The sequence below is a fragment of the Chitinophaga ginsengisegetis genome (assembly GCF_900168065.1).
Lineage (GTDB): Bacteria > Bacteroidota > Bacteroidia > Chitinophagales > Chitinophagaceae > Chitinophaga > Chitinophaga ginsengisegetis.
In genome coordinates this window covers 1-57,671 of record NZ_FUZZ01000008.1, presented here as the reverse complement: position 1 = coordinate 57,671, position 57,671 = coordinate 1, and the positions used below count along the sequence as shown (strand labels likewise).

At 44.5% G+C, this 57,671-nt stretch carries 46 protein-coding genes (1 of these 46 running past the window's edge); 35 read left to right on the top strand and 11 right to left on the bottom strand.

The window, feature by feature from the left end; all coding sequences use genetic code 11:
- From B5Z18_RS32160 to B5Z18_RS32125, 8 genes are all read left to right on the top strand, one after another.
- A protein-coding gene (locus B5Z18_RS32160) for an aspartate/glutamate racemase family protein (protein ID WP_079473691.1) crosses the window boundary here: on the top strand, positions 1-502 show its 3' portion. It extends 290 nt beyond the left edge of the window; 502 of the gene's 792 nt are visible here — the last part of the coding sequence; its start codon lies beyond the left edge, outside the window; its stop codon occupies positions 500-502.
- A 111-nt stretch (positions 503-613) separates the two neighbouring features.
- Positions 614-949 (top strand): DUF6249 domain-containing protein, encoded by a 336-nt coding sequence (locus tag B5Z18_RS32155; RefSeq protein WP_079473690.1) that lies wholly within the window; start codon positions 614-616, stop codon positions 947-949.
- A 31-nt stretch (positions 950-980) separates the two neighbouring features.
- Complete coding sequence (locus B5Z18_RS32150) at positions 981-3,425, top strand: outer membrane beta-barrel family protein (RefSeq protein ID WP_159454510.1); 2,445 nt, start codon at positions 981-983, stop codon at positions 3,423-3,425.
- Positions 3,426-3,475: 50 nt separating this feature from the next.
- Positions 3,476-4,030: an RNA polymerase sigma factor gene (locus B5Z18_RS32145; RefSeq protein ID WP_079473688.1), complete on the top strand. Its 555-nt coding sequence runs from the start codon at positions 3,476-3,478 to the stop codon at positions 4,028-4,030.
- Positions 4,027-4,455 (top strand): hypothetical protein, encoded by a 429-nt coding sequence (locus B5Z18_RS32140; RefSeq protein WP_079473687.1) that lies wholly within the window; start codon positions 4,027-4,029, stop codon positions 4,453-4,455. Before B5Z18_RS32145 ends, B5Z18_RS32140 begins: the two co-directional genes overlap by 4 nt.
- 211 nt (positions 4,456-4,666) lie before the next feature.
- The gene (locus tag B5Z18_RS32135) at positions 4,667-5,179 is read left to right on the top strand and encodes a UpxY family transcription antiterminator (RefSeq protein ID WP_079473686.1); all 513 of its coding nucleotides are present in this window, start codon (positions 4,667-4,669) and stop codon (positions 5,177-5,179) included.
- A gap of 31 nt (positions 5,180-5,210) precedes the next feature.
- Positions 5,211-6,722, top strand: coding sequence for a glucosylglycerol-phosphate synthase (gene ggpS / locus B5Z18_RS32130; RefSeq protein ID WP_079473685.1), 1,512 nt, complete (start codon positions 5,211-5,213; stop codon positions 6,720-6,722).
- 10 nt (positions 6,723-6,732) lie between these two features.
- Complete coding sequence (locus tag B5Z18_RS32125; RefSeq protein ID WP_079473684.1) at positions 6,733-7,614, top strand: glycosyltransferase; 882 nt, start codon at positions 6,733-6,735, stop codon at positions 7,612-7,614.
- Here B5Z18_RS32125 and B5Z18_RS32120 read toward each other — a convergent pair.
- Positions 7,611-8,951: a condensation domain-containing protein gene (locus B5Z18_RS32120; RefSeq protein ID WP_079473683.1), complete on the bottom strand. Its 1,341-nt coding sequence runs from the start codon at positions 8,949-8,951 to the stop codon at positions 7,611-7,613. The two genes, B5Z18_RS32125 and B5Z18_RS32120, sit on opposite strands and share 4 nt — an antisense overlap.
- A gap of 69 nt (positions 8,952-9,020) precedes the next feature.
- On the opposite strand from B5Z18_RS32120, the gene B5Z18_RS32115 reads away from it, so the two are divergent.
- From B5Z18_RS32115 to B5Z18_RS32095, 5 genes are all read left to right on the top strand, one after another.
- Entirely contained in the window at positions 9,021-9,593 is a 573-nt protein-coding gene (locus B5Z18_RS32115) for a M15 family metallopeptidase (protein ID WP_079473682.1), read from the top strand.
- 23 nt (positions 9,594-9,616) lie between these two features.
- On the top strand, positions 9,617-10,321 hold the full coding sequence (locus B5Z18_RS32110) for a thioesterase II family protein (RefSeq protein ID WP_079473681.1): 705 nt from the start codon (positions 9,617-9,619) through the stop codon (positions 10,319-10,321).
- Between the two features lie 25 nt (positions 10,322-10,346).
- A complete protein-coding gene (locus B5Z18_RS32105; RefSeq protein WP_079473680.1) occupies positions 10,347-12,497 on the top strand; it encodes a carbamoyltransferase family protein in 2,151 nt (716 codons plus the stop codon).
- Between the two features lie 28 nt (positions 12,498-12,525).
- Positions 12,526-13,647, top strand: coding sequence for a glycosyltransferase family 2 protein (locus tag B5Z18_RS32100; RefSeq protein ID WP_079473679.1), 1,122 nt, complete (start codon positions 12,526-12,528; stop codon positions 13,645-13,647).
- A 143-nt stretch (positions 13,648-13,790) separates the two neighbouring features.
- Positions 13,791-14,855, top strand: coding sequence for a TauD/TfdA family dioxygenase (locus tag B5Z18_RS32095; RefSeq protein WP_079473678.1), 1,065 nt, complete (start codon positions 13,791-13,793; stop codon positions 14,853-14,855).
- Between the two features lie 86 nt (positions 14,856-14,941).
- Here the strand turns inward: B5Z18_RS32095 and B5Z18_RS32090 are convergent, their stop codons facing one another.
- Entirely contained in the window at positions 14,942-15,688 is a 747-nt protein-coding gene (locus tag B5Z18_RS32090; RefSeq protein WP_143313770.1) for a hypothetical protein, read from the bottom strand.
- A 303-nt stretch (positions 15,689-15,991) separates the two neighbouring features.
- Between B5Z18_RS32090 and B5Z18_RS32085 the strand changes: the two genes are divergently transcribed.
- A complete protein-coding gene (locus tag B5Z18_RS32085; protein ID WP_181785011.1) occupies positions 15,992-16,285 on the top strand; it encodes a hypothetical protein in 294 nt (97 codons plus the stop codon).
- A gap of 407 nt (positions 16,286-16,692) precedes the next feature.
- On the opposite strand, the gene B5Z18_RS32080 is transcribed toward B5Z18_RS32085, so the two are convergent.
- Positions 16,693-16,974, bottom strand: a complete 282-nt coding sequence (locus tag B5Z18_RS32080) for a nuclear transport factor 2 family protein (protein WP_079473676.1) — start codon at positions 16,972-16,974, stop codon at positions 16,693-16,695.
- A gap of 67 nt (positions 16,975-17,041) precedes the next feature.
- Entirely contained in the window at positions 17,042-17,470 is a 429-nt protein-coding gene (locus B5Z18_RS32075) for an EthD family reductase (protein WP_079473675.1), read from the bottom strand.
- Positions 17,471-17,713: 243 nt separating this feature from the next.
- On the opposite strand from B5Z18_RS32075, the gene B5Z18_RS32070 reads away from it, so the two are divergent.
- The 12 genes from B5Z18_RS32070 (at position 17,714) to B5Z18_RS32015 (ending at position 35,948) form a co-directional block, all read left to right on the top strand.
- Positions 17,714-18,301 (top strand): RNA polymerase sigma factor, encoded by a 588-nt coding sequence (locus B5Z18_RS32070; RefSeq protein WP_079473674.1) that lies wholly within the window; start codon positions 17,714-17,716, stop codon positions 18,299-18,301.
- A gap of 63 nt (positions 18,302-18,364) precedes the next feature.
- Positions 18,365-19,564 (top strand): FecR family protein, encoded by a 1,200-nt coding sequence (locus tag B5Z18_RS32065; RefSeq protein WP_079473673.1) that lies wholly within the window; start codon positions 18,365-18,367, stop codon positions 19,562-19,564.
- A gap of 227 nt (positions 19,565-19,791) precedes the next feature.
- Entirely contained in the window at positions 19,792-23,091 is a 3,300-nt protein-coding gene (locus tag B5Z18_RS32060) for a SusC/RagA family TonB-linked outer membrane protein (protein ID WP_159454508.1), read from the top strand.
- A gap of 10 nt (positions 23,092-23,101) precedes the next feature.
- The gene (locus B5Z18_RS32055) at positions 23,102-24,559 is read left to right on the top strand and encodes a RagB/SusD family nutrient uptake outer membrane protein (RefSeq protein WP_079473671.1); all 1,458 of its coding nucleotides are present in this window, start codon (positions 23,102-23,104) and stop codon (positions 24,557-24,559) included.
- 31 nt (positions 24,560-24,590) lie between these two features.
- On the top strand, positions 24,591-25,358 hold the full coding sequence (locus B5Z18_RS32050) for a hypothetical protein (RefSeq protein ID WP_079473670.1): 768 nt from the start codon (positions 24,591-24,593) through the stop codon (positions 25,356-25,358).
- Positions 25,359-25,387: 29 nt separating this feature from the next.
- Positions 25,388-26,323 carry an ABC transporter ATP-binding protein gene (locus B5Z18_RS32045; RefSeq protein WP_079473669.1) on the top strand — a complete coding sequence of 312 codons (936 nt, stop codon included), beginning with the start codon at positions 25,388-25,390 and terminating at the stop codon, positions 26,321-26,323.
- A complete protein-coding gene (locus tag B5Z18_RS32040) occupies positions 26,323-28,653 on the top strand; it encodes an ABC transporter permease subunit (RefSeq protein WP_079473668.1) in 2,331 nt (776 codons plus the stop codon). The genes B5Z18_RS32045 and B5Z18_RS32040 overlap by 1 nt, the downstream gene beginning before the upstream one ends.
- 34 nt (positions 28,654-28,687) lie before the next feature.
- Positions 28,688-30,001 (top strand): MutS-related protein, encoded by a 1,314-nt coding sequence (locus B5Z18_RS32035; RefSeq protein WP_079473667.1) that lies wholly within the window; start codon positions 28,688-28,690, stop codon positions 29,999-30,001.
- A complete protein-coding gene (locus tag B5Z18_RS32030) occupies positions 29,998-31,317 on the top strand; it encodes a MutS-related protein (RefSeq protein ID WP_079473666.1) in 1,320 nt (439 codons plus the stop codon). The genes B5Z18_RS32035 and B5Z18_RS32030 overlap by 4 nt, the downstream gene beginning before the upstream one ends.
- Positions 31,318-31,393: 76 nt before the next feature.
- The gene (locus B5Z18_RS32025) at positions 31,394-32,875 is read left to right on the top strand and encodes a S41 family peptidase (RefSeq protein WP_079473665.1); all 1,482 of its coding nucleotides are present in this window, start codon (positions 31,394-31,396) and stop codon (positions 32,873-32,875) included.
- 468 nt (positions 32,876-33,343) lie between these two features.
- Positions 33,344-34,426, top strand: coding sequence for a serine hydrolase domain-containing protein (locus tag B5Z18_RS32020; RefSeq protein ID WP_079473664.1), 1,083 nt, complete (start codon positions 33,344-33,346; stop codon positions 34,424-34,426).
- Positions 34,427-34,814: 388 nt separating this feature from the next.
- Positions 34,815-35,948, top strand: a complete 1,134-nt coding sequence (locus tag B5Z18_RS32015) for a DUF4932 domain-containing protein (protein WP_159454507.1) — start codon at positions 34,815-34,817, stop codon at positions 35,946-35,948.
- 87 nt (positions 35,949-36,035) lie between these two features.
- Here B5Z18_RS32015 and B5Z18_RS32010 read toward each other — a convergent pair whose 3' ends face one another.
- The gene (locus B5Z18_RS32010; RefSeq protein ID WP_079473662.1) at positions 36,036-36,392 is read right to left on the bottom strand and encodes a winged helix-turn-helix transcriptional regulator; all 357 of its coding nucleotides are present in this window, start codon (positions 36,390-36,392) and stop codon (positions 36,036-36,038) included.
- Between the two features lie 151 nt (positions 36,393-36,543).
- Between B5Z18_RS32010 and B5Z18_RS32005 the strand changes: the two genes are divergently transcribed.
- Positions 36,544-37,539, top strand: coding sequence for an SDR family NAD(P)-dependent oxidoreductase (locus B5Z18_RS32005; RefSeq protein ID WP_079473661.1), 996 nt, complete (start codon positions 36,544-36,546; stop codon positions 37,537-37,539).
- Here B5Z18_RS32005 and B5Z18_RS32000 read toward each other — a convergent pair.
- From B5Z18_RS32000 to B5Z18_RS31980, 5 genes are all read right to left on the bottom strand, one after another.
- The gene (locus B5Z18_RS32000; RefSeq protein WP_079473660.1) at positions 37,526-37,888 is read right to left on the bottom strand and encodes a hypothetical protein; all 363 of its coding nucleotides are present in this window, start codon (positions 37,886-37,888) and stop codon (positions 37,526-37,528) included. The genes B5Z18_RS32005 and B5Z18_RS32000 overlap by 14 nt on opposite strands.
- A gap of 108 nt (positions 37,889-37,996) precedes the next feature.
- Positions 37,997-40,645, bottom strand: coding sequence for an ABC transporter permease (locus B5Z18_RS31995; protein ID WP_235016104.1), 2,649 nt, complete (start codon positions 40,643-40,645; stop codon positions 37,997-37,999).
- Between the two features lies 1 nt (position 40,646).
- Positions 40,647-40,979 carry a PadR family transcriptional regulator gene (locus B5Z18_RS31990; protein WP_079473659.1) on the bottom strand — a complete coding sequence of 111 codons (333 nt, stop codon included), beginning with the start codon at positions 40,977-40,979 and terminating at the stop codon, positions 40,647-40,649.
- A gap of 200 nt (positions 40,980-41,179) precedes the next feature.
- Positions 41,180-41,938: a subclass B1 metallo-beta-lactamase gene (gene bla, locus B5Z18_RS31985; protein ID WP_079473658.1), complete on the bottom strand. Its 759-nt coding sequence runs from the start codon at positions 41,936-41,938 to the stop codon at positions 41,180-41,182.
- Between the two features lie 110 nt (positions 41,939-42,048).
- Positions 42,049-42,501 (bottom strand): DUF1569 domain-containing protein, encoded by a 453-nt coding sequence (locus B5Z18_RS31980; protein WP_079473657.1) that lies wholly within the window; start codon positions 42,499-42,501, stop codon positions 42,049-42,051.
- A 124-nt stretch (positions 42,502-42,625) separates the two neighbouring features.
- Between B5Z18_RS31980 and B5Z18_RS31975 the strand changes: the two genes are divergently transcribed.
- From B5Z18_RS31975 to B5Z18_RS31940, 8 genes are all read left to right on the top strand, one after another.
- Positions 42,626-43,612, top strand: a complete 987-nt coding sequence (locus B5Z18_RS31975) for a GlxA family transcriptional regulator (protein WP_079473656.1) — start codon at positions 42,626-42,628, stop codon at positions 43,610-43,612.
- Between the two features lie 415 nt (positions 43,613-44,027).
- Positions 44,028-45,467, top strand: a complete 1,440-nt coding sequence (locus B5Z18_RS31970) for a hypothetical protein (RefSeq protein WP_143313769.1) — start codon at positions 44,028-44,030, stop codon at positions 45,465-45,467.
- An 85-nt stretch (positions 45,468-45,552) separates the two neighbouring features.
- A complete protein-coding gene (locus B5Z18_RS31965; RefSeq protein ID WP_143313768.1) occupies positions 45,553-50,016 on the top strand; it encodes a DUF6443 domain-containing protein in 4,464 nt (1,487 codons plus the stop codon).
- Positions 50,017-50,026: 10 nt separating this feature from the next.
- Entirely contained in the window at positions 50,027-50,593 is a 567-nt protein-coding gene (locus B5Z18_RS31960; protein WP_079473653.1) for a hypothetical protein, read from the top strand.
- Positions 50,594-50,763: 170 nt separating this feature from the next.
- On the top strand, positions 50,764-54,735 hold the full coding sequence (locus B5Z18_RS31955; protein WP_159454506.1) for a DUF5977 domain-containing protein: 3,972 nt from the start codon (positions 50,764-50,766) through the stop codon (positions 54,733-54,735).
- A gap of 117 nt (positions 54,736-54,852) precedes the next feature.
- The gene (locus tag B5Z18_RS31950; protein ID WP_143313766.1) at positions 54,853-55,824 is read left to right on the top strand and encodes a M23 family metallopeptidase; all 972 of its coding nucleotides are present in this window, start codon (positions 54,853-54,855) and stop codon (positions 55,822-55,824) included.
- A 21-nt stretch (positions 55,825-55,845) separates the two neighbouring features.
- A complete protein-coding gene (locus B5Z18_RS31945) occupies positions 55,846-56,343 on the top strand; it encodes a DinB family protein (RefSeq protein ID WP_079473651.1) in 498 nt (165 codons plus the stop codon).
- Positions 56,344-56,587: 244 nt separating this feature from the next.
- Positions 56,588-56,965, top strand: a complete 378-nt coding sequence (locus B5Z18_RS31940; RefSeq protein WP_143313765.1) for a hypothetical protein — start codon at positions 56,588-56,590, stop codon at positions 56,963-56,965.
- Between the two features lie 207 nt (positions 56,966-57,172).
- Here the strand turns inward: B5Z18_RS31940 and B5Z18_RS31935 are convergent.
- A partial coding sequence (locus tag B5Z18_RS31935) for an integrase core domain-containing protein (protein WP_143313593.1) occupies positions 57,173-57,671 on the bottom strand: 499 nt, incomplete at its 5' end.

Below are 57,671 nucleotides of genomic sequence, written 5' to 3'. Positions count from 1 at the left end.
ATTTGATGTAATTTCCGGCAGGATACAACACCCCGGCAGTAGTATTGCCTTGCTTAATATGCCTTTTGAAACCTGCCGGCATATTAAGGATAACCTGTTGGGCGTACGGCGTATCGGGCTTATGACCACCAACGGTACTTACAGATCCGGTATTTATAAAACCGTCCTGGAAACAATGGGGTTTGAAGTGGTGATACCGGATGCACGCTTTCAGAATGATATTATCCACAGAATGATATATGATCCCCGCGATGGTATCAAAGCTTGTCCCGGTAATATAACAAACCAGGTAAAGCAATGGAGCGGGCAGGCACTCAGTTATTTCAAACAGCAACAGGTGGATGCCATTATCCTGGGGTGTACTGACTTATCCCTGGTATTTACAGAAAGTACGGTAGATGAGATGATTATAGTTGATTCCACGGCATCTTTTGCCCGGGCCCTTATCAGGGAAGCATTGGCTGAGAATCCGTTTACAGGAGCCGGTAAACAGGAAATCTGACCGAAACATGCCCTGTATTTTAAGCCATAAAAAAGAAATTTTTGAACGCTGCAACTTTTTAGGTTTTATTGGTGTCTACTGGGGGAAGATCATCTTATTAAACGAACTGACATGCATCCTAAAACTTTGGTATTTCTTTTACCGGTAGCGCTTTTTATAACAATAGCGGTGGTGATAGTGGCTTATTTCAACTATAAGTTGAAAAAACATATTATAGATTCAGGTATAACAGATGCCGCCGCAGTAGAGTTCCTCAGGCAGCTGTCTGCCTCCCGCCGGGAAGCACTTAAATGGGCGCTGGTACTTTTTTTTGGAGGGCTGGGCCTGGTGGTGATCGGGTTCCTTTCTTTTGCTGATGCCGAATCCCCGGTACCCTATGGTATCGAGGCTATTTTCATTGCATTGGGTTTTGGGCTTTATTATCTTATCGTACAAAAGGACAGTTAATTTGTTCATCATCAGTTCTAAACTCAAAGCCATGAATAAATTAACCCGGAAAACCTGTTTGTTCTTTACTGTATGTTGCTTGTTTGTGCTACCCGTATTTGGTCAGGCTCCCCTGAATGATTCAACTATCACTGGTATTGTGGTTGATTCTGCTACAGGATCACCTCTTGCTTATATCACCATCGGATTAAAAAATGATACCGGTATTATTAAGGCCGCAGTGACAAAGGAAGACGGTTCTTTTATATTTTCTGATTTGAAACCGGTCAGTTATTCATTAACGGTAATGGCTATGGGTTTCCGTAAGCAAACGCTCCAGGTAAACCTCGCTGCGGCAAACGGACATGCCGGGCTCGGTAAAATAAGTATTGTAAGAGCATCAAGTACCCTGAAAGAAGTAAAGGTGACAGGGGAGAAACCCATCATTACCCAGCAAATTGACGGTATTTCTTACGACTTGCAGGCCGATCCGGACAGTAAGGGTAGTAATGTGCTGGAGATGATGCGGAAAGTACCGCATATTTCGCTGGATGCTGATGATAATATTTTGCTGAACGGAGACGCAGGGTACAAAATTCTGATCAATGGTAAACCTTCCAGTATGGCTGAAAGAAATCCGAAAGCCATTCTGCGATCCATGCCAGCCTCCACTATTCAAAGGATTGAAGTGATTACAACACCTTCCTCAAAATATGACGGTGAAGGCTTTGCCGGAATCATTAATATCATCACCAACAAACGCCCGGCGGATGGATATAAAGGCACCATCAACCTCAACGGGCGCGCCCCGGTGGGCGGCCCCGGAATGGGCGGCTCCCTTTCCCTGAAAAGTGGGAAATGGGGCTTATCAGCTTCCGGCGCTGCGAGCATCTATAATTCACCGGAAACGAAAACTACGATAAACAGATCGGCGACCGGCACCAAAAAAGACCATCTGCTTCAGAACGGAACACAGAAATCCAATAGCAGCAATGGTTATATTGGAGCGGAAATCAGTTATGAAGCAGACAGTCTCAACCTGGTATCGGTGCAGCTGAATATCAATGGCAACAAGGATAAGGATAATAATAAGCAACAATCCGTGCTGACGGCAAGTGATGGCTATCTGCAAGGTTACGATATAGCCGGAAAGGGAGAAACACATGGTGACGGAAAAGATATTTCCCTGAATTATCAGCTTGGATTCAAAAGAAATAAAAAAGACCTGCTGACATTCTCTTATCGTTATTTTACATATGACTCGAGGCAGCATGCAGATGTATCAGTATTAGATACCATTAACTACCCGTTATCAGATTATAAACAATCGAACAGGCAAAGCGCCTCAGAGCAAACAGCGCAGGTGGATTACGTGTTCACGATAGGTAAAGTGGCTGTTGAGTCAGGGGTGAAAGCTATTTTCAGAAAAAACGAGGGAGATTTTCAAACAAGTATATTTGACCATTTAACAGGTGATTTTAATCAGGACACCAGCCTCGGTAACGTACTCCGCAACCGGCAGAATATACTGGCCGCTTACAACACATATGAGTATGGAATTAATGGCTGGTCCTTTAAAGGAGGGGTGCGGATTGAACAAACTACTATCGATGCAGACTTTATTTCCAATGCCTCAAATGTTAAGCAGAATTACTTTAATGTGATGCCTGCAATTTCCATTGGCAAAAAGTTAAGCAAGAAAAGTATGATGACGCTGGGATTCAGGCAGCGGATAAAGCGCCCGGGTGTTAATCAGCTCAATCCTTTTATAGACCGTTCTAATCCTAATGTGGAACATACCGGTAATCCGGAGCTCAGCCCGGCGTTGCTCAACGGCGTTCAGCTGGGTTACACTTATTCAGGTAAAGTGGTCATTGTAACAGGCGTGGACTATGCCTATTTTAATAAACTGGCGATACCTGTATCATTTCTTATTCCCGAAACAAATGTAGTGCGGACAAGATTTGAAAACGCCGGCAGCGGTAAAGGATTAAGCGGAAGCCTGAATATCAGCTATCCAGCAACGAAGCGATTGAGCTTAACCCTGAATAATAATTTCGTTTATATATGGACAAAAAGTGTTTCCAAAGGAGCCAATATTGATAATCAGGGTTTCATGTACACTATTGCCGGCTCAGCAGGCTACAAGTTTGATAAGGGATGGCGCGTAAGCGGTAATGTAAATGTGATCAGTCCGAAAGTGACCTTTCAGGGAACTTCTAATTCCGTTGTTACATCTTCATTTGGCTTAACAAAATCCCTGCTGAATGATAAACTGTCCCTGTCAGCCGCGCTCATCAACCCTTTCGGCAAATTCCGGAACGATATCAGAAACACTTTTGGAAATGATTTTGAACAAAATATTACCAGACGGTTGTATTTCAGAGCAATTAGTTTTAACTTAAATTATAATTTCGGAAAACTCAGAGAAACGATCAGGAAGAATAAGCGTGGAATTAAGAATGATGATGTATCCAATGAAGACTTTAATCAATAACATCCATATGATGATACCCATAACCACCAAAGCTGAATTCCAGAGAAATTATGGTTGATGAAAAAGAACTGGTTCCTGTTATCTTAAAGGGCGATTTACACGCATTTGAGATACTGGTGAAGGAATATCAGCGGCTTGTATTTTTTATAGCAGGTAAAATAGTAACAAACAGGGAAGAAGTGGAAGATGTCTGCCAGGAAGTATTCATCAAGGTGTACCGTCATCTGGGTAGCTTTAAATTTCAGTCGAAACTGTCAACCTGGATAGCCCGCATTGCCTGGGTTACCGCTGTTAACCATAATAGAAAACAACGACGGGAACACAGACAAAAAATCACAGAAATAGAAACCATTGAACACGCCAGCGAAAACCCGGAAATACTTTTAGATAGAAAAGATGTAGCAGCCTATCTGAATCAGTTAATAGATCAAATGCCGGAACAGTATCGGACAGTGATCGTATTATATCATCTGAACGAATTTTCTTATGAAGAAATTACGCAGATAACAGGAATGCCATCGGGAACGATAAAGAGTTATCTTTTCAGAGCGAGGAAACTGTTGAAAGATAAATTAACGGGTAGTTTAAAAAAGGATATAGTATGAGCAATACAAACGATGAAAGTATCCAGAGAATGCTGGAAGAAAAGGGGGAGAGGGCCGGTGAACAGGCGCTTTACAATGATCCCCGATTCAGTGTGGATGTAAAGCTGTACCAGTTATTATTTGATGAATTGAAAAAACTGCCTGAAGCTGATCCTCCACCGGATTTTGCCCGGAATGTCACAGCCGCATTAGCCGCTTCCGGTAAGAAAGTGAAGGCTGGAAGGGAAGAACTTGTTATTGTAGTTTCCCTCTCCGTTATTGGGGTATTGCTGGCTGTAGGCATGATAGGATGGATAGGTGTGGATACAATCCCATTGGCCTCCGTTGCTTCACCCGGTATGTTGTTTATTTCCGTATTTGTATTGACCTGTTTTCTGATCATGCAATCGCTTGAGAGCAAGTTGTTGAAGAAGAAGTACAGTTAAAATCACGTATTTACGAAAAATTGTTGCCACCTAAAAGACCATTATTGAATAAGCGCGATTTAGTATAAGTAAAAAAGTACCGTTAGTTAATCCATCTGCTATATTTGATTAGCCCACCTATATTCCATCATCAAAAATGGGGATTGACTCAATTTGCCGGTAGCATTATTCTTTGCCAGCATATTCATTTACTCAGCATAAAATATACCCTATGCGCGAATTAGCACTTCAGCAAACTGTATGCAGTTGGTATGTGGTTTATACATACCCGCACTATGAGAAGCGAATTCTCAATCAATCCAAAAAGATAGGTATCCACTGTTTTTTGCCTACAAAAAAAGTTGTCAAGCAATGGAGCGACAGGAGAAAGATTGTAGATGAACCGCTTTTTCCGAATTACGTTTTTGTATATGTAGAAGAACAGGCAAGGTTCAGGTTGTTGGATATTACGGGAGTGTCACGTTACGTGGCCTTCGATGGAAAGCCTGTTGTTGTATCGGAAGAAGAGATGAATACCATTAAAAAACTAATGATTGAACCGGAGGTGACGGTAGAGCGGGAACTGCAAAGTGGCAGTAAGGTGTTGATCACAGAAGGACCTTTCATTGGAATAGAAGGTGTTATTTTTCAGAAGAAAGGAAAAACAAGATTTGGGGTGAGAATTCCGGTGCTCAACCACTCCATTTCTGTGGAAATACCAGCCTCCTCATTCAGCAGGATCTGATGGCATGTAATACTCAAATTTTTTACCATTTATGAAGAGAAAAATAATAGTGCTGTATCATCGTCAGCCATATGAAGAGGTGATGGTTAATGGCAGCACCATTTACAGACGGGATGCAGGTAAACCAAATGGTATTATTCCCCTGCTGAAGGGATTTTTTTCTGTAGTGCCTGACGGCATGTGGATTGCCGGAAGTGAATTCGCGGATAACCAGTCCGTTCCGGTTTATGAAAGGATTGATATGCCGGAAGCTGGTGCGGCTTGTACGCTTAAACGGGTGCCTATTACAAAAGAAGAGCTTAATTGCTTCTATCATAAAACATCGAAGGAAGGATTTTGGCCCATATTGCATTCATTCCACGAAAACTTTGACTGTCAGAAAATCAATTGGGAAAATTTTGTAATGATCAACAAAAGGTTTGCTGAGGCTGCATTGGCAGAAGCTGATAGCAATACCACTGTCTGGATCCACGATTATAATTTGTGGCTTGCTCCATACTTTATAAGAAAGAAGGCGCCGGATGTGAAAATTGCTTTTTTTCTCCATACGCCTTTCCCCGGACCGGATATCTTCAATGTTATATCATGGAGGGAAAAAATCATAGAAAGCCTGTTATGCTGTAATCATATTGTTTTCTCTATCCCCAGGTACATTGAGAATTTTATAGCGGTTGCCAAATCAGTGACCAATATTTCGATTAAGCAACGTAAGAAGGTAACACCTTATTTTTCACAATCCGGTAACGCCCTGAGCGAGCCTGTGGTAACCTCGAAAGTGTTGTTTGATAACAGAACCGTTCAGCTGGATGCTATCCCGGTGGGTACCAGCTGCGCCCGTATTGACCAGCTACTTAAAGACCGGCGCATAAAGAGCAGGATATCAGCTATCAGGAGCCAGTTCCAAGACAGGATACTGATTTTCGCGGCTTCAAGAATGGATTATGTAAAAGGAATGGACAAACTGTTGGAATGTTACAGCCGTTTGCTGGACAGGCGGCCGGAATTAAAGGGTAAAGTGGTGCTCTCCCTCGTAGCGGTACAACCGGCAGCCGGCATAACCGCTTATGATCAGTTTCAGGTAAAGATCAGGCAACTGGTAGCCCGGATTATCGACGCCCATGGCGCCGCGGATTGGACCCCGGTTATTTATTCGGAAGCAGCCCTTTCTTTTGAGGAAATGGTGAGTTGGTTTTCCGCTACAGATATCATGTGGGTATCCTCGTTGCGGGATGGCACTAACCTCGTGTGCAAAGAGTTCCTGGCCGTAAAAAAAGGCGGGAAAGGCGTACTCGTCTTGTCTGAGTTTGTTGGCGCTGCTGTTGAGCTTCATGAAGCAGTACTTACAAATCCTTACTCTTACAACAGCATGGACAATGCGATAGATCAGGCATTGGAGATGTCAGTACAGGATCAGGAAGCGAGGAATCGTAAACTTTATCTGAAAGTCCGGCATTCGGATGTGCGACGTTGGTCGAAACGCCTGACGGATCTTGGTGGAAAAAAATTGAACAATCACCAGTCTTTCGCTTTGAAAACAAGTTAAATATAGCATCATGAACAAAAAGGCGCCCAGCATCAGTATTATTATTCCAACGTACAACAGGGCATATCTGTTAGACTACACATTAATGAGTATCAATGCCCAGACACTGGATAAATCCCTGTTTGAAGTGATCGTAGTGGATGACGGATCCTCGGATAACACCAGGGAGACTGTCGGTAAATACGAGGGCAATTTTCCTTTGAAGTACCTGTTCCAGGAGGATGACGGCTACCGGGTGGCAACGGCCAGAAACCTGGGAATTGCCAATGCAGAAGGAGAGATCCTGTTGTTTATTGATTCTGGCATTGTACTGGACCCCGGCTGTATCAGCGCACACCTGGCATCTCACGCAGACCAGAACCTGGTCGTGATCGGCTATGTGTTGGGTATTGAAGAAGTATATGATCCCGGTGAAACACTTCTGAAAGAGATTGATCTGCTGAACCCCAGGGATACAATCAACAGGTTTATTGCCGGAGATAAATACCTGGATATCAGGGAGTCTGTTTACGCTGCCTGTGGCGATGATATTATGGCCCTGCAGGCGCCATGGGCTATGTTCTGGACTGGAAATTTGTCCGTGAGATCGGCGGAATTGCAACGGACGGGTGTGTTTGATACGGCTTATGATCAACGATGGGGCGTGGAAGACATCGATCTGGGTTACCGTATCTATAAGAATAATGTTCGCTTTGTACTGAACAGGAAAGCGGCTTCACTGCATTGCCCGCATTTCAGCGACACAACGGAGAAACTGCGTCAGGAGCATCACAACAAGTTATATTTCCTCCAAAAGCACAACATTCCGGAAGCGGAAGTGTTTATGTCGTGTACCGCAAGAGACCTCAATTTTGAACTGAAACAACGCAGGGCAGGTATTCCCCTGACCTAATCCAGGTTATTTAAGAAGCTTTTAATATCGGTCTGGCTATCGCCGGTCATCATCTCCAGTATCTCTTCAAATTGCGCTGCCAGGAGTTCAATAAGTGTCCGGTTGAAAAATTGAAGATGATAAGACCATTTCAGCACCACGGTATTCTTGTATTCAAATGCCTGGCAAACTAAGGGTGATTCTGCCCAAACATTGCTGCTAAAGGCGGGTTCCTTATAATTATACAGGGAATTATTCTGCATTTCCTTTGGCAGAAAGTTAAAGAAGAGAAAGTTGCCTGTAGTAAGCTCAAGAGGATTCAGTTTTTCTGAGCTGAATATAATATGAGAGGTGGCTTCCTGGTAACGGCGGCCTGTTTGGTTCATCAATGCAGAAATACTTTCATCAGGATGGATGTCGGTAAAAATAAGCAGCTTACCCAATAAATTGCCTATGATATTCGCAGTAATAGCTTCCTGCCGGCAGGCATGATGACATTGTATCAGTATTTGCCGGTTATTGGTCAGCTTCGCACCCAGCAGGTTAATGGCAGTAAGCAGGATATTCAACATGCTGGATTTTTCATTATAGCGAAGTTGCTGTAGCTGTTCATAGAGATGTTCGCTGATGGCAGCGGTATATGCTTCTCCCGTGGGGTTCGCGATAAGGTCTGTGCCTGTCAGTCCCTTCCATGGAAAAGCCCGTTCGGCTGGCGGAGGTGACAGCAGGTTCCTGTGAATGATATCATAGTCTGAATGCCAGCTTTTTGTTTCCAGTTTTGATTCCCAGTACCTGATTACGTTGTCGTGATGTTCATTGTAGAATGCTGTTTTGGAAAGTATATAGGCGCCGAGCTGTTCAGATGGTATTTCATTATGTGTTACCTGGTTGTTGGCATGTTTGAGGTACAATTGCTGCAGGTCATTTTTGATGATGTTGACAGACCACTGGTCCGAAATGATGTGATGGACGATAATGTGTAGCCTGTAAAGACCGGCTTCTTTTTTACAGGCTATTCCCCGGATCAGAGGTCCGTTTTCCAGGTCCTTCATTTCCCTGATAACCATTTCAGAAAGCGTATGCAGAGAGGAAGGCGTATATTCATCCACATACATCAGTTCAAATTTGCCGGAAAGTTCTTCTACCTGTTGTATAACCTGGTTTTCAATCACCCGGAAGGTGGTGCGCAGACTTTCATGTTTTTGTATTAACGAAGAGAATGCGGATTTCAGCGTGCCGATATCGATGCCGGCCAGATCAGTTTCAATTCTCATGATAGTGGGTGGAACACCGGGCTTCAGGTTATAATTATATTTCCAGTCTTCCAGCTGCCTTGGGGATAGAGGGTATTGTTTCATGGTGTGTTGATTGAAACCTATGGGTCTGTTTTTTAAACAAGTAATATCTCCGAAATCTAATAAAAAAATATGTCAAATAAATACCTGGAGCATCTTATTCCGGAATTCAAAGTGAAGGTTGAAGCATTGATCGGGAAATGCCTCGACAGAAATGTGGTAATGCGCCCTTTCGAAGGTATCCGTAATCCCATTGTCCAGGCAAAGTACTGGAGGCAGTCAAGATCTGATGAGGAAGTCAGTAACAGGTTGAAAGAACTGGAACAGGAGGGAGCATACTTTCTCGCAAGCTGCATCGCTGTGGTGGGACCACAAGCCGGAAGAAAGTTAACCAACGCAATACCGGGCTTGTCGTGGCACCAATGGGGAGAAGCCGTGGATTGTGTATGGATAGTAGATAACAAAGCGGTATGGGATGTTGACGGGCTGATTGACAATGTGAATGGTTACCATGTTTATGCAGAGGAAGCGAGGGCCCTGGGGTTGGAGTCCGGGTTGTTCTGGCCGGGGTTCGTTGATGCCGTTCATGTTCAGTTACGGACTGCTGCCAGTCCGCAGGAACTCTTTTCTCTTCAATACATAAATCAGTTCATGGAACAGTGTTATTCCAGGTTGGTGGATAATGTTAAACTAAAAGATCATTAATTATTTCATCGTATTTCAGTCATATGTCAGGAACGCAGTTATTTGTTATACACTTTGCCGGCGGCAGCTCCTATTCGTTCAAGCCTATTCTCTCTTTGCTGGAAGATATAGATATTATTCCCGTAGAATTGCCAGGTAGAGGCAAGCGGATGGCTGAACCCCTTCTGGTTGATTTTGAAGCTGCAGCCCTTGATCTTTTTAATAAGGTACTGGACAGCGTGGAGTATCCCGGTTTCCTGTTATATGGGCATAGTATGGGCGCCTCTCTCGCATTTAAAGTATGCAGTATGCTGGAAGAGGTAGGAGAGTCGCCCGGGCATCTTATTGTAAGCGGCAATGCCGGCCCGGGGGTAAAAGCCCGGCAAACTAAAAGCCTGCTGGCGGATAAGGATTTCATAGAAGCGATCAGAAAGATGGGAGGGATACCGGCAGAGTTGCTCGATAACAGGGATTTCCTGCATTTTATATTACCCATTTTGAGAGCAGACTTCCATTTATCTGAGAATTGCCAGCTAAACAGGATTCCACCTGTTAATACACCTATCTGGGCTATCATGGGGAACGAAGAGGAGAATGCCGGGAATATCACCAACTGGAAAGCGTTTACCAGGGCGGAGTTTAAAGATAGTATTTTGCCCGGTGGGCACTTCTTTATCGATCAGCATCCTGAGAAAATGGCGGAAATAATCACAGACTGTATTAAATCATCCTCTTCTATTTCAAAATAAAAGAGTCTACAACTTATCAAATCGTATGAGTAAACCAATTTATGTACTTGGTACAAACCTTTCACACGATGGGTCAGCCTGCCTGCTAAAGGACGGGGAGATTTGTGTTGCTATTGAAAAGGAGAGGATAACAAGGAAGAAGCATGACGGAATGAATGACACCGCTGCCATTCAATACTGTTTGAATGCGGCAGGCATCACCATAAATGAGGTGGACCTGGTTGTTCAGAATGCGCTTTATGGCGGAAGCTTCGATTATGGTAACGGAAGCTTCAAAGGTCCCAGGATTTTTACGGACGACATAAAAGTTCCTGTTGTCACCATTTCTCATCACCTGGCGCATGCCTATAGTACCATTGGCACCAATCCGTTTGAGGGAGATTTTAATGTACTGGTGATAGATGGATCGGGAAGTCCTTTCTGCGAATGCATAGACCTGGAAGGAGCATTCATTCCTGACAGTGAAAAAATTCATGCAGATGTATCCCACTTGTACTTTGAGAAAGATAGCTTTTATACCTATCAGAACGGGTGCCTTACTCCTGTCATAAAAGATTTTTCCCCTTACGGGGTTTTCTATAAAAATGCGCCGGTAGAACCCTACACCATGCATTCTCTGGGAAGTGCCTATCAGGCTATCAGTCACTATTGCTTCAGGAATATGAGTGACGTCGGAAAGCTGATGGGACTTGCCCCATACGGGAAACCAGGTGTGATAAAAGAGGACATATTTCACCTGCGGGGCGGACGGGTTTTTATTAACTATGATTTGATGAAGTCACTGAACAGACCGGCCGGTACGCATAGTGAATTTAAAAGAAACTTCACCTACTATGCCAATATTGCGTATAAAATGCAGGAGGAGATAGAAAGGGCAATTTTATACCTGGTGGAAGACCGGCTAAACAGGGGAGTGGGAAACAAATTATGCTATGCCGGCGGAGTAGCATTGAATGCGGTAGCCAATAACCTTATTTTAAAAAATACCAGTGTCAGTGATTTGTATATTCAGCCTGCCGCCGGTGACAACGGTATTGCTATCGGGTGTGCTTATTATGGCTGGCTGGAAGTAATGAAAAGGGAGCGGAAAATAAAGGCATCCAGGTCTACCTGCTTTGGCCAAACCTATTCGCAGGAAGAAGTAAAGAAAGCCATCTATTCCTATTCCAATACGCATCACCGGGATAATATCAGGACGCGCATCGACAATTTTTTCCGTTTGATAAAACAACATGCTGCCACCGGGAAGGCGAAGGGAGCGGTAAGCCTGATTGAATTCAATATCAGTGATTACTGCAGGTACCAGCTGAAGGTCAGTGACAGCGGGGTTTATATAGAAGTGGATGGTGAAGGCCGTGCGGATTGCATTGTAAACATTGATGCGCATCAGTTGGGGGCTGTGATTATGGATCCTTTATATTCCGGTATTTTACTGGACGCAGGCAATGTACGGGTATCCCATCCTCCGTCTATTGGCCTCCTGGGTAAAGTGGTGGACCTGGGAAAAGTATTTGGCAACAAAGAGCTTTTTAACGGAACGCTCCACAGAAGTATTATAGAGCAGGTTATTTACAGTGATAATTATATCAAGCAGGCAGCACAACTGCTGGCAGCAGGGAAGGTGATTGGCTGGTTTCAGGGAGGGGCTGAATTTGGGCCGCGCGCACTGGGCAGACGCAGCATATTAGCCGATCCCCGGAATAGTGGCGTACGGGATTATATTAATACGGAGATCAAATTCAGGGAAGACTTCCGTCCTTTTGCTCCTGCTGTATTGCGTGAAGATGTAGGAACATATTTTATTACCGACCGGGAGAGTCCTTATATGATCCTGGTAGATGATGTAAAGCCGGAATGGCATCAGCAAATACAAAGTATTGTGCATCGCAATAATACTTCCAGAATACAAACCGTAACAGCAGATTGGTCACCTGAGTTTTATCAGCTCCTGGTTGAATTTAAAGCACTAACCGGTATTTCACTGCTGCTGAATACATCCCTGAACAAACGGGGAATGCCTATTGTGGAAACGCCGGCAGAGGCCATTGACTTCTTTCATTCCTGTAAGTTGGATCACCTGGTAATCGGCAATTATATTATTGGAAAAGAGCTGCAACCAGCTAACAATGGTCCGGCTAATCATTTATTGGCAGTAAACCGCAGCGTTTCGGAATAGTATGATCTGCTGTATTAAAATCTAAAATATGCTGGAGAACGAGCTTGTTAAACAAAGAGCACTCTCTGAATATGGTCCGTGGAAAATATCATTCTGCATTATCTGTATGAACAGATTATACCATTTAAAGGAAACATTGTTAAAAAATCTTACTAATAATACCGGGTATCCGGGGCTGGAAGTATTGTTGCTTGATTATAACTCGGGCGACGATATGGAGCAATGGGTAAAAAACAATTTATCGGACTATATAGAAAGGGGAGCATTAGTTTACTATAAAACATTTGATCCTTCGGAGTTCAATCATAGCCATGCCAAAAATATGGCGTTCAAACTTGCCTCCGGTGATATTGTTTGCAACATAAATGCGGACAATTTTACAGGAAACAGGTTTGTATATTATATAGACGAGGTTTTCAGGACGAATAAAAAGGTGTTTATGAGACCTTTGAGATTACATCCTGGTGTAGCGGGCGTTGTATGTGTGAACAAGGCCGACTTCCTCCATGTAGGTGGTTTCGATGAAAGGATGTCTGTTTACGGATGGGAAGATGTAGACTTCAGAAACCGTCTCAGGCTTGCGGGCGTAGAGGAATGGAAGATCAGGGAGAAATTTTACCTTGATGCCATTGATCATGAAGAGAAGTATGACAGGCGGAAACTCCTTTCCAGGATAAAAGCTGCTTATGTAAGTGAGGCCGATCCTGTTAATGCGTTTACCACAAAGGTGTTGATATTATTTGAAGATTACAGATTCAAATATGGTACCGTGATAAATAATAAAAGGAAAGGAGGGCAATTCGAGTATCTGTTTGATCTGGAAGAAATTTATTGGACAGAAGGGTATTGGAAAAAGGATGGCCGCGATCTGAAGTTGCTGGATGAAGCCCGCGATGTTGTATATGATGCTACTGTATATGATGACCGCAATATACGATTACCTGATAATAATACCGGAAGTGTGTTGTTGTACCACGTGGCAAACGAGTATGTACTGAATATGATAAGCTATTTTGAGATGGATTATCGAAATCGTACCATTATGATTAATAATATGGAAAGTAAGGTAGTTGCGGTGAATAATGGGAGGTTTGGACAGGGAAGTGTTTTTAAAAACTTCAATTACGAAGTGAAGATAGATATGGGGTAAATAATTTAAAAGGAAAATTGATTTCACGAAACAGGTCTTGAACTTTTTGAAGACGGACAGTGGAGTTATGTTTGAGATATCGAAATGTCGTTGGTAAGACCCGGTAAATATACCAGATTTTTGATCATCATTAAAGTAAAATAATGGAAAGCAATTTTTTGGACAACATACCTTCAGGTCCGGCAACGACCATAGACACCGCCATTTCCGGTGTGAACAGATCATACCTTAATGACGGAACCAGGCTAATGCCTCTCGTAATCAGTTCTTTGCAGCCTAAGGGAGATCTTGTAAGCTGGATGAACGCCAATAAGGAAGTTTTTGAAACAGATCTGGTAAAACACGGAGGTATACTGTTCAGAGGTTTTAAGATCAGCACCTCTTTGGACTTTAAAGAATTCATGAATTGTTTTAATACTGATCCGCTTCCTTATTTGTTCAGGTCTTCCCCAAGAAAAGAACTTTCATCTGATATCAGGAATATTTACCTGTCTACAACGTATCCACAGGAGAGACCCATTAACATGCATAATGAAACTTCATACAGTCGCGTATGGGGAAGAAAGATCGTTTTCTGTTGTCTTGTGCCTGCTGAAAAGGGCGGGGAGACGCCCCTGGCAGATTCTCGACTTGTACTGTCCGATATTCCTCCGGAGCTGCTGACCAGGTTCCGGGAAACAGGGGTGAAGTATCGCCGGAATTTGTCGGAGGGACTTGGAATGCCCTGGCAGGAAGTGTTTCAAACAACCGACAAGGAGGTGGTTTTAGGTATATGTAAAAGAAATGACATTACCTGCGTTTTTAAGGGCAGGAATGATGCTGTTATAGAATGGGTGAAACCTGCCGTTTACTGTCATCCTGTTTCCGGAGAGGAACTGTGGTTCAATCATGTGCTTTTCTTCAATAAATATGCCCGTTACGAGGAAGTAGGGCTTGACGGTGATAGTTATCTGCCGGAAGATTATCTCAGCTCTGATACCTTTTTCGGGGATGGTTCAGATATCAGCTATAACCAGTATCGGAGTATATGGGAAGCGTATGAAAAAAATAAAGTAGTATTTTCTTATCAGCAGGGAGACATCATTTTTCTGGATAACATGCTTACCTCACATGGGAGAAATCCGTATTCCGGCGAAAGGGTAATAGCTACTGCCATCATTGAAGCCATGTATGATGACGGATACTCAGCCGTATCTTTTAGCGTGTAGTATTCTCTTTCGCCGCCTTAATACGCCGTGCTGCATTTTTCATGTTCCGTTCCTGAAGGCAGGGTTTTCCTATGTTGATTAGATAGCTATTCAAATGATACACTTCTTTCAATACTCCCTATAATACTGATACTGCTGCCTTTGGCCAGCTCAGGACTTACCTTCCCAATCTTTTGAGCTATAAATCTAAACGAGAGTATGTTGACCTGGTGCGTTGGATTATCAAAGGTTGACTTAGATATCACATGACGCCCTTCAGAATGAATGCTGATCGTATCCGGCATATGCTCTTCATAGGTAGTAATATTCGGCTCCTCCTGTTTTTTTACCTTCAGGGTTCTTGCGATGGCCAGGTAATTTACGCCGGTCAGTTCTTTCCAGGTTATTTCATAATCCTTATTTAAATTCCCTGTTTCTGTATAACTGATGTTTTGACCATTCACCAGGTCAAGGGCATCCACCTCGGCCAGGAATGATTTTTTGCCATCCGGAAGCACTATTTCAAAATTGAATTGATTGTTTTTGGGATTAGCACTATCCTTTAAATAATAGGTGCTGGATGTGTAATAGAGCCCTTGTCTGACCGTGTACCTTACTTCCGCGCCGTTCACATAGATTTTGATAGAATCTTTTTTAATGGTCTTTCCTTCTTCATCGAACAAACTGACCACCACCTGGTTTTCGATCTTGCTATGTAAACGTTGTGTGATATTGATTTCTGCGCGAATGAGCGAGAGGCTGTTTACAGGGCCTTTAGACAATTTTGATTCATCGCACGACAGTGCAGTGATCAGCATGCAGCATATAGGGAATAGTTTTTTCAATTTTTCCATGATTGTGCAGTGTTATCAATAGCGGTTGTTGACTGATTTTGTGAACAGTCCATGATAGATATTATGAGCAGTATTTTTTTGTTTTTCATCTGTTGTGAGATGTTTGTCTGGGTGAATGTTTTGTTGATTCAATCTTTAAAACTCTCTCAATGAGGGCAAATCCGTTCCCCGTTTCAGGGCACCAGGCCAGATATTTGAAATGGAGCCAGACGAAGCGGAAACAGACAATACGATTATTTTGGCCACAAGGTCAATGAGGCACTCTTTCTATCAGATAAGGAAGAAAGGTCCATCCTGGACGTCATGGAAAACATTGCACACGAATATCGTAAGAATATTGATCAATTCAGTGACCCTGTTATCATAGCACAACTGGAATTGCTACTGACTTATGCAAACAGGTATAACCAGCGACAGTTTATTACACGTAAAAGATCCGGTCATTCCATTCTTGAACGCCTGGAAGCTTTGCCGGATAAATATTTCAATAACGAGCTGGTATTAAGAGATGGAATGCCAACTGTACAGTATGTGGCCTCATCGTTGAATGTTTCGGCAGGTTACCTGAGCGGTCTACAAGGACAAGCCGCTTGTTAAAATAATCGCTTTTGTACTGGTAGCGGCAGCACTGATTATTAAAGTTGGTAAATTAGGGTACGAGTTTGGCCAATGGCTAAAAATGCAATAAACGCCCACCGCTATCAAACACAGATTCTACACGACATTACGAAGATATAAGTTACCCCCAGTGGATCACTGGATTTTAGAAAAACCCGTCTCTACATAGTAGAAGCGGGTTTTTTGTTTTTACGCTGTAATTCATTCTATAAAGCCGGAGAGACTGTTGTTTTCTTAATGTTATCAGGTATTGCCGGAGACCGGTGGCTTTTCCCCAACGACTTCTCATCATAATTCCTGTCGATAGGAAACCTTATCCACGATCAGCCATTTCCCGTCTAACTTTATCAGGTTAAACCGGTCAATGAACCGGAAAGTGGCAAAAGTCAGTGCACATGGGCAGAACCAGTGTCTCCATCCCAGGTAAATGAAAGGTGTTCTGGATGGCATTCCTGTATTGTTGCCTGGGCAACCAGATCCAGATATTGCGGCAGTGTCCACTGAACCAACTTTTCCTCTATGATGGTCCGGATGTATGCATCGGGGTGAAACGCCGCCCGGATCCTTTCGATGTCTAGTACCGGACGTCCTTGAAGATAATCATTGAGCGTAAGCAGGATCGATTGTTTTTCCTCTTCTGCATTGACCTGGCTTGTTTGGGTTTTCATTTTTTCTGCTACAAATTTATTTGTTTTTTCTTATAAGTATATCCCTGCAATAAATCGCTATACTAGCTTATTTTACAACTTCACTCACTAAAATGACGGGAACGACATTGGTGTAGTTTATAAAATCTGCACGAATCGCATCTCTGTTTGGCGCAATAGCCGCCTGATATTCACTTAAGCTTTTTACATAGAATATACCAATAGCCATAAAAGGTAAAGGTTGATTAGGAATACCGCTGGAAAGCCCTTTTTCAATAGTATATTTCACCAGATTTGCTCCTAAAAAGCCAGCCACCATGGGCATATGCTTGGTTTCATAATACTCCATATTGAAAGTTTTACCCTCGGCATATGGATACATGACGGATACCTTTATTAAGCCTTTTTCAGTAGCAGTAATGTCGTGATTCTGAGATTTTCCAGATGGCATATCCTGACTAAATGAAACAAAACAGGTGGTTAAAAGAAAAAACGATAGAATTAGTTTAAGCTTCATGATCAGTGAACTTTAAGTTACAAAATATTAAGTTGTCAATTACTTCCGTTTGTGGCAACTAGCGGGGGAATTAAACGTAACGGGGGTTTGCCAGGAACAGAACTATCATTGTCAATTTACGATTTTTGCTGATGCAGATATAGTTTTTGGGTTGAGGCAGGGAAAAATTCCACTCCTGAATTGCATTTTTATAGCTTGAATTTTTGACTATTTTTACATTTCAACTAAAATCGGGGTGCAAACTTGTCGCGGAAATCTTTTTATAATGAGTTTCAGCTTTTGCGGGGACTGACTTCGGGGGATACATTGCATTATTCTTATATCTTTAAAGAGTATTACAATGCGCTTTGCCATTACGCCGAATCTATTATCGGGGAGCCCGGGTATGCGGAAGACATTGTGCAGGACGTTTTTGAAAAATTATGGCAGAAGCCATATGCCTTCGAGGATCTCCGGCATCTGAAGGATTTCCTGTACAAGGCTACCCGTAATGCTGCCCTTAATTTCCTGAAAGGGGCGCAGCATAGCAAGGAACGCCAGGCCAAATTTCTCCATGAGCAGGAAAAGGCCACCACGGGCGAGGACCAGGACATCATCCGCATGGAGGTTTTCAGGGTGATTTACCGCGAGATCAGCAACCTGCCCGAACAATGCGGGAAGATCGTCCGCATGAGTTACATTGACGGGCTGAAGAACGAACAGATCGCCGAAATCCTTTCCATTTCCCTCCAAACGGTTAAAAACCAGAAAACCAGGGGCATGAAGCTGCTGAGAATGCGCCTGTCGCCGGCCGTAGTAGCCTTATTCTTATTATTTTCCTCCCACTCATAATTTTTTTTCGGTTCCTTTAGTACGATCGGAATACCATGTTGTAATAACATAAACAGATTAGACATGGCGTCTTCTTCAAACGATCCATTCATCATTGCAGCATTTATTTCAGGTTCGCAACAGGGTACGCTTACGGCCGACGAGCAGGAGAAGCTGGATGCGTGGATCGCTGCCAGTGACGAAAACCGGCAGTTATGGATGGAATTGAACAATCCTGAGATACAACAGCAAAATGTGCGCGCTATGGGCCGGTTTGACGAAACCGCCGGGCTGGAACGTTTTCTTTCCAACAAACCTGTAAAATCAAATGTACACCGGATGCGGGTCCTTCATACGTGGAAATGGGCCGCCGCGGTGCTTGTACTGGCGTTAGGAGTATCCACTTATTTCCTGCTGACACATCGTACGCAAAATGCTGACCGTTTTGGCGGGAAGCTTGCCCAGCAAGATATTCCACCTGGTAAAAACGGCGCCATCCTGACACTGGCAGACGGTACACAACTGGTGTTAGATAGTTTGGGTGAAGGGAAAATTGCTACGCAGAACGGGACGCAAATTTCGCTGAATAATAACGAGCTTAAATACGATGCTACCGCCGCAACGGACGGGGTGGCCCATAATACCATCACCACACCTAAAGGTCGGCAGTACCACGTCATTCTTCCTGATGGAACGGAAGTATGGCTGAATGCAGCGTCTTCTATACAATATCCGGTCGCTTTCAAGGGACGGGAGCGAAGGGTGAAAATCAGCGGGGAGGTTTATCTTGAAGTCGCCGCAAAGAGCTGGCAGCCCTTTATCATAGAAACCGATCAGATGAAACTGGAAGTACTGGGTACTTCATTTAATGTCAACACCTATGATGATGAAAAAACAATCCGTACAACACTGCTGACCGGTGCTGTAAAAATAACACCTATGCATGCCGCTCAGCCCAAAGTGCTGGTGCCCGGCCAAACCGCGGTTTTAAGCAAACCGGATGCATCGGAAGGGGCTACGCTGACCATAACGGAAACGCCTGATCCGGATAAAATTATCGCATGGAAAAACGGCCTGTTTAATTTTGACGGCATGGATTTATACAGTGTCATGCGCCAGTTGGAAAGATGGTACAATATAGATATACAATACGTTGGAAAGCCGGAAAATGTAATCTTCAAAGGGAAAATGCATCGCAATACCAATTTGTCTGATGTATTAAAAGTGTTGGAAACGATGGATGTTAATTTGGAACTGAAGGGGAATATTTTGTATGTAAAATAGCTATAGTAACAGACGTTGCTTAAACGAAACCGGAAGTGCTTGCGACACTTCCGGTAGATGTTCAAGCAAGGTAATAATCACAATCAGGTTAAAGACTGCTTATTTATTCACTTAAACATTCCGTCCCTTATGAGAGGGGCGGTTGAAGCAAAGCTATGCTAATTATTTCTTATTGCATACGGGTTCCCTATGAACGGAAACGTAGCTCAACCAAATCTCTGTTAGTAATGAGACTAACATTCTTTCTTCTTACCGCTGCCCTGTTGCAGGTATCTGCCAGAGGCCTTTCACAGAACATCAGCTTTAACGGTAAAAACGTTGCACTGGAAAAAGTGTTTGCAGCCGTGGAATCGCAAACCGATTATGTTTTCCTATACAAGGCCACAGCCTTATCGGTAGCAAAACCGGTCACCATCAATGCCAGGGCAGTTGACCTGGGAACCTTTCTCAACAAAGTATTTGAGCAACAGTCGCTGACCTATAAGATCATCGACAAAAACATTCTCGTATCCCAGCGGGAGTTCAGGCTGGCTGCACCCAGTCCACCCGTTGATACGGTGCCGGTGAAACCCGAATTGATAACTGTTTATGTCTATTCCCCCGGTTATACACCAATGGGCAGCGCTACCATCAGCAATCTTACCGACAAGCGGAACTATCTTACCGCCGGAAACGGGTCGGTCCAGGTTCCGGTAAGGTTGGGCGACCAAATGCGGATCAGCTATATCGGGTATGTGGACCATCTGTTTAAAATTACGGAACCAATTATTGCTGGCAGGGGATACAACACAGAGATGGTGCTCTCCACAAATAAACTGGATGAAGTACAGGTCACGGTATTGGGTACTACCAATAAAAGAATCGGCACCGCCAATATCTCTACAGTGAAGGCCAGTGATATTGAAAGAGAACCTGTTGTAAATGTGCTGGATGCGCTCGCAGGCCGTATCCCGGGCCTCCGGATCAGCCAGTCGGCCAACACGGCAGGGGCCAGGAAGGTAGAGTTACGCGGACGGAATGTGCTGAGCGAAGGCATGTTTACAGACCCGCTGTATGTGGTGGATGGCCTACCGATTGCTACTTTATCCGTTAACCCATTTGGCGCAGATGTACCTGTTAGCGGTGGTTATTCGCCTACCGAAAGCCCGTTGTTCATGATCAATCCGCTGGACATTGAAAGCGTGGACGTGCTGAAAGATGCGGATGCCACTGCACTGTACGGCTCCAGGGGGGCAAACGGCGTAATCATCATCACCACCAAAAAAGGAAAGCCAGGTCCTACCAGGTTTGATGTAAACTATTCCAAAGTGTTTTCGGGCGTGCAGCGCTACATGGATATGATGAATACCGAAAAATACCTGGCGGTGAGAAAGGAAGCCATGCTGAATGATGCCGTTTTTCCTACGAAGGACAATGCCCCGGACCTCACGATATGGGACCAGAAAGCCTATACCGATTGGCAACGCGCCTTCTTCAAAAATGCGCAGTCGGATGATGTGCAGCTGACAGTGGAAGGAGGGCTGCTGATGAATACGTACCGTGTCAGTGTGGGATATACCTCCACAACAGAAATGTACAACCAGGGTAAGGGGAACGATCGCTTAACGGTGGGATTGTCTTTCAACCACCGTAGCCCGAACGGCAAGCTGATGGTGAATCTTTCTTCCAACAGCGCCTATACCAATAATGAAAGTGCCGCTACGTTAAACTTTTTCTCACTGTCGCCCAATGCGCCAGGGATGTATGACGAGAACGGGGAATATAATTTTGTCCCGTACAGGACCCCGTCATCGAGCACTTATCCCTTCCGGGATATTAAAAACTGGGGAGAGAATCAAACGCTGAAAAGTCAGACCAATGTAGGGTTTACTTATGAAATAGTTAAGGACCTGACGGCGGGCGTTAGCGTGAGCGGGGAATTTTTCTCCAATAAATCCGGCTCTTATCTGCCTAAAGCCGGGAAAGATCCCCTGTACTCTCCCATGAGCATGGCATTTTTTGGCAGCGGTTCCGGAAAGAGCCTGCTGGTAAGGCCAAGTATCAACTATGTTAAACTGTTCGGCGACGCCAAAGTATCTGTATCAATGGCGGCAGACTACAGTTACGCCGACCAGGATGCAGTAACGGTGATGGCGATGATGTTCTCTAACGATAACCTCATCAAAAGTTACTCAAATGCCCAGGTGGTACAAGCCTTGAATAATTATGCCCAGCAGAAAGTTGCTTCCCTGCTGGCAACGGTTTCCTTCGACTGGGGAAGAAAGTACATCGTTAACTTAAACGGCAGGAGAGATGGCTCGTCGCGCTTCGGTAGTGGGGCCCGTTTCGGGAACTTCGGATCTGCCGGGGTTTCCTGGGTTTTATCTAATGAAGAATGGTTTAAAAATGCTAACAGGGATTGGTGGTCGTTTGCCCAAATCAGATCTACCTATGGTATTACGGGTAATGCCAATGTGGGCGATTACCAATACCTCTCGCGCTGGTCGAACATCCCGGTGGCTTCCATGGACAAATTGCCGGACTACGACGATCAGACCATCTATACACTCATACAACCCGTTAACCAGAAATTCAGCTGGTCCAGTGCCAGCAAGTTCGAAGTGGGCGCCCGCATGGGATTTTTCAACAGCAGGGTGAACATAGACGGTAGCTTCTACATCAACCGGGATGGAAAGCAGTTGACAAATATTCCCACGTCTGCATTCACGGGTTTCCCTTCTGTGGTGGGTAACTGGCCCGCTGTGATCCGTAACAAAGGAGTGGAGCTGATGTTGGACGCAATGATCCTGAATACACATACCTGGGGACTGACTGCAAGCTTCCAGATAAGTAAGAACAATAATACGCTGGTGGCTTTCGAAGGACTGGAAAATTCTCCCTACAAGGATATGTACAGGATTGGAGCCTCTGTAACTGCTAAGTCCTACACGCATTATATCGGCATCAACCCGATGAAAGGAACACCTGAATTTGAGGATTATAATGGAGATGGGATCAAATCTGTTGGAATGAACTCGAATTTTCCAGACGCGGCGCTGGACGATCATTACCGGGTGATTGACCTGAACCCGAAATATTTCGGTGGGATGGGTTTTGGGGTAGACTTTAAGAAGGTACTGTCGCTGAAGGCAAGATTCAGCTTCGAGAATTCCCTGGTCGCGGATCAGTTGAGTAACGCCGGGTATGGAACCATGTATAACTCTGTGTTGTATCAGGATATCGAAAACAACCACTGGAAGCAACCGGGCGACAAAGCCCTTTATTCAAAGTATTCCTCCGTTAGCACCGGTATGCTTTACGGATCGGATGCTTACTATGCCAAAGGCGCTTTTCTCAGCCTGGACAATGTTAGTTTGTCGTACATGCTACCGGTAGCCTGGCTAAAGAAGGTGGGCATGAAGCAGGGAACGATCTCTGTGAACTCATCAAAGATTTTCAAACTCACGCAATACAGAATGTCGGATGTTGAATTGGGGACTACGCCGCAGATCAGAAGAATTGCTGCTAACCTGAGATTAAGCTTCTAAAATCAATCGTATGAAAAGAATTGTTTTCAATATAATCGCAACTGGTGTTTTATTGTTAGGCCTGCTGGTAACGGGTTGCAATAAAATGCTGGATATAAAAGACCCGGTAAATTCGATTACGACCAACCAGGTTTTCCAGAGCGACGATCAGGCAGCCGTTGCGCTCAATGGTTTGTATTCTTATCTGATCAGCGGAGGAGCAAAGGAAGTTAGTTCGTATGGACAGCTGGGCAACGATTTATATAGTGCCGGAGGAATTACACTGGCGGCGGGGCATTCGGCGGATGAATTATATCACCCCGCGCTCGATGGGGGCTACGATTACTATGTGGAAACAACCGCCAGGATTACATTGCTGAATCTGGGCTATTCCCAGAAATTATGGAATTCCGCCTATAAAGGGATTTTCAATGCCAATGCACTGATAGAAGGCGTAAAAGGGGCTACGTCAAAAGAGTTTACGCAGGCTTACAGGAAACGGGTACTGGGTGAAGCACTGGCAGTAAGGGCCATGGGATATTTTTACCTGGTAAACCTGTTCGAAAAAATTCCCCTCGCTTTATCCATCGATTATAACAATACACAGTATCTCCCTTCCGCCAGCCCTGACGCTGTATACCAGCAAATCATCAACGACCTGGAAGAAGCGTTGGGGTATCTTTCCGAAAACTACGATGGCAATAACACCGAGCGTATCCGGATCAATAAATGGTATGTGAAGGCCATGCTGGCAAGGGTGTACCTGTTTACCAAAAATTATGAAAAAGCCTGGCAGCAGGCGAACGATGTGATCAGTCAGACAGATTTGTTTAAACTGGAAAGCCTGGATAACGTGTTCAGCACATCCAGCCGGGAAGTTATTTTCCAGTTGAAGCAGAGCAACACGGTGAATCCGCGGGGCAATGCCACGCCTGAAGGATACTCCATGACAGCCCGGTACCTCACGCCGGTGCTACTGAATGCTTTCGAAGCGGGCGATAACAGGAAAACGGCATGGACGAGACCTATCGCCGGCGGTCCATTTACACCTGCCGGTTTTTCTCCGAACAAGTACAAGATCAATTCCAACAACTTCGTATTTGGAGGGCAGCGAACCGAATATTATGTAGTGATGCGGCTCGCGGAATTATACCTGATAAGGGCAGAAGCGAATATGTTACGAAGCGCGGCCAATAAAAATGCTGTGATCGATGACCTGAACGCCATCAGGGAACGTGCCGGATTGAACGGTTTGTCTTATGCTTTAACAAATCAGCAGGTAACGGATGCCATTGCCCAGGAAAGACGTATAGAGTTATTTGCAGAATGGGGACATCGCTGGCTGGACCTGAAAAGAACGAACAAGGCTACGGAGGTGCTTTCGCAGATAGGTTACAAACAGCCGTGGAGTCAGCACGAGTTGCTATACCCCATTCCTCCGGACGAAATACTCCGGGCCAACCAGCTCTCCCAGAATATCGGCTACTAGTAAACAGTGATCACCATATAAATCAAGAAAGATGTTTCAATTCAGCTATAAAAAAAGTTTCAAAGCGATCGTGCTAGCCGGAGGTTTGCTGATATTCGGTATTTCCTGTAAGAAGCAAGTTCCGGAAGAGATATTTCCGGCGTCTTTGACGATTGTGAATGGCATTAACGACACTACCTCCTTCCTGTCTGCCTATTTTGGAAATTCACAACCCAGATTCTACAACAGGCTGGCTTATATCAGCAATGGCAGTTCTTTTGACTATGGCACCGATAAAATGGACCAACCGCTTACGCTGTTCAGAAACTACGATACGCTTCAACCCAGTAAAGCCTTCCTGAAAACCAGCCTGAAACTGGAACCCGGTGGAATTTTTACGCATTTTGTATACGGCAGCCCAACGGACGTTAAACAAAAAACCGTAAAGGAGCAACTTCCTTCCCGTAGCCTGAATGACAGCGTGGCCAACCTTCGGATTATTAATCTCTTTGGTAACAGGCCGATCGATGTGCGGCAGCTGGAACCGGTACCGGGAACCATGGTCACTAATCTCCCATATGAACAACTGACCGGTTTTATAAAGGTTCCTGTTAACGCATCAGTCATAAACTTCCGTTTCGAAGTAAGAGATCATGCAACAGGTGTTCCGCTGGATACCCTATCTGAAGTAAATATTTATCCGGGTTCTACTATGCTGAATACCTCATGGTTGTTTAAGGCACGTACCATGGTGGTCACCGGCACCTGGACCTCCGAGGGCGTTTTTTCTGCCAGGACAACCAGCATTGGTCATTACTAATCCAATTTTTAAATCATAAGCAACACTATATGCAGCCTATATTAAAGGTGGAGAACCTGTCGCATAAGTATGCCAGTTCCTGGGCCATACGCGAAATAAATTTTGAGATCAATGATACCGGTGTGATAGGATTGCTGGGCTCCAACGGGGCCGGCAAGTCTACCACCATGAATATCATTTGCGGCACCCTGCTGCAAACGGAAGGAAATGTTTCTATCAATGGATTGAACATCAAAGACGATCCTATTGAATATAAAAAACAGATCGGCTTTTTACCGCAGCAGGCGCCCCTGTATATGGACTTTACCGTGCAGGAATACCTGGAGTATTCCGCGCAGCTAAGGTTGATGGATAAGCGCCTGATTAAAGGCGCTGTGGAGGAAGTACTGGAAAAAACATCCATTACGCAGATGAGGTCGCGCCTCATAAAAAACCTGTCGGGCGGCTATCGCCAGCGGGTGGGGATTGCGCAATCTATCATCAATAAACCGAAAGTGGTAATTCTCGATGAACCTACCAATGGTCTCGATCCCAACCAGATCATTGAAGCCAGGAAACTGATAAAAGAAATTGCAAAGGACCGTGCGGTATTGTTGTCGTCGCATGTATTGTCCGAAATTAACCTGTTAGCCAAAGAGATCATCATGATCGAAGCCGGGCAGGTGGTGTTTTCTGATACCCTCGATGCTTTCAATAACATCCTCCAGCCCAATACCATGGTGGCCAGAATGCTCCATATGCCTGCACCGGAAGAATTGATGGCGATAGAAGATGTACAGAAAGTAGAGTTGCTGCCGGATAACAAATGCCGGATCTGGTTCCAACCAAACGACGATCTGGCGGAAAGAATTGTGAAGAAGAGCGCAGAGAAAAACTGGCGGCTTACTGCTATTCACACAGAATCTTCCGGTATGGACGATGTATTCAAACAATTATCATCAAATTCTTCTTCAATCTTACACTAATGAAAGTAGTTTTTAATATAGCGCGGGCGGAATTGCGATACTTTTTCTTTTCGCCGATCGCATGGTTTGTATTGATTTTATTCCTGATGTCCAGTGCAGGTATTATTATTGGAAATCTGTCGGATACTGCAGTGCAGCAGGACGCCTTTCTGGAGTTGCAGGGCGATGCTTTCAGGGGGTTTCTCAATACGCCGCTGACCAGAATGGTGATTGGCAAGGGGATCGATACGGTGCTGATGATCTTCTTTTTGTACATTCCGCTGTTGACCATGGGCGTCATTAACCGTGAATATGCCGGAGGAACCATTAAGTTGCTTCATTCATCGCCCGTAAAAACACGCCAGATCATCCTGGGTAAGTTCCTGGGTGTGTACGGTTTTGTATGCCTGATGATCCTGATTTTTGCGGTGGAGGTGAGCATATTGACCTTTTCTATTAAGAATGTAGAGTTCCTGCATATTATGTCGATGGTGCTGGGCTTCTTTTTACTGGCCGCCATGTATGTAGCAGTAGGGATGTTTATCTCCAGCTTAACTTCGTACCCGATTGTTGCCGGGATCGGCACATTTGTGGTCCTGATGCTGTTCGGCACTTTATCCATGATGTTCCAGGGAACGGATTATGTGCGGGATGTCACCTGGTTTCTTTCCAGCTCGGGAAGGGTAGAGAGCTTTCTGGCTGGCCTGATTACCACAAAGGACCTTGTTTACTTCGTCAGTATTATTTCCCTTTTTATCATCTTCACCATCATCAAAACGAAATCCATTACCGAGTCGAAGTCATGGCGTGTGTCTGCGGGCAGATACCTGCTGGCATTCGCGATAGCGGTGGTGGTACTCGTTGTTACCTCGATACACGGGCTGATCGGCTACTGGGATGTGACAAGAGGCAAAATAAATACACTGCATGAAAATACCCAGGGGGTATTGAAGCAGCTGGACGGATCGCCGCTGAAAGTAACACTGTATACAAACCTGTTTGGGTATAACCTGATCAATGGTGTACCTACCGCGCGCAATGCCTATCTGTGGAACTTCTGGGCCAGGTATCGTCGCTTCTATAATAATATGGAGTTTGAGTATGTGTACTATTACGATGTGAACGATGGCGACAGCTCGATATATCTGACCTACCCGGGCAAAACGCTGCCGGAAATAGCGGAGAAATACGCGGAAATGAATAAAACCGACCTCTCTATCTATAAAACACCCGCAGAAATCAGGAGTATCATCAACCTGGAGTCGGAACCGAAAGGCTTATTGATGCAGGTGGAGTATAAAGGCAAAAAAACGTTCCTGAGAACCTACTCGGACCCGGAGGTTTTTCCGAACGAAAGGCATGTTTCCGGCAGCCTGTTGCGTTTAATGAATGATACAACGCCAACGTTTAAATTTTTGACAGGGCACTATGAGCGTTCACCCCTTAAGTTCGGCGAACGGGAATATGGGAACCACGCCATGAATAAATCGTCCAGGAACGCGCTGATTAATATGGGATTGAATTTCGATACTATCCCGGCCGTGGGTGTGGGTGCCGGTAAGTTTACGCCTGAAGACGTACTGGTAATATCCGATCCAAAATCAGTATTGGATAAGGCTATTATCGATAGCGTTAAACAGTACATCGACAGAGGAGGAAATGCCATGTTCTATTCCGAACCAGGCAAGCAGTTTATCATGAACCCGATTCTGAATCATGTGGGGGTAAATTCAGACGAAGGCACCCTTGTAAAGCCGAACCCGCAGGATATGCCGCACAAGTTTGCCGGATTGATTGCTAAGAAAGGCATGGACATGGCGGACGAGCAACCGTTTTTCTACGTCAAAAACGGTATCGGCAATAGCTGCTCTACCAGTATCATTGGCGCCAGCCTATTAAGCTATTCTGATACCACCGGTTTTAAAGTAGAACAGATTACCACAATAGCTAACAATGCAAATACCTGGGTAGAAAGAGGCACATTGGTTGTGGACTCCGCAGCGCCTATATTCAATAGCGCCGAAGGGGACTACAGAAGGGAAGCGCCCTACCCGGTGGGCCTGCAGCTTACCCGCAAAATCGGCAACAAACTGCAGAAGATCATTATTTCCAGCGATGCAGACATGATGTCTGTTGCTAAAGGAGACGGAAAGGATTATGGCAATGCGTTCTACAGCTACACAGTGGATAACAGGTTCCCGGTTTATCACAATTTCCCGGTGCCTACAGATATATGGCTGACGATCAAAAAGGCCCCGGCCAAAACATTGAAGATGGTGCTTCAATATGTTATACCTGCCCTTATTCTGGCTGCCGGTATAGTGATACTGATAAGAAGAAAACGCAAATAGCAGGCACTTTCATTGTTTCATAAAAAGTATAATTATGTATTTGCAGACAGATTTGCAGACGATGGATGATCTGCGCTTGTTTTCGAAGGCAGACACACCCGGTATTTTCGATATTTATAATCATTCATTTACCCGTGGAGGGCAAACCATTATGGAAACCATGTTCAGGAAACCACTGAACAACCGGGAAGCCATCATCAAACGGATCAATACCATCGCTGCTTTTGTGAAAATGAAGGCCACCTTTCCTTTCGATGGCGCCATGCTGGACCAGGCAGAGAAATATATCTCTTTTGATGATAACCCGGATGGCGGAACAAAAATCACGCTCAGCGAGAAGGAAGTACAGAACGGGATTATTTCAATCATCGATCTTTTCCATACACTCAGACAGTACCTGGAGTCGGCGGAAATGGCAGGCGTGAAAGAGCTGCAGGAAGAACGGCTGGCGGCTATCGGGGTGTTGAATGACCCGGCTTTTATTCCGGTGTTTAACGAAAAACCAAATGCCCGGATTTCATTCGCCGCTGTTACGGCTTTTGATGTGTTGATCCGTAATAAGGAGAAACAGAAAGTGCTGCAACTACTGCATTTTATTTATCATATCGATGTATATGTTTCCGTGGCGCAGGTTACCCGGAAACATAACATGGTATTCCCGGTGGTACACCCGAAAGGGACCAGTATTTTAAAAGTGGATGGTGTATACCATCCGCTTTTAAAAAACGCGGTGGCCAACAGTCTCCATATGGGGCCTTCCCGTAACCTGGTTTTTCTTACAGGCGCCAACATGGCCGGGAAGTCTACCTTCCTGCGTTCATTCAGCACCGCCGTTTATATCGCGCACATGGGCTTTCCGGTAGCCGCGGCGGCTATGGAGTTTTCTGTAATGGACGGCGTATATACAACGATCAACCTGCCCGATAACCTGGGCATCGGGGCCAGCCATTTCTATGCAGAAGTATTGCGGGTAAAGAAAATAGGGCAGGAACTCAGTGAAGGAAAATCACTGTTTGTATTGTTCGACGAATTGTTCCGGGGTACAAATGTGAAGGATGCGCTGGAAGGAACACTGGCTGTTTGTAATGCGTTTACCAACCGGAAAGACAGTAAATTCATCATCTCCTCCCATATCATCGAAGCGGCAGACGAGTTGCGGAAAAAAGAAAGCGCCGCATTTTATTTTCTTCCCACCGTGATGAAAGGTGCGGTACCTGAATACACGTATACCCTGGAAGAAGGCGTTACCAATGATAAGCATGGCATGATCATTATTAATAACGAAGGGATACTGGACATTCTTAAACAGGGAAACAAAGGCGGTAAACGGTTAAATAAGCAATTATGAGTTTTAAAATAGATCGCCAATCGGTAGGAGAACTGAATCTCATGGGGAAATTCCGCCAGGGCTCCGTATATTTTTTATTCAATAAAGTAAAAACCCGGATCGGGGAGAAACTGATGGATGAGATGTTTTCCCATCCGCTAAATGATCCCGCTGCAATCAACCGTCGGGTATCGATTTTTGAGTTTTTCGAAGATAAGGGTGTCACATTTCCTTTTGAGGCAGACCAGGTTTCCCTGATGCGGGAATATATTGATAATACGGCAGGAAAATCGCAGTGGGCCGTGACGGTAGATCTGCAACTACAAAAGCTACTGGCCAGCCTCACGAAAGACGGCCGCTTCAAAAACACGCTGCTGCAGTTGCAGGCAACGATCGTTACACTGAAGAAATGTTTTGGACTGCTGGAGTTGCTGAAGCGCGAAAAGAATCCTTTGCAGGACCGTGTAGAATCCTTGTTGGCCATCATGGACCATAAAGATATCCGCAAAATTCTGGACAGCGACATCTACAAGTCAATGTCCACCCGAACGGTATCCGAGTATGATTTCCTGCTGCGCAACAGGCACAACGAAGCCATGAAGGACATACTGCAGTTCATTGCGGAAACAGATGTGTACATCGCAGTCAGCAATGTATCCCGCGAACGGCATTTTTGTTACGCAACAGCCGTGGCGAAAGAAGAAAACCTGTTCCATGCCCGAAGTCTCCGGCACCCCTGTATTTCAAAAGCAGTGGGCAACGACATACAAATGATGGAGGGTAGTAATGTCCTGTTCCTCACAGGCGCCAATATGGCAGGTAAGTCTACCTGGATGAAATCTATTGGTATCGGCATGTACATGGCGCATATCGGCTTCCCGGTGGCCGCTTCCGAAATGGTGTTTTCGGTACGCGAAGGCATCTTCTCCAGCATCAATGTGGCGGACAACATCGCCATGGGATACAGCCATTTCTATGCGGAAGTAGTAAGGGTGAAGGATGCTGCGCTGGCAGCAGCTACCGGCGAACACCTGCTGCTGATGTTCGATGAATTGTTTAAGGGCACCAATGTGAAAGATGCTTTTGACGGTACCCTGGCCGTGACGGAAGGTTTCTCCGAATACAACAATTGCCTGTTTATCGTATCCACCCATATTATCGAAGTGGGAGAAGCGCTGACAGACCTGCCCAACGTGCAGTATCGGTTTATGCCTACTGTACTGGAAGGAAATGTACCCAGGTACACCTACACGTTACAGGAAGGTATTACGGAAGACCGGCAGGGTATGATGATCATAGAAAACGAGGGAATCATTGAGTTGATCAATAAAATGTAACCTGGGCGAAACGCTCACCCGATCATATCGCGGCAGTATGCCGTATTGATGACTATTTATTAAAATTATAAACAGCATGAAGCAAATTTTTGCATCAGGGATCCTTATGTCCCTGCTCTCAACATCTGCCCTGGCCCAGGTACAACCTTTTACCGGATTTACCAGGCAGGATTTGAAAGATGATTTTAAATACGCCGTTGAGCTGTTGAAGAAACAACATCCGAATCCATATAAGTTCACAGACACCGCTACGTTTAACAATAAAATGGATTCCCTGATGAACCGGCTGGATAAAGATCCGTCGTTGTTAAGCGCTTTACGGTATTCTCCCGTACAGTTATTCAATGATGTGCACCTGAAACTGGATTATGATGAGGAACGTGTGGTGGACGTATTTTATGGTATTAATCACTTTCCGCTGGCCATCACTACTTTTAAAGACAGGATCATTGTTAATGCCAAAGGAGAAACCATTCCCTTCGGTGCAGAGATACTGAGTATTAATAAAATGCCTGCCGCAAAGCTGCTCAGTGAAATTGGCTACGCCACCTATAGCGATGGTTTTATCAAAACGGGCGCCGATCGCACCGCAACAAACCTTAGTTTGTTCATCAGCCTCGTTTTTCCGGAAGCCACCAGCTATGAAGTAGTATATAAAGAGTATGGAGCTAAAAATTCCACTACGGTACAGCTGAAAGCAGTAGACGCCAAAACAGGTTACCATAACCGGAGCCTGGGAGAGCTGCCCTTTAATTCTTTCCTGAGGCGCGCCTACATAACGAAGGAATACCAGGATAAAGAATCTACCGCTATCCTGACCGTTCTTACATTTATGCTACAGGAAAATGCTATGTACAAGGAGCTGAGCGATTTTTTTGCGGAAGTAAAGAAGCGCAATATCAGCAACGTTATCATAGATATCCGGTCGAACGGCGGCGGCAACCCGAATATGTCTGCTCTGCTGTATTCCTTTGTGGCATTACGTCCGTTCGACAATGTTTTCAATTACCGGACAAAGAACATACAGATGCATGATCCCGAAAACCTGTTGAATGGTTACGGAACCAAAATGGGGGAGGAGGAAGTAAAGCAGACTGAAAACTTCCTGAAACAACGGTTCGATTACGACAGCGCTGCAGGGTTTTACTATGGCAATGCGCGCCTGACAGAAGGTTCCATTTCCAACTATCCGCCCGATAAGAATAACTTTAAAGGTAACGTGTATGTGCTGATCAGCGGTGGCACGGTAAGCGCGGCCACCTACTTTGCTGCACTGGTTAAGAATAACAAGCGTGGTGTGCTGGTAGGTACCGAAACCGGTAGCGGGGAAGCATCCACTACAGCGGCATGGTTCAATACCTATATGCTCCCTAAAACGAAAAGCAAGTTAACCATTCCCATGAGCGAAGTGTATTTTATGAAGGCTAAGCAGGATAACGGACGTGGCTGTCAGCCCGACAAGGAGCTGACTTTTGAAGGGTTTCAGCAATATATCCGCGCGGGCAAAGATCCGGAGATCCAATATACATTGGATATAATCCGGGCCGGTAAGCAATAGTTAGCGGAATATTTAGCAGCCAGTTGAACCTGACTCAATTCAGGATGATTTTATTTTTTATGGTTTAGCTAAATCAAACGCAGATTTGGATAAATCCGGTTGAAAATTCTGGTTTGGCACAAAGGACAATGCCTATATGATGGGAAAACATTTATCGTTTTAACATATGGGAGAGGGGCAGAAAAAAATACGCAGCGCTACCGCAGAAATGAAAAACGGTTGCAAATCACCTGATCTGCAACCGTTTCAAAATATTAAAGTGTTTACCGTTAATTTGACGCAGTAAATAACTGTTGAATTTCGGTTGCACTTAATGCTCTGTTAGAGTTATCTTGATATCTTAGAAACAGGAAGCCGCTCAACCCCCGGAGGGTAAGCGGCTTCCTGTTTCTAAGATATTCTTGTATCTTCATAAAAGAACATTGTTTGCAGAAGTATGGCTTACTGGTTTGAAAAGAACTTTCTTACATGAAAAAAATCGGCATCGGCATCGTCCTTTTTGCGGTATACGCCAACTGTTCAGCCCAGTTGTTGAACGACAATCCCTTGAAAACCCAGCTGGATTCTGCCGTGGATCGTTCGGCAAAATTATATTTAAGTAAAACAGGGCGGGTGGGTATTTCCATCGGGGTTATATATAATCAGCATCATTATCGCTATAACTACGGGCAAACGGCTCCGGAATCAGATAAGCTAACACAGTCCAGCTCAATATATGAGATAGGATCTATTACTAAAACATTCACAGGTCTGCTGGTTGCGCAGGCAATAGGCGAAGGCAAAATGAAACTGGATGCGGACATCCGGAAGTATCTGCCGGGAAATTTCCCCGCACTTCATTATCCCTCCGGGGAACCCGTACGCGTGGGGTATTTGCTTAGTCATACCGCCATGTTTCCAAATAGTTTTGCAGGCGGTGATATATCCGCTCCAATGACTGAAGCCTATTTTCTGGATCACCTGCAGCAAATCAAACTGGATAGTTTGAAGACGTTAAAATATGCTTATTCCAACGTTGGGTACCAGTTATTGGGATATGCACTGGAGCATATTTATCAGTCGGACTATGAAACTTTGATCAAACGCCATATAACCGGTCCGCTGCGTATGACAAATACATTTGTAAATCGCACCCCTGTAAAAAGCGCACAGGTACTTAATGGTTATACTGCCAGCGGCGAAAAAGCACAGCCGGTACCAACCTCTTTTCCAGCTGCCGGAGGGCTTCATTCCTGTATAGACGATATGCTGAAATATGCTGATTACCAACTCGCTGAAAAAGATGCGGCGGTAAAACTGACCCACCGGATTATTTATGGTAACGTGGAGCAAGACGCCGTTGGCTTTCAATGGGCAATTGGCAGGACAAGGAATTGGGATTATTATATCAGGATAGATGGAGGTACTAACGGATTCCGGAGTTTTTGTTCGCTATATCCAAATGAGCAGGCAGCCATTATCCTGCTCACTAACGAAAAAGACGACCAGGCAGGCGCTGACCTATATCGATTAACAACAGCGATACTAGGAACGCTGAAGTCTTTTAAATAATTATTGAGCATTATACTACAAGGGCACCAAAATATTTATCTTTCTGTTTATCCTGTTACACAACCTGGGCGTCGTGTCAGGTAACCCAAATGACAATGATTAGGTCACTTGATATGTTTACGCCCGATTTTAGAACTATCATGCTATTTTCTTTCCAGGATTGTAGGCCAGGGCTCATAATGCCGGCTTTGAATTTGATGAAATTCCCGGATTTGTTTGTATTTTGTTGCCGGCTGCGGGACCGTGTTTTGTTGACCTGGTGCTGTAGCTTAAATCCGGCAATTTGCCGGTATCCCGTTTACCTGTAAGGCATGCTGTATTGGCCCACATGGCCATCCGGGATGCCTGCTGCCATTATGTAGTAGAAAATCGAACAGACACAACTCATATGAAAAGAACAATTTTAGCTGCCCTGCTGGCGGTTATCCCTGCCTGTTTATTTGCACAGGACGGAGACGTGAATTTTTCCGCCGCTTTTAAAAAGGAAAATGATAAAAAATCCAGGATTGAAATCAACGAGGTAAAGGAACTGATTCACATTATGATAGCCATTACCCCAACAGGCCTCGGGAATGAGGACATGGTACAGTTAAAAGGGCCCTATTACCAGGATGTATTGAAACAATTTGCACCGTATGGAAAGGAACCGGTTATTGCCACTTTCGATTCCCTGCTTCAGAAAAGCCCTTTGCATTATATTTTTTTAACCGGGAATGCCATTGCATATGATTTTGAGAAGGATCAGCTGCTGCCCAATAATGTTTTTCTGTTGCCTGCCGATGAAGTAGCCGGTACCAAAATCACGGTAAATCCCATCACTACGTATAAAACAAGCATTGAAGACTTTGCGAAAAAATCAGGTTTCCGTGAATTCTACGCAGCGCATGCGGCTTATTACCAGGGCATCGTGTCCGATTATGAGAAAAACGCCAACCTCGATAAACAATGGAAATGGCTGGAAGCTAATTTTAATACCCACATCAATAGTTACCAGATCCTTTGCTCGCCACTGATAAATGGGCTTAACTATACACTGTCGTTTAAGAAAAACGACTTTGAGATGATACAGATGGTGTTGCCACCTATCGATCACAATGATGCATGGTCTGCAAAATATACCGAGGCATTTAACACCAGGGGCATGTTCACAGAAATAGACCACAATTATGTGCGGAAGCCAGGTGATCAATCCGAAAAAAAGATCAATGAAGCGCTGAAAAACAGGAGTAAGTGGGTGGATACTACTATGGAAGGCACTGCGTATTATCCAACTCCGGTAAAAGTATTCAATGAGTATATGACTTTCGGAGTTTTTATCTTGTATTGTGAAGAAGTGTATAAGAATGATCCTGCCACCTTGAAAGAAATTTATACAGATGTGAATGAGGTGATGAGCAAACAGCGGGGATTTATAAAAATGAAGGAATTTACAGACTGCCTGATAAAGCTGCGTAAAGCACAACCCCGTAAAAAAATAGATGAATTGTATCCCGCATTATTGAACTGGTGCATGAAACAATAAAAGAAGAAGTGCATAAAGAGATCACCAAAAAAGCCTCCAAAGCCATTGACTTTGGAGGCTTTTTTATTTAATTAATAAACGGACACCTTATTTTTTTGCAATAATTTTCTTCCGGTGTTCTTTTCCCCAGTCTGTCAGGTTGTTAATGATGGTCTGTAACGTTTTGCCGTGTTTCGTAAGTTCATACTGAACAGTTACAGGATGTGTGTCTAAAACGGTACGCTCAACCAATTGATTTATTTCCAGTTCCTTTAATTCTTTGCTCAACATTTTGTTCGATATACCAACTACATCATTCAAAATGTCAGAAAATCTTCTTTTGTTGTAATGGCAAATAGAAGAGATGATATAGATTTTCCATTTACCGCTCAGCACGTCCATTGCATCATGGATAGCCATCATTTCTTTTTTGCGATCTATTTGAGATTCGGGTTTGCACTCCATAAGTTACTTTGTTACTTCAAGGTTACAGTTACTTTCTGATACAAAGTTACTAAAATATATTCTATTGATATAACTTTACAGCCAGGATTCAATCAATAAAGAAAATGAGTAGATATACTCAGCCTTTACCCTAATCAAATAATAATCAAAAATGGCACAGAATAACTTTGGAGGAGCGTTGCAGAAGCCGATTGGTTCAACGTTTAACGCAACATCAACTACCAGTGATGTAATTAAAGGAATCGACCTTAAGGGAAAAATCGCTATCGTTACAGGGGGTAACACAGGAATTGGTTTGGAAACCGTCAAAACCCTTTCTGAAGCAGGGGCAACAGTTATTGTACCTGCAAGAGATGTTGAAAAAGCAAAGAAGAACCTGCAAGGGCTTGCCAATGTTGAAATTGAGAAAATGGATCTGATAGATACCAATTCTATTGACAGTTTTGCCGGAAAGTTTTTGGCTTCGGGCAGGCCATTACATTTGCTCATTAACAATGCAGGAATTATGTTCGTGCCATTGCGCCGTGATGCAAACGGGAATGAATCGCAACTCGCAACCAATTATCTTGCGGTATTTCAGCTTACTGTAAGGTTATGGGAAGCGCTAAAGAAAGCGAAAAGCGCAAGAGTGATCAATGTTTCTTCTTTGGGGCACCATTTTGCACCTTTCAATTTTGATGATCCGAATTTTGAACATCGTGACTATGAAACATTGCAAGCCTATGGACAATCAAAAACCGCCGTCAATCTCTTTTCACTTGAATTGGACAACCGTGCCAAACCATATGGAGTAAGAGCATATTCATTGCATCCCGGCAATATCTGGGGAACTGAACTAGCCAGGGAAGCGCCATTGGAAATATTGCAGCAATTTGGTTTTTACAACGATAAGGGAAATCCTGTACCAGAGGTTATTGCGTCGCTAAAAACCATTCCGCAAGGCGCGGCTACAACCATATGGGCCGCTACAAGCCCGTTACTAAACGAAATAGGCGGTGTGTACCTCGAGGATGGTGACATAGCTGAATTAGCCATAAATTCGTCAACACCCAATGGGGTAAAACCGTATTCTTTAGATGAAGCCAGTGCAAAACAATTGTGGAAATTAACCGAAGAGTTAACACGCGTTACATTTAACGTTGATTAAATTTCTCGCTTTTATTTACCTGATAGCCGCGTCTAATCTTACCAATAAAATAATGAATTACCAGGGCCAGTATCGTCCAGTAAATCGCAAACCCGATAACCAAAAATGGCGGCGGCGGATCCGGCAAATTGATAAGAGGAAGCATAGGACCGGCCAAAACAATTTTGACAGGATATAGAATCGTGGCTACAATGCTCTTCCATCCTGTTGGTGATTCCGTGCTGAGGAAAGATGCCCCGCTTGCGGGAAGGAGACCCACGTCGGAGAGAAAAATTACGTTATAAAGAAAAAGAAAAGCAAACCCGGCAAGAAGGAAGAGGAGAACAAATTTTTTTCTTGAAGTTTTCATGACCTTGTTTTTAGGATGAAGAAAAACTTTGAAATGTAAAGTAAATGAAAGTACTTTGTATTTCAAAGTGAATCAGGAAAAATTACCCGGAGTTGACGAAGAGTGATCCTATTCACTTTTCAAAACCGCTACCGGATTGCTTCTCGCTGCCTTCAAAGTCTGTGACCCGATCATAATGAACGCGATCAGCAACACCGTCAGTAAGCCAACGAACAGTTCGGGGATTTGCACGGGGGTATGATAGGGGAAATTGCGGAGTACAACGATTTTAAAGAAGAAGTATGTTACCGGTAAGGCAATGAGCGCCGATACCGACAGCAGCAATAGAAAACCGCGGCTCAGTAAGTATATAAGATTGCCGTCGCTGGCGCCCATTACCTTCCGGATGCCGATCTCCTTTAGTCTTGTTTCGGTGGTGAATACCACCATTCCAAACAATCCCATTGAAGCGATGGAAATAGCCAGAAAGGAGAGGAAGCCAATGATCTTGATCATAGTGGAAAATTCGCTGTATGCATCTTCTATGGCTTTGTCATAGAATTCAGCCATAAACGGATGAACACGATCGATCTTCTTCCAAATGGACTCGATGCGGGCTACCGTGGCCGGCATGTCGGAACTCTGTATTCTGGCGCTGATGATGGCCCTGTCTTCGGGTGTCCAGAACGTGAATGCTACCGGCCCGATGAGGTTCTCCACCTTACCATAGTGAAAGTCCTGCATCACGCCAACAATGGTCATTTTGCGCCCATTCAATGTAATCTGTTCCCCGATTGCTTTCTCCGGGTTGTTGCCGCCTATGTTGAATCGCTTTAAAACCTGTTGGTTAACGATCACTTCGCCCACAGCCTGGGCAGTGACGGGCCGGGCTACAAAATTTCCGCCGGCAAGGAGCTTATAGTCATGCAGCGGCAAATAGTTTTCGTCAATGTGATTGGTCATGACCAGGACAGAATCCCGCGAATCTTTATACTTCATATTGCCGCCCCAGGCGTTTCCCACGCCGGTGGTGATCAGGGACCGCGACAATGCAGTTACTTCCGGCATCTCACTGAGTTCCTTCATCAAAACGTCGGGTTTATTATCCTGCATGTTAATGTTCAGAATGTTTGCTGTTTTGAATCCCAGGTCGAATGCAAGTATGTTCTTATACTGCACATAGCCAACGGCAGTAGTTGTAATAAAGATCAGCGTAACCGTGTATTGAATCACCACCAGGGAGCGCCTGAGGGTCAGGTGTTTGAACATTTTTACCGATGAAACATTGCCGAACGCACTCATGGGGCTCACTTTTGAAAAGAATATAGCAGGCAGGAAACCGGCAATAATACCTACGGCGACGGAAAAAACGATAAAGGCTGCAACCATCGCTGGCGTGAGATTAAGCTTCACCGTGCGCTGCATCTCCGGCGCCATGTTGATCAGCACTGGCCGCAATACGAGGAACAGGAGAAAGGAGAGAAGAAGGGCTGCCAGGGAAATCATGACTGCCTCGGCCAGGAACTGTAGCCGTACCTGGCTCTTTCCTGCGCCGATAGCTTTGCGGAGGCCTATTTCCTTAATACGGCGCATAGCGCGTGCTATCGAAAGATTGGTATAATTGAAACACGCGGACAATATCACAACAAATGCCAGCCCGCCGAGTATCCAAAGCACAACACGGGGCACGTGAGGGCCAGTGAAGCCCGGGCCGCCCTCGGATTGACGCAGGCTTTCCCCAACCACAATATTATATAAAGGAAGCAGCTCGAGTTGGATCTTCGTATTTTCTTCAGCGAGGTTTTCCTCTCTTGCCAGCGCATTGAGCTGCGAACGGATTGCAGCCATGTCGGCATTTTCCGAAGGCAGGATGTACACGGAGTTGGACCACATGTTTGTCCATGCGGCAAAATGGTTATCGCCTTTATTAATTTGTTCAGCCGTGGACAACGACACCAGCGCTTCGAAACTGATGTGCGAAAAGAAGGGAACGTCCTTCATGATACCGGTTACCTGGTAAGCGAGGGTATCTATTTTGACTGTCTTGCCAACCGCAGCCTGGTTGCCGAACAGCTTCCTGGCTGCCGTTTCCGTGAGCACAACAGAATAAGGATCTTTCAGCGCGGTTGCTGCATTGCCTTCCACCATCGGAAATGTAAAGATCCTGAAAAACGATGGCTCGGCCCAGAAGCCCTTGATGGGGAGAATATTGTCGCCCACCTTTGCATCACCCGAAAAGTCGTTGCGCATAATCGCCACTTCTTCAATGCCGGTTACTTTCTCGCGGATGAGCCTGCCCGTTTTTATGGATGTGGATGCAAACTTGCCGCCATCTTCGCTTTTGGAGGTCAATACATTGGTGATGCGATAAATTCTTTCGCCATTTTTGTGGAACCTGTCATACGAACGCAGGTCGAGTACAAACGCAATCAGCAGTAATCCAACAGACATACTGATGGCAAGACCAAGAATATTAATGAATGAGAACAGCTTGTTGCGCATGATGTTGCGCCCTGATGTTTTAACGTAGCTTCCGATCATGATCCGGTTTGTAAAAAGGTTGACAAATAGCGAGCTTCGTACCGTATAACTTCTGAAGAACTTGAAGGCATCAATGATGTAGATCAGCTTTGCACGGCGTGGCCCCATGGATTGTACATTCCGCTCAAAGCATTCGTGGAGATCCCCCGTAAGGTCCTCTACAAGCCCGGGCTTACAATACCATTCTACAAATCGCTGCGCCCAGGAGGGCGGATGGTGTTCCCGTTGTTCTTTCATGCTACATTTTTTTCCAGACAAGCGCCGGGATCCTTGCCCACAGCTCATCGCGCATCGATTTGGCATTGACCAATGCTGCCTTTCCCTGCATGGTAAGCTGATAGAACCTTTTGCGTTTGCCGCCACGGGCCTTCGTTGCTTCACCCAGCTCACTTTTCACAAGCCCCTTTTCTTCAAGACGGTTGAGTACCGCATGCACTACGCCAAGTTTCACCGAACGGCCGGTATGATCCGAGAGCTCATCACATATCGCTACGCTATATGCCTCGTTTATCAACGCTGCAACGGTGAGTAGCACCAGTTCTTCGAATTCTCCGAGGTTTGTACCTTTCATTTCCGATATTAATTACGTAAATGTATGTAAAAACATTTGTATTATACATACAAAAGGTGAATAATTAATTGGAGCGATTTATAAGTCTCCTTAATTGACGGGAGAGGGAAGATCAGGCATCATGGTCGCCCTGGTGAGAATTGTGCAACTCGGTTACCTGAAGATGTTATGCGGATATTGCATGACCCGCACTCATGCTATTATTTAGTCTTAAACAGGTTAATGGTATAATCAAGTAATTTTTTGTTTCCATATTCTCCATGACCAGGAATAACAATTTTTACATTGGGATATTCCTGTTTAACTTTTTCAACGGTATTTGACCAGGCTGCAACATTGGCATCTCCCAAATATCCTTTACTGGCATCGGGTTCTTTTATTAAGCACCCTCCAAACATTATATTTTCGCTGGGGAAATAACCTACAACATTATCTTTTGTATGACCTTCCCCGAAAAATTTTGCAATGATATTTTTATTGCCCACCTTAAGAATCAGGGAATCTCTGAAACTGTTTTTGGGGACAGGAAAATTATTTTCTTTGGCGAGTGCTATTGTTTTGAAATACGCATAGGAAGGAATGTTGTTGTTATCAAATGCTTTTAGCCCACCTAAGCAATCGTCGTGAAAATGAGTAGGAATAATCGCATTTATTTTGCAATGAAGGGTCTCTTTTATCCACTTGATCAGCTCTTCAGAACTTTTGTCGTTGGTTGGCGTGTCAAAAACAATTGCCTCATTACTATTACTCACAATCAGACCGTTACAAGGAACGTTTCCAAAATCGTCCGTTTGTAAAAATGAAGTGTGTTCGAACGAGTTTTTTGAAATTTGCGTTACAATCAAATCATCAGATTTATAAACAACTTTGGGCTTAAACGGATTATTTTTTTGAGCGTAGCAATGCAGGGTTGTTACGGAAAATACAATTATTAATAGTGTTTTTATGGCGACTTTCATTTGTTTTTGCAGTTTTTATATATAGTTTCTGCTAACGCAGAATAAAAAGTGAATTTACAAAGTATTGTCCGGTTTGAGCCATAAATCGGGGTGGATTTTGAAGTCCAGCCCTACACATTAAACTGCCGCAAATGATGGTCAAAATGTTTATAAGCAAGAATGCCAATTTCATCTACCTTCATTTTGCCAAAGAAGTCGTGAATAAAGCCTGGATTTGAGAAGTGCCCATATTCCGTCACCTGTTCTATCCAGATCTTTTTTTGAAGTTCTACATCTCCGTTCTTTTCTTTTGTAAGAAAAGCCGATCCGGCGGGCATATTCCTTTTCATTGGTTTTTCATTTCCTACCAGGCCCTTCAGCGCCATTTTGCCAAATATCCACCCTAATAACCCCTGTGTATAAACGGATTGATTTTTTCCTAACACCCAATTGTTCCATATCGTGCAATGCTTCGTCATTTGGTAAACATTCATTTTACCCCATTGGGCAGTATGATTTTTAGTAAGTAAATTAATCCTGCTGATCAATTCTTCCCTGGTTGCGTTGTCGAATATTGTTTTCATAACTTCTGGTTTTGATGTAAAAGTAGGACGGAGCCGGAAGACGGTCACTGTGCAAACGTGACAATGAAAGGTGCATTTTGTGCCATTTTTTTGTATAGATTTGATGATGTAATGCCCCCTGGTTATGAAACATATTTCCATTATAATATATGACGATGTATTGCCAACGGCGGTAGCCAATACCACAGCCCTGTTGACCAGCGCCAATGAAGCCGCTGTAAAGAAAGGGGACCCCATTCCTTTTCAGATAGAGCTGATCGGAACCCGTTTGAAGAGTGCAGCGTTAAATATGCCCCTACAGTTTTATTGCAGTAAAACCATATCAGACGAATTTGATACCGATATCGTGATCATCCCGCCAATGGGTACGGATCTGACGGACATAAATTCTTTGCTCTCCAAAAACAAGAAACTGCTTGGCTGGATAAAGGAAAAATATAATAGTAAAGCGGAGATCATCAGTCTTTGCACCGGCGCTTATTTCCTGGCAGAATGCGGCTTGCTGGATGGCATGCCGGCTACCTCCCATTGGGGCGCCATAGAAGATTTGCAGCAAAGGTACCCGTTAATAAAGTTTAAAGCCGATCATGTTGTTACCCATTCAAAAGCAATTATTACCGGCGGCGGTGGATTTTCATCATTAAATGCCTTGTTATATTTTATAGAGAAGAACTGCGGCAAAGAGATTTCGGTAGAGTTAAGTAAATTCTATGCCCTGGATTACGGACGAACCTCGCAAAGTATCTTCACTGTTTTTTCAGGACGCCGCCAGCACAACGATGATGAAATTCATCAGGCGCAAAGTTATATCGAGAAGAAGTTTGAATCTGATATTTCAGTGGAGCAAATCGCCAGGCAGGTAAATATGAGCAAACGGAATTTTATCCGCCGGTTTAAAAGCGCTACATCATTGAGCCCGATAGAGTTTATCCAGAGAATAAAAGTAGAAGCGGCGAAAAAGGCGTTTGAGGCCGGTGAAACGAATATTGCAGCTATTACATATAGAGTAGGGTATAACGACTTAAAAACCTTCAGAACAGTATTTAAGAGAATTACCGGGTCTACGCCGGTAGAGTACAGGAATCAATATAAAACCCAAACGGTAGTTTAGTGTAATCCCGGCCTCCTATAAATGTTTTCCCCCTGATCTGGGGTATCTTGATAAATATCGCAGGAAATCCTTGGGCAAGCTATTGTAAATATGAAAAATTAATGTTTCATTTGTTGTGTTATGAGGGAGTTTGTACGTAGCAAGTGTTATCCCTGATGTGCCCTGATCATAGCACCAATGTCCTGAACCTTTGTCTGAAACCTTCTACAGTTTTTATTCGTCTCTTATTTGAAACTTGAAATTTAGAATGGAAAAGCTATCGGAATTTTTTTAATCGTCAGTTAAACACTTATAATGGTTATATTATTTACTGATACCTGATTTTATACCCTGTGTAGGTATCGATTACCCTGTACAAAGTGTTTAATTGTTGTAAGATGATTAAGCGAGATTTTACCCTTTACCAACTCCCGTTATGATGATGCGGATAAAATGGTTATTGATTTTATTGTGGGTATTCCCTGCTTACGGGCAAAGAATGGACACCACAGTCGTTCTCCCGGAGAAAACTCACCATCGCATAGCTAAGGCGATAGAAGAGCAGCAGTCCCTTTCCGCCACGCTAAGGCGTAAACAGCTGAAGCTGATCGCAAAGCTACAGTTAGTGGAAGCCAAAGTTGGCCGGCAGTTACAGGAAGTGGACAGTACCGCTGCCATGAACTACCTGCAGCGCACAAAAGATGCCTATGCAGCCCTGCTGGTGAAATTCAACCCTGAAAAAAGAGAAGGACAGGGCCCATATATTCCACGGCTGGATTCTCTTCAGTGCCTGGTTAGTTTTTTAAGCGCCTCACCCGGCGGGAAAGATAATTTAAGTAAGACCCTGAAAAGTATAGAAGGACTAAAGGGCGACTGGCTCAAGGGGGAAAGTGTAAACGGCTTCCTGGCAGAGAGGGCAACGATGCTGAATAGTTTGAGAGAGCAGTTTCCGCAATTACGAGGCATCAAAGGCGCCGCGGCAAAATACTCAAAGGAGCTTTTTTATTATAAGAGCCGCCTCCAACAATGGAAGGAAGAACTGAATAAGCCCGCAGCCCTGGAAACCGCAGCGTTAAAGGCCCTCAATAAAGTGCCGGTATTTCAGCAGTTCCTGCGGGAAAACAGCCAGTTGTCGTCTTTGTTTGGAATGCAGACCAATGGTGCGCCGGATATGGCGGCGATAGCAGTAAACGGTATGCAAACCCGCGCCACTTTACAAACATTGCTGCAACAGCGGCTTGGACCCGCCGCCGAAAACCTGGAACAGCAATTGGCCACCCAGGCAGTAGCACCAGGTACTGGTTTCACGGACATCAGGAATAAAATAACCTCATTAAGGTCAGCAGGAATGCCTGATGATGAAGCTGCCTTTAAAGAGAATAGTCAGCGTACCAAACCTTTTCTAAAAAGACTGGAATATGGATTTGATCTGCAAACTGGTAAGCGGAGGGCGTATCAGTTTCCCGCCAGTAATGACCTCGCGGTTTCACTCGGATACCGGCTGAACGACCGCCTGGTAACAGGTATTGGAGTGGCCTATAAATTTAGTATGGGTGAAGCGTGGAACAAAATAAACTTCACCCATGATGGGATCGGCCTGCGCAGCTACCTGGATTGGAAACTCGCGGCGCCCGGCAAAGGGAAGAGCGCATTCCTGGGAAATATATGGATCAGCGGCGGGTTTGAACAAAACTATTGGTCCCGTTTTGAAAGCATAGCGGAACTGAGAAACCTCGCCTGGCAAACATCAGGTTTGATCGGCGTATCCAAAAAGATCCAATACCAGAAGAAAACGGCCAAACTACAGCTGCTATGGGATTTCCTTCAGACTGCAGGAAACCGCGCACTTGTGTTCCGGTGGGGATACAACTTCTGACGGAATCATAAAAATCAAAGGAGGGGAACCTATTCCATTCTCCTATGTTGCCTATACCGATTTGAAATTAATAAAAGTTGTATTGATGAACTTATTCAAAACATACCTCGGCTTTCTGACCGGATTATTAATGATGATCCCCGCAAAAGAAATGCTGGCACAAGCACCCGCCCCCTATACCGTACAGGATGGGAATACTATTTATACTGTTACGGCAACCTCTCCCCAAATGAATCCCACCATTCTGAATACACTTCCGTTGAGGGATGCCAAAGTCACAACGCAGTATATTGATGGTCTTGGCCGGCCATTTGAACTGGTGCAGAAGAAAGCTTCTCTCATTACTGATCCCGCAAGCCCGTTATCTTCCACAGCAGCTGTGGACCTGGTAACTGCCAGAACATATGACGTATACGGAAGAGAAGTATATTCTTTTTTGCCTTTTGCTGCCAATAATACAAATGGCAATACTTCCATTTCGGATGGGAACTTCAAAAAAAATCCATTTGAACAACAAGCCACCTTCTCCCAGGGAGAGTATCCGGGGGAAACTTTTTTTTATGGTAAAACGAATTTTGAACTGTCTCCCCTGAGCCGCGCCACGGAAGTATATGCCCCCGGCAATAGTTGGGTAGGCACAGAATCTACCACAAAGAAAAACATTACAAGCCGGTACCTGGTGAATACCGCAACTGATGCCGTGAGGTACTGGACCGTAACCATAGCGGCGGTGGGAGGACTAAGTACTTATGCTACCACAACAACTTATCCTCCGGGAACTCTGTTCAAAACGATCCAGATAAATGAGCATGGCAAACAGGTCATTGAGTTCAAAGACAAAGAAGGTAAAGTAGTACTGAAAAAAGTGCAGCTTACCGCATCCGACGCAGGAACGGGAAGCGCGCATACCGGCTGGCTGAACACCTATTACATTTATGATGATTTTAAAATGCTGCGCTGCGTGATACAACCCAAAGGCGTTGAACTGATCTCTGCAAATTGGGTGCTTACGGATGCCACCATATTGGCCGAGCAGTGTTTCCGGTACGAATACGATGCAAAGAGACGACAGATCATAAAAAAGATCCCCGGCGCCGGTGCACAATACCTTGTATACGACAGCCGCGACAGGTTGGTACTCAGACAGGACGCTATACTGGGAAGCGGGAAATGGGAATACTTCCAGTATGATAGCCGGAACCGGCCCATTGCCACCGGTATATGGACCACCGCTACCACTTTTGCAGCTCATATTACCGCCACAGCGCTCATTCCAAATGGAACTGCCGGTAATTATCCCGCAGCAGGTACCTCCGGACTCGAAGAACTGAGCAGCACTTTTTATGATAACTATGATTTTCTGACAGCAACAGCTTACTCCGGGCATGGATTGAATGCAGGTTTCTTTACAGGAGATAACAGTTATTTTTCCGCTGCCAGCAATACCGCCTGGCCCTACCCGCAGGCTGTTACTTCAACAACCGCTACACAGGGAATGGTTACAGGTGGAAGGGTAAAAGTACTTGGAACCACTACCTGGCTGTATACCGCTACCTACTATGATAAACAGGGAAGAACCATACAGGTGCAAAGTAAAAACCTGAGCGGCGGTCTTGATGTTACCACCACCCAATATACTTTTAACAATCAGCCCCTGATCACTGTACAACGGCAGGTAATCGCCGGGGCTGGTGCGCAAACCACCATTCTGTTAACTAAACTGACTTACGATGACCTGAACCGGCTTGTGAAAGCGGAGAAGGCCATCAGCAACACTACCGTGAACAGTGGGGCAATGACGTCTTACAAAACTATTTTGGAAGTGGCCTATGATGCCCTGGGGCAAATAAAAAGTAAAAAGATAGGAACAAAGCCGGCTGGCTCCACTCCACTTGAAACGCAAAATTCAACGTATAATATCAGGGGATGGCTGTTAGGTGTGAACAGGGATTTTACCAATCCGTCCGCCCCATCAACACCTGGATCAGGTAACTGGTTTGGCTTTGACCTGGGATACGATAAACTTGCCAACGCATCTACCAGGAATTACCTGGGACAACAATTAAACGGTAACATCAGCGGAATCGTTTGGCGGTCGGTGGGAGATGGCGTTCCCCGGAAATATGATTTCAGTTATGATCCGCTCAGCCGCCTGCTGACAGCTGGATTTGAGCAGCGAAACAGTGACGGCGCCTGGAACAACAGCCTGGTTAATTATACCGTTAAAATGGGAAGTACCGGTGCTGATCCGGCCACCGCTTACGACGCCAACGGAAATATTCTCCGGATGCAGCAATGGGGCCTGAAGTTAAATGCCAGCAGCCAGCTCGACGACCTGTCTTATACCTATATTCCCAACACAAACCGCATACAGGCCGTTACAGACGCATTTAACGACAATACGAGCACCCTGGGCGATTTTAAGTACAATGCGTCTACCAAAACTACCACCGACTATACCTACGACGGTAATGGTAACCTCACCATCGATAAGAATAAAGGGATTACCAGTGCCATCTCTTACAATCATCTGAATCTGCCGGCTGCAATACCGGTATCAGGAAAAGGAATGATCGCTTACACTTATGACGCCTCCGGAAATAAATGGAAAAAGAGTGTAACGGAAGGCAGCACCATCACCAATACTTATTACATAGGCGGGGCGGTATATGAACAGAAAGGAACAGGCCCGCTGGTCCTGCAATTCATGGGGCATGAAGAAGGCCGCATCCGTAATACCATTCCAACAGGAGGAACCACCCTGGTGTATGATTATTTTCTGAAAGATCACCTGGGAAATGTACGGATGATACTTACGGAAGAAGTGAAACGGATCAATTACCCAATAGCAAGTATGGAAAACGTCACCGATAAAAATAACCTGGCAGATCCGAATAACTATATACCCTACTATTCCAACACGGATTATACCGTAACGCCTTCTGTACGCGAATTGAAATCAAATACGTCGAATCCTCCTGCCAATGGCACCACAAATCCCAATAACTATTGGACAAAGCTAAGCAGTGTGGCCGGCGACCGGAAAGTGGGGCCCGGAATATTGCTGAAGGTAATGGCCGGCGATAAAATTGAGCTCCGTTGTGATATGTGGTGGCGGGGATCTGCCACCGGCGCTACGCAGCAAAGTCCGCTTGCCGACATTTTATCTATCCTGGCCACCACTATTACAAGCGGACCGGGAGCCGGCAAAATAACGCTGCCGCAAACAGGTACCAATGGCAGCTTTTTCAACCCGGCTGTAACCGGGTTTATGAGTAACAACAACCCGGCGCAAACCACAAAGCCCAAAGCATACCTGAACTGGATTTTTCTCAATGAACAGTTTGCCTACAGCAGTACCAACGGCAGCGGAGCAGAACCGCTGGGCGCCGCCGACACCTATAAAACCTATACAAGGCTCGATGCGAATGGAAATGCCATTCCTGTGTTGCAGAGCGGATATGTTTATATTTATACCAGCAACGAAAGCAATATTGCCGCGTTTTTTGATAACCTGGCAGTGAACCACATTCAGGGGGCACTAATAGAGGAAACACATTATTATCCGTTTGGGCTGACGATGGCGGGGATAAGTACCGGCGCGATAAAAGGAGCGGCTTATCCGGAAAATAAATTGAAGTTTAACGGGATAGAGCATACCAACGACTTTGATCTGAACCAGTATGATGCATTCTACCGGAATTACGATCCTCAATTGGGAAGATGGAGACAGATAGACCCTAAGGCGATAGAAGGCGAAAGCCCCTATGCTGCCATGAAGAACGGACCTGTTTTTAATACCGATTTTCTGGGTGATACAACCGTTTACTATAATATATCTAATGGTACTGTTCTTGGTACAGTAAATAATGCAGGCGCCATGCAGAACGTGAGAGTAGATGCGCTGGCGTATATTGCAGCCCAGGGAGCGGCTTTGGCCGGAGGATACGATCTTTCCAAACAGGAGAATGCTAATCAGTTCGTTTCAGCATTTAATAATGTACTTTCTACGGTTGACTCAAAATTAGGAACGAACCTTATTTCATTCGCTACCGGAGAAACAAGACTGGAGTTTACCGGTCAGGCGAATGCTGCTAATCCGGCGGAAGGAAATGGGAACTTAAATGTGAATCAGATGTTTGATGACGGAGGACATCTCACCTTGGCGAGTTATCAGGCCATTGGAGGCCCCTGGGGTAACGGATCTCCGGAAAACGGTGCATATACGGCAGACAATTTGCAAAACAGGGGACCCGGAAGTGGCAATCCCAACCCTGGAATGACACGCGATGGTGTTGGCTTTAGCCTGAATTTGAATCCGCTGTTCAGTACTAACAGAAGTTTATTAAGGATTCATCCTGACGGCGGTGAGTTTGTTGGTACGCAGGGATGTATAGGAATACAGGAAAATGCTACCAGGTTGCTTCAGTTTAAAAGTACCATGCATCAGTATCTGCAAACACATGACAACATCCGGGTGAATATAAATATCCTGAATAATCCCAATAACAATGGCCGTGGTCGCAGGGTTGTTGGTAACAGGGAATAAAATTTAAAAGATGAAAAATATACTCATAATAGCCGTCCTGGTTTTATCAATACAATATAGCAATGCTCAGCAACGGGTGCGCTTTGTACCTGATACTGCTGTTAACAGCATACACCTGAACGACTACAGTACCACCGAAAAGGTGTTGGGCAAGAATATCTGGAACAAACAGTTTGAACAGGCAAAATCTTTACCCCGGATTGAGTTGGTGAATAAGTCGAAAACACAGGCACTCCGTTTATTTTTTCACTATGGGGGAAGTAAAAACGCGGTGGACGAATTTGAAATATTATGTATCGATAGCACTTACAAAATGCCGAAACAGACAGTACTGATCAGCGATGAGCTGTTTGTTACTTCCCGCAAAATACGCCTGGGTATTACCAGGGAGGAGATCGTGAAAATATTAGGCGATAATTATAAAACCGCTACAGCCGGTGATACCGAGGGCCTGGCATATGTTCTGGATCAGAAATCGGGTTTTGTAAAGCGATATAATCAATACCGGTATTACATTAAATGTACCCTGAATAAGGGAGTGTTGGTTAAATATGCTTTTGGTTTTGAGTCTGAATAACCTGAACGCATCATTCATCATTATTAAATAACAACAAATCCTGAATATCTATAAAAAGAATTTTCCTTATGCCTGGCTCTCTTAACCTAATCAGATCCTGCTACATACTTATTATATGCGGCATCCTGTATCCGCGCCTCGTGCTATCACAGAATACCGCTTTTGATGAAATGCGGAAAATTCCGATTACTTCCCCGGATGTGGCATCACTGACCCGCGCGGCCGAATTCCCGGTTACCTATTTTAACGGCAGGCCGGAAGTATCTATTCCCATTTATACCATCCGTACCGGCGATCTGGAGTTTCCTATCAGTTTGAGCTACAACGGAGGAGGAATCAGGGTTTCTGAAGAAGCCAGCTGGGTGGGCCTCGGGTGGTCATTAAATGTTGGAGGAGTTATTTCCCGGCAGATAAAAGGGGCGGATGATGATCTCGTGTCTAACGAAACGTTTAAACAATACTATCCGGACGCATTGGGGAATACATACCAGTCCGGCGCCCAGGCGCGGAATTTTATGCTGCAAAATAACCTGCTGTATAAAGCTAACGGACAGGCTTATACGAGGCAGGAGCTTTGTCCTTTCTTTTGCCCCGGGGAAATTGACGGGGAACCGGATTTGTATGTGTACAATTTCGGAAAATATACAGGCAAATTCACCGGGTTTTCTACTGCTGAAGTGGTGGATATCAGCGGCAATAATATCCGGTTTGAAAAATCAGGCAACGGAATTATAGCTACCGATCCGGAGGGTTTCCGGTACGAATTTATGGCGGTTGAAATGTCGATGACGGCCGCGGGGCCTACTAAAACGGCTTATTATCTCACAAAAATTACCAGTCCGGCCAATCGTATCCTTACGCTGAAATATAAAACGTTCCGGGAGTACGTTTATCCTGCAACCGGCACCGGTCATAGCGCAGATTATATTGGCATTTCCAGTGCATTTACCAACGCGGATTATGTAACGCAAATGCCCGACCTTACGGAGGAGTATATCCAATACCAGGCTATTGCCATGCAGGGGCCAACCGGGATGCCCACCAATGGGGGGCTGAACAGCACCTTTAGCACGTCTACCATCAGAACGCTCTTCCTGGATAGTATCTTTTTTGAAAATGGCGCCGTGCAGTTTATACCAGATAGCAGGAAAGATTTGTTTGGTGTAAAGCTAAATGGCATCACCGTTTTTAATAAGGCAGGTACCGCTGTGATGACAGCCGGATTCGATTATGACTATTTCACCGCCCGGCCTGGGAACGAATCGTATACTACCACGAGCACAAGGCCAGGAATAAAACTACCCTATGATGAGTCTTACCGGCGGAAAAGATTGAAGCTGAAAGGGGTAGCGGTAAAAGGAGAGGTGTATAAATGTTATTATTACGAAGGTGCCGACGGATTTACACTGCCTTATAAAAGTTCCTTTGAACAGGATTATTGGGGGTATTATAATGGAGCGACTTCAAACACCTCACTGGTACCGGATTTTAAGCGATATAATTTCCTGGCAGCCATTCCACCCGTGTTACGAAGCTGGGTAGGCGCCAACAGGGACCCGAAATTTCCACAGGCGCAGGAAGGGATGCTGAAAAAAATCATGTATCCTACCAAAGGACTGGCGGAGTTTGAATACGGCCTTCATGAGTATAATAATGCCCCGGCAGATATAATTGTTAACTATAACAATGTGGGTGCCTTAAATACCACAACAGGCGTTACTACCACCACGGTGGATATAGCGGCGAACTGTTATGTGGATATAACAGTGAACCTGTTCTGTAATCAACCTGCGGATGCAAATCCAACAGGAACAGGCTGGGACTGTTCCTGCATCTTCCCGCCCTGCAGCCCCGTTAATATGCAAAATGCCATGTGGGTCACCATAGAAAGGGTAAACCCGGCCACCGGCGCTGTTAGTCCCACGGAATGGGAATACGATTTTTCCAAAGATATTGTGAGGAATCAAAGCGGTAATTTTGTATTAACTAATCAATACTTTACCGCCGGCAGATATAAATTAACGGCCAACTACCCCGATAATAAAGTGGGAGTGCAGGGTCAGAAAATGGCTTATATCTCCCTTAAAATTCCTGTTACTACAAACGTTGCTCCATTGGGAACAGGAGGTGGGTTGCGTTTAACCTCCAGCAGCAGATTTGATCCGGTAAGTAAAATCACGTCAAAGAAATTATATACTTACGAACAGGGCATGATGATGCATTTCCCTACTTATTACAGCGGCCTTAAAAACAGCCAGATCGATGTGCTGCCAGGATCAGAAGTTACGGTAATAGATGAGTATATCACACACACACTTTATGCGAACCCTCGCCAACCCTACACATTTTCTGCCAATGGAAGTCATGTTGGTTATGGGAAAATAAAAGAGAATTTTACCGGAGAAGCATTGGGCAGAACAGAATATTTGTACAACGTGATCCCGGATAAATATCCGCAATTGTCGAACCTTGATCTTATTCCCGGTACACCCCCTATCCCCAGCCTGGAAAACGGGTTCCTGAAAACGGTGAACTTCTATGATAATACCAGCAGGTTGGTGAAATCGGTATCCAACACGCCTGTGGTAAAAAAGACCCAAACCTATTGGGCATTCAAACAACGTAAACAAATGCAGTCACAAACAATTAATGTGTCAAACTTTGATATGTACCTGCATTTATCATTTTATCCTATACAGACAGGCAAGCTGCTCACAGCCACCAGTACGGAAACGGTATATGATAATGTGAACACACCAGGCATTTCTACCAATAAAACGTTTGAGTATAACGACCGCGCTTTTCTTCAATCGGAGCAACTGACACGCAGCGATGGCACACCGGTGGTTAAGCACTACCGGTATCCCGGCGATTTTACGGCCACTACCGGATGGATAGGAGAGTTGAAAACCCGGAACATGATCAGCACACCCATTGAAGCAGTTACACAGGTGAACGGTAAACTGGTGGAAGGAACCTATAAAACATTTGCGCTGCACGATAATATTGTAACCCCAAATGAGGTATATGCGGCAGAAACATTAACCCCGGCAACGGTGGCCTTTATTGCGCCTTCCGGAACATTGCCGGCCGAGTATAAACCCGCCGGGCAGCTGGACTACGACGCAAAAGGAAACCTCAATTATTCCAAAGCGAATAATAATATCAGCATAGGATATAAATGGGGCTACAATAAAATGTACCCGGTAGCCGAATGTAAAAATGCGGTTCCTTCGCAGTTTTATTATGAGGATTTTGAAGGGAATGGTTCCCTGGTGTCCAATACCACCACCGCACATACAGGCAAAGGCGGGTACAACGGGTCTATTGCGCTTGCCAGCCAGTTTTCAGCCACCACAGCGGGCAGAACTTACCGTCTCTCTTATTTTAAACAGAATGGAACTGTTTGGGAACATATTGATCAACCATACACCGGGCAGTCTTTGTCGGGTATAGTGGATGATATCCGGATTTATCCGCAGGACGGTGAAATCACAACTTACACTTATTTGCCACTGGTGGGAATCAGTAGCGTTATTACCCCCTCCGGCAATACTTCTTTTTATAGTTACGACGCATATAACAGGCTATCCATGATCCGTGATCAGGATGGCTATGTGATGAAAACCTTTAACTACGCCTATTCCGCTACTTTAGGCCAGGAGAATTCCACCACCTATTCCAACGTAGCCATTACACAGAATTTTTATAAACAGTGTACCTCCGGTGAAGGGTCGCTGGTGCCCTATACCGTTCCTGCAGGAAAATATACAGCCGGATCGCCGGAAGAAGCAAATGCACTGGCACAGACGGAAATCGATTTGCAGGGACAGTCGAATGCCAATACCAATGGAACCTGCGATGTAGGATTGGCTATCACCAGCATTGTAAACGGCCCGGGAACTTCGTTTACAGTCAACTTTACCTGTCCTCCTGGTATGAACTTCTTTATCAATCTTTTTGCTAAAGATCCAGTTACCGGAAGGCCCTACAACGACAGACCCTATTCCGTTCCACTGGGATCCACCAGCTTTACAGACGACATCGCAAAAGGTAAAACATGGATATTCTCCATCACCGCAGGAGGAACCAATTTCCCTTCCGGGATCAGCTCCGCAAATGTGAGCTTCACTTTCCCATAACGACATAGTAAATAATAAAAAGAAGACTGCTGCGGTATCCGCGGCAGCCCTCTTTTTATTGTTCAATGTGTAATATTTTGAATACTTTCAGCAACCAATAAGTCTAAACGCTGAAAAATGAACCTGAAATCCATTCTAACAATTCTGTTGTTCTTAACCTTTACTACTGCCTTTTCTCAGACAGAAAGCGCTGAGAATAGCTACACATCAGCAAAATTTGAAAAATACTACAATGACGGCCAGTTTGATAGTATTTACGCAATCTTTTCTCCACAAGCCCAAATCGCTTTGCCACTGGATAAAACAGTCGCATTTCTTACTAAATTGAAAAGCAACTACGGGAATATTACGAAGCGGGCATTCCTGGAATACAAGTCTGCCTTTGCGGTATATAAAACAACGTTTGAAAAAGGTGTGTTATCGCTTAGCATATCAGCAAATAAGGACAGCGCTATCACCGGGTTGTACGCGAAACCATATGAACCGGATACTTTACCGGTGATGCAACGGAATATCACCGCCATGCGCCTGCCTTTTAAAGGGGAATGGACCGTGTTTTGGGGAGGTGATACAAAAGAATTAAATTATCATGTAGTAGTTAAATTCCAGAAGAATGCGTTTGATATTGTAATTAATAACCCGGAAGGACGAAGTTTCCGTACCAGCGGAAAAACAAATGAAGACTATTACGCATTTGGGCAACCAATAATAGCGCCTTGCGACGGGGAAGTAGTTTGGGCAGTAGACGGGGTTAAGGACAATGTACCAGGAGAGTTAAATCCTATGTATGTTCCGGGAAATGCGGTTCTTCTGAAAACCAAAAACAAAGAATATGTTTTCTTTGCACATTTTAAGCAAAATTCAATCAAGGTAAAACAGGGCGATCAAATTAAGCAGGGACAACTGATAGGACTGTGCGGCAATTCAGGCAATTCCTCTGAGCCCCATTTACATTTTCACCTGCAGAATGCGGAGAACCTGAATCAGGCGACCGGTGTAAAATGCTATTTTGAGAAGCTGGAAGTAAATGGCCTTTTAAAAACAGATTATTCGCCCATTAAAGGGGATAAGGTAAGAGAAGTCAGATAATAATCTTTAAAGAGAACTTTTATGGATTCATCTTTGAAAACAGTATTATGGCAACAGTTCGGGGCTGCAATAGATATGCTTGAAAATGCCTTAGCGTTTTGCCCGGATGAGCTATGGGATACAGACGCTCATTTTTGGTATACCGGGTATCACACCTTATTTTTCCTGGATTACTATTTGTCTGATGAAACGCCAATGGAAAAGGATTTTTTGCCACCGGCGCCATTTACGTTATCTGAATTTGGCACCGGCATGCCGGAACGCGTATACGATAAAACGGAGTTGCTGACGTATCTCCGGTTTGGCCGTGAGAAGTTACGGGATCTACTGACAAGGCTAACCGCTGAAGAGCTTCTGACGAAGCGTTTTGTGAGTGAGTATAAAGATTACAGTATACTTGAAATATTAATTTATAATATGCGTCATGTGCAGCATCACGCTGCGCAACTGAATTTATTGTTGCGGCAGGGCGTGAAAGATGCGCCGGATTGGGTATCCAGGACAAAGATGGATTTATAGTTTTAGAACAGGCGTCTCTTAAAATACACCCCACTATCAGTAGAAAAAAATACTTGTTTCCAGGTATTGTCCCCGGCATCCGGCCGGTATAAATTTGCTCTATTAATTAACCCAATACACGCAAATAAAGATGAAAAGGAAATCAAGCATTTTTTTTAGTGGGGGCCTGCTACTGATGGCAGGTTTAGTTTTTACAGGATGTGGTGGTAAAGACGATCCTGCACCTGAAAATAAAAAAATGACGATGAAAGTTACAGTTACGGTAGCAGGCGCTGATAGCCAGGATCAGGTTGACTTTAGCGTAGAAGCAGGGAATCACGACGCCAGCCAGTATGGCTCCCCTGTTTGGAAAATAAACGGCGTTACGCAGGGAAATGAAGACCATATATTGTTCGATATAGATAACTTTGTGGGAGGTACAAAAACATACGTATTTGAAACCATTAAGACGTTTAATTTTGGGCATTTAAACGTGAGCGTTGTGAATAATACCGAGGTGCCAACTCCGGTAATTATAAGTTATAAGACCGAAATAGATGGTAACGTGGAAACAAATGTGGCGAATGTTGCAACTGCTTCCGGTCAATCTTACAATAAAAATTATACTTACCAGCCAAAATAGTTTTTTTCATTGCTGTTGACGTCAATAAATCCGGGAACGCCTATATGGCGTTCTTTTTTTTAAGACTACCTGTAGGTTACTTCCCGCATACTTCTCCGATACTTCTCGGATACTTAGGACTCGTGTATGTGTCTCGTCCTGATATACATATACAGTGAAGAAATAGTCCTGATATTCCGTCCTGGTAATCCTGATAATGTTTTACAATCATATATGCTGGAGCTTGGTATTTGATAATTTCTTGTAATTCTTCCATCTTTTTTTTAACGTTCCGGTTTGCTCATGTGCCTGCAATGGCGTTAAAAAATCACAACTTCCATGCGGCCGGGCTGAATTATATGCTGTAATGGTCTTATTGATAATTTCCTTCATTTGCTCAAAACCATTCATGCGGCAATACAGGTTAAATTCCGCTTTTATGATACCGTTGACTCTTTCAGCGAGTGCATTTTCATATGGGCTTCCGTTTTCAGTCATACTGATAGTGATCTTGTTATCAGTTAATAAATCCACATACTCTTTACAGCAATACTGACTTCCTCTGTCGGAATGATGCATCAGCTGCCGCCAGGGAGTGTTACGCTGTGATAAAGCCATCGTTAATGCATTCAAACATCCCTGGGCAGATAGATCCAGCCTGAAATCGAAGCCCACTATCTTGCGGGAATAGGCATCGGTAATCAGGCTTAAATAGCCAAATTCATTA

What these genes read in the sequence shown, in the direction of transcription:
- B5Z18_RS32155 (WP_079473690.1), top strand. Translation starts at nt 614, where the DNA reads ATGCATCCTAAAACTTTGGTATTTCTTTTACCGGTAGCGCTTTTTATA.
- B5Z18_RS32150 (WP_159454510.1), top strand. Translation starts at nt 981, where the DNA reads ATGAATAAATTAACCCGGAAAACCTGTTTGTTCTTTACTGTATGTTGC.
- B5Z18_RS32145 (WP_079473688.1), top strand. Translation starts at nt 3,476, where the DNA reads ATGGTTGATGAAAAAGAACTGGTTCCTGTTATCTTAAAGGGCGATTTA.
- B5Z18_RS32140 (WP_079473687.1), top strand. Translation starts at nt 4,027, where the DNA reads ATGAGCAATACAAACGATGAAAGTATCCAGAGAATGCTGGAAGAAAAG.
- B5Z18_RS32135 (WP_079473686.1), top strand. Translation starts at nt 4,667, where the DNA reads ATGCGCGAATTAGCACTTCAGCAAACTGTATGCAGTTGGTATGTGGTT.
- ggpS (WP_079473685.1), top strand. Translation starts at nt 5,211, where the DNA reads ATGAAGAGAAAAATAATAGTGCTGTATCATCGTCAGCCATATGAAGAG.
- B5Z18_RS32125 (WP_079473684.1), top strand. Translation starts at nt 6,733, where the DNA reads ATGAACAAAAAGGCGCCCAGCATCAGTATTATTATTCCAACGTACAAC.
- B5Z18_RS32120 (WP_079473683.1), bottom strand. Translation starts at nt 8,951, where the DNA reads ATGAAACAATACCCTCTATCCCCAAGGCAGCTGGAAGACTGGAAATAT.
- B5Z18_RS32115 (WP_079473682.1), top strand. Translation starts at nt 9,021, where the DNA reads ATGTCAAATAAATACCTGGAGCATCTTATTCCGGAATTCAAAGTGAAG.
- B5Z18_RS32110 (WP_079473681.1), top strand. Translation starts at nt 9,617, where the DNA reads ATGTCAGGAACGCAGTTATTTGTTATACACTTTGCCGGCGGCAGCTCC.
- B5Z18_RS32105 (WP_079473680.1), top strand. Translation starts at nt 10,347, where the DNA reads ATGAGTAAACCAATTTATGTACTTGGTACAAACCTTTCACACGATGGG.
- B5Z18_RS32100 (WP_079473679.1), top strand. Translation starts at nt 12,526, where the DNA reads ATGCTGGAGAACGAGCTTGTTAAACAAAGAGCACTCTCTGAATATGGT.
- B5Z18_RS32095 (WP_079473678.1), top strand. Translation starts at nt 13,791, where the DNA reads ATGGAAAGCAATTTTTTGGACAACATACCTTCAGGTCCGGCAACGACC.
- B5Z18_RS32090 (WP_143313770.1), bottom strand. Translation starts at nt 15,688, where the DNA reads ATGGAAAAATTGAAAAAACTATTCCCTATATGCTGCATGCTGATCACT.
- B5Z18_RS32085 (WP_181785011.1), top strand. Translation starts at nt 15,992, where the DNA reads ATGGAAAACATTGCACACGAATATCGTAAGAATATTGATCAATTCAGT.
- B5Z18_RS32080 (WP_079473676.1), bottom strand. Translation starts at nt 16,974, where the DNA reads ATGAAAACCCAAACAAGCCAGGTCAATGCAGAAGAGGAAAAACAATCG.
- B5Z18_RS32075 (WP_079473675.1), bottom strand. Translation starts at nt 17,470, where the DNA reads ATGAAGCTTAAACTAATTCTATCGTTTTTTCTTTTAACCACCTGTTTT.
- B5Z18_RS32065 (WP_079473673.1), top strand. Translation starts at nt 18,365, where the DNA reads ATGGCGTCTTCTTCAAACGATCCATTCATCATTGCAGCATTTATTTCA.
- B5Z18_RS32060 (WP_159454508.1), top strand. Translation starts at nt 19,792, where the DNA reads ATGAGACTAACATTCTTTCTTCTTACCGCTGCCCTGTTGCAGGTATCT.
- B5Z18_RS32055 (WP_079473671.1), top strand. Translation starts at nt 23,102, where the DNA reads ATGAAAAGAATTGTTTTCAATATAATCGCAACTGGTGTTTTATTGTTA.
- B5Z18_RS32050 (WP_079473670.1), top strand. Translation starts at nt 24,591, where the DNA reads ATGTTTCAATTCAGCTATAAAAAAAGTTTCAAAGCGATCGTGCTAGCC.
- B5Z18_RS32045 (WP_079473669.1), top strand. Translation starts at nt 25,388, where the DNA reads ATGCAGCCTATATTAAAGGTGGAGAACCTGTCGCATAAGTATGCCAGT.
- B5Z18_RS32040 (WP_079473668.1), top strand. Translation starts at nt 26,323, where the DNA reads ATGAAAGTAGTTTTTAATATAGCGCGGGCGGAATTGCGATACTTTTTC.
- B5Z18_RS32035 (WP_079473667.1), top strand. Translation starts at nt 28,688, where the DNA reads ATGTATTTGCAGACAGATTTGCAGACGATGGATGATCTGCGCTTGTTT.
- B5Z18_RS32030 (WP_079473666.1), top strand. Translation starts at nt 29,998, where the DNA reads ATGAGTTTTAAAATAGATCGCCAATCGGTAGGAGAACTGAATCTCATG.
- B5Z18_RS32025 (WP_079473665.1), top strand. Translation starts at nt 31,394, where the DNA reads ATGAAGCAAATTTTTGCATCAGGGATCCTTATGTCCCTGCTCTCAACA.
- B5Z18_RS32020 (WP_079473664.1), top strand. Translation starts at nt 33,344, where the DNA reads ATGAAAAAAATCGGCATCGGCATCGTCCTTTTTGCGGTATACGCCAAC.
- B5Z18_RS32015 (WP_159454507.1), top strand. Translation starts at nt 34,815, where the DNA reads ATGAAAAGAACAATTTTAGCTGCCCTGCTGGCGGTTATCCCTGCCTGT.
- B5Z18_RS32010 (WP_079473662.1), bottom strand. Translation starts at nt 36,392, where the DNA reads ATGGAGTGCAAACCCGAATCTCAAATAGATCGCAAAAAAGAAATGATG.
- B5Z18_RS32005 (WP_079473661.1), top strand. Translation starts at nt 36,544, where the DNA reads ATGGCACAGAATAACTTTGGAGGAGCGTTGCAGAAGCCGATTGGTTCA.
- B5Z18_RS32000 (WP_079473660.1), bottom strand. Translation starts at nt 37,888, where the DNA reads ATGAAAACTTCAAGAAAAAAATTTGTTCTCCTCTTCCTTCTTGCCGGG.
- B5Z18_RS31995 (WP_235016104.1), bottom strand. Translation starts at nt 40,645, where the DNA reads ATGAAAGAACAACGGGAACACCATCCGCCCTCCTGGGCGCAGCGATTT.
- B5Z18_RS31990 (WP_079473659.1), bottom strand. Translation starts at nt 40,979, where the DNA reads ATGAAAGGTACAAACCTCGGAGAATTCGAAGAACTGGTGCTACTCACC.
- bla (WP_079473658.1), bottom strand. Translation starts at nt 41,938, where the DNA reads ATGAAAGTCGCCATAAAAACACTATTAATAATTGTATTTTCCGTAACA.
- B5Z18_RS31980 (WP_079473657.1), bottom strand. Translation starts at nt 42,501, where the DNA reads ATGAAAACAATATTCGACAACGCAACCAGGGAAGAATTGATCAGCAGG.
- B5Z18_RS31975 (WP_079473656.1), top strand. Translation starts at nt 42,626, where the DNA reads ATGAAACATATTTCCATTATAATATATGACGATGTATTGCCAACGGCG.
- B5Z18_RS31970 (WP_143313769.1), top strand. Translation starts at nt 44,028, where the DNA reads ATGATGATGCGGATAAAATGGTTATTGATTTTATTGTGGGTATTCCCT.
- B5Z18_RS31965 (WP_143313768.1), top strand. Translation starts at nt 45,553, where the DNA reads ATGAACTTATTCAAAACATACCTCGGCTTTCTGACCGGATTATTAATG.
- B5Z18_RS31960 (WP_079473653.1), top strand. Translation starts at nt 50,027, where the DNA reads ATGAAAAATATACTCATAATAGCCGTCCTGGTTTTATCAATACAATAT.
- B5Z18_RS31955 (WP_159454506.1), top strand. Translation starts at nt 50,764, where the DNA reads ATGCGGAAAATTCCGATTACTTCCCCGGATGTGGCATCACTGACCCGC.
- B5Z18_RS31950 (WP_143313766.1), top strand. Translation starts at nt 54,853, where the DNA reads ATGAACCTGAAATCCATTCTAACAATTCTGTTGTTCTTAACCTTTACT.
- B5Z18_RS31945 (WP_079473651.1), top strand. Translation starts at nt 55,846, where the DNA reads ATGGATTCATCTTTGAAAACAGTATTATGGCAACAGTTCGGGGCTGCA.
- B5Z18_RS31940 (WP_143313765.1), top strand. Translation starts at nt 56,588, where the DNA reads ATGAAAGTTACAGTTACGGTAGCAGGCGCTGATAGCCAGGATCAGGTT.